Origin of the sequence: Advenella mandrilli, from assembly GCF_016595155.1 — a bacterium.
Taxonomy (GTDB): Bacteria; Pseudomonadota; Gammaproteobacteria; order Burkholderiales; family Burkholderiaceae_B; genus Advenella; species Advenella mandrilli.
Genome location: NZ_JAENGP010000007.1, coordinates 1 through 57,671, shown reverse-complemented (window position 1 = coordinate 57,671; position 57,671 = coordinate 1). Strand labels below are relative to the sequence as shown.

Below are 57,671 nucleotides of genomic sequence, written 5' to 3'. Positions count from 1 at the left end.
TACGTGGAACAGATTTGGGGGTAAAAACGCCCAATTGCTCACACAAGTGAGCGGCACCCGTCGCCATGAACGTAATTTTATCCCTGACTTTAAGTGTGCCATTCACAATTCGCACCAGCATGACCACACCGACGTAGTTGTCAAACCAGGAGTCAATAATAAGGGCCTGCAAGGGTTTTTCGGGATCGCCAACCGGTGGCGGTACTTTGGTAACAATCTGCTCCAGGATTTCATCAATACCCATGCCGGTTTTGGCACTGGCTTTAATCGCATCGCTGGCATCAATACCAATAACATCCTCAATTTCCTCACGGGCCTCTTCGGGCTCGGCCGAAGGAAGATCCATTTTATTGAGGACGGGCAGAACTTCTACACCCAGTTCAATCGCAGTATAGCAGTTGGCTACCGTTTGCGCCTCTACCCCCTGACTGGCATCCACCACCAGCAAAGCACCTTCACAGGCGGAAAGGGATCGGCTGACTTCGTAAGAAAAATCAACGTGCCCGGGGGTATCAATAAGGTTGAGGTTATAGGTCTTGCCGTCATTGGCCTTATACTGCAAAGATGCCGTTTGCGCTTTAATAGTAATGCCCCGTTCCCGTTCGATATCCATTGAATCAAGTACCTGTTTGGACATTTCCCGGTCTGCCAGGCCACCGCAGCGATGAATCAGGCGATCGGCCAGGGTGGATTTTCCGTGATCAATGTGGGCAATAATCGAAAAATTGCGTATATGTTGCATATAAGGCTGAATAAAAATTTTTGTATTGGACTCATAAAAAAAGGGCGCTATGCGCCCTTTTAGCGTATGTCGTATTGTAGCCTTATTTTGACGGCGTTACAGGCACCCACTGAGTTAAATTTTCACGACGGATTAACAAAGCGGCCGCTTTGTCTTTGGGTAGCTTGCCAACTATCTCTTCAAACTGCTTGACGTCATTGATATCCTGGTTGTTGACGGCCAGAATAATATCATCGGTACGCAAGCCGGCAGCCTGTCCGGGACCATCAACCTCGGTAATCTGGACACCCCCCTTGATGCGCAACCGGGTCATGGTTTCCTGGGATACATTACCCACAACCAGCCCCAGACGATCAGCCTTGACGGGTTTTTCTGTCTCTTCCTGGCTGGCGACTACTTCATCAGCCGGATTGGAAGGCACTTCACCCACGGTGATTTTCAAGGTTTGTTTCTTGCCACGGCGCCATACTTCGATATTTGATTCGGTATCGGGTTTTGTCTGGCCCACAATACGTGGAAGGTCTGACCACTTCTTGACCTCTGAACCATTGAAGCCAATAATAACGTCACCCGCCATAATACCCGCCTTATCAGCCGGCCCACCCTGCTCTACGTTACTAACCAGTGCACCTGAATCATCTTCAAGCCCCAATGCCTTAGCGACTTCATCGGCTACCGCACCAATTTGCACACCAATGCGGCCACGGGTAACCTTGCCAGTTTCCTTAAGCTGGTTTACAACCTGCATGGCTTCATCAATGGGAATAGACAGGGAGATGCCCATAAAACCGCCACTTTGGGAAACGATTTGCGAATTCACACCAACCACTTCACCATTCAAATTAATAAGCGGTCCGCCCGAGTTGCCCGGATTCACCGCCACGTCAGTCTGAATAAAAGGCAGGTACTCGCCGGTATCCCGGTTAATGGCACTGATAATACCTGACGTAACTGTAGAATCAAGTCCAAATGGAGAGCCGATAGCCAGTACCCACTGACCTTTTTTCAGGGTATTGGAATCGCCAATTTTAAGGGTTGGCAATTTTTCATCATTTTCAATCTTGATCAGGGCAATATCGGTACGTTGATCTGAACCAATGACCTTGGCGGTGTATTCTTTGCCACTGTTAAGGGTAACCAGAATTTTTGAGGCACCGGAAATAACATGGTTGTTGGTAATGATGTAACCATCATCTGAAATAACAAAACCCGATCCCACGCCACGTGGTACGGTTCTTTCAGGCTGATTATTACCACGCTGACGCGGTTGCGGTGTGGCACGTGGTGGCATAAAGTCGGGACCGAAGAAAAACCGGAACAACTCGGAAGGGTCTCCGTTGGGATCGAAACCGCCACGGGCACGGGTTGATAAGGTTTCCATGGTACGGATATTAACCACGGCGTTTTCTGTTTCAGCGACAATACCCGTGAAATCGGGCAATCCAGCCATACTTACTGAAATTGTTTCATTTTGTGCAGGCTGGGCCTGGGCAACATCACCACCGACATAAGAAAGCCCGGCATAAGCAGCACTTAATCCAATCACGGTATACAACACGCTGCGTTTTAATTTATTATGCAATATTTTTTTCATGTAAATCCCTTTCCTAATTCAATTTGGATGATACGGGTGGAATAAATTTAGCCGACACTGCCATTTCTTCAAGGGTATTCATGGGCACTGCGCCAATGACGGTTACCCAGTAGTTGTCTACCCGCTGGCGAAAAACATTAAGAGAGCCCACTTGCACTGCACCATGAGCCTGCAACGTTTTTTCCGCCTCTGTCACTTGTTGTACAAAAACAGAGATTGAAGAAAGGCCGTCTGAAAGAATTAGGTGCTTAACTTGTTGATTAGTTCCTTTAGGCCTGATAATACTTAGAATCGGCACGTACCCCTGAGGGGCACGCAATTTCCAGCCCTCCCTGGCGAAATCAACTGAAACAAGTTCTTCTTTTTCAACTACCCAGTCCTTGAGTTTATAACTGGGTGTCAGCAAGGCGGTATTCACATCCTTACCCATGACCAGGCCGGTAAATGCCACCTGTTCCACCACCTTGTTATCCAGTCCGACCGTTTGGGATTTCAATAACAGTTTTGATTTGACGTCAATGCATAGGCGATGGCCATAACGGTCTGGCGTGCGCGGCGAGAGTTCCAGCAGTCGGCATTCGTGGCCGGCAACCCTTTCTTTTTTGTCACTAAGGGTAGCCATGTAATATTGGTTTACGTGTTTGGCTTCGGTTTGCAGGAATGCCGGAAAACGGTCTTTACGGGCCGGAGTCAGGACAATTTTTTTCTGTTCAGGCATTAAGCACTGCACAACGTCATTGGTACGCAAATACTCTTGCGGATCGCCATCAAGCAGCTCAAGCCGCTCTTTAACGCCTTCACCATCAACAATGTGTGTCACCCGCGAAGACATAATCTGCTCACCTTGCTGATAGGTAAACACACCACTGTAATCATTAATGACCGATGCTTTCTGTACTTGTTCAAGAAAGGCCACCAGCTCATCTCCGGTAAGGGGAGTGACCGTCTGGGCCATGGCAGGGGTTGCAAAAACCGCTCCGGCAAGCACCAGAGACAGCCATTTTGTTTTTGTTTTCCTTAATACCGGGCTTGATAAATAATGAACCATTAGCGATTGACTCCGTACTCATAGGAAACATGATGTACAGGACGCGCACCCACCATTTGGCGATGCGCATGAATATAATCATTGTAATCCCGGTTCAATTCATTACTGGGTGCGGTTTGTGATGCCACTACCGGTGCCACCACTGGTGCCGCCTGCTCTTCAGCCATAAACGGCTGAACCACCCACACCACTGATGCCACGGCAGCGGCTACCGCCAGGCCAGACAAGCCCTGGCGCAAGCCCAGACGGCGCGCCGGAACGGCTGGTAATGGCTCGGCATCAATGGCTTTGCTGACCCTTGCATAAAACAGGTCTGAAGGTTTGATGGCCAGCTCCTCACTGCGCATGACATCGCCAATGAGATGATAGGTATCCCAAACTTGCCTGCCATAGGAATTATCAAGATTTTCCAGATCAAAACGGGTATCTTCACCATCGATAAGCGCCGATATGGACTCATCCCAGTCAAGTGACTGCGATTCATTTAATGTTGAATGTGTTGTGTTCATATATCAGCTCCTTACCAGCGACGACCGCTATCCTGGCCCAAAACAGGCTTGAGTCGGGCAGCGATCGCTTCCCTGGCTCTGAAAATCCTGGATCTGACGGTTCCAATGGGGCACTCCATGGTTTGTGCAATTTCCTCGTAGCTCAAACCTTCTATTTCGCGCAGTACAATTGCCGTACGCAAGTCTTCGGGCAAATCTTCAATCGCCTTATTGACAGTTTGGCCAATTTCCCTGGAAACCATCCGTGATTCAGGTGTATCAATGTCTATAAGATTGTCGGATTGGGAAAAAGTTTCGCCATCTTTTGTTTCAAAGGTATCTGACACCAGCATTTTGCGCTGATTGGATGAAAGCCAGTTACGGGCTGTGTTAATGGCAATGCGATAAAGCCAGGTATAAAAGGCACTGTCTCCCCTGAACTGGGGCAAGGCACGATAAGCCTTGATAAAGGTTTCCTGGGCAATGTCTTCAACTTCGGCATGGTTATTTAGCATGCGTGAAAGCAAACGCATTATTTTTCGCTGGTATTTAAGTACCAGCAAGTCAAATGCCCGTTTATCGCCTTTCTGCACACGGGCAACCAGTTCTGCATCGACGTCACGCTCACTCATGCCACCTCCTGTTGAAGAGCCCGGTTCCAGCGCATGGCATGACACAGAACCCTAAGTTTACGCCAACCGTTTTTATCAACGGTAAATGGCCAAATGGTGATCAGTTTTTCTGACATTTGATGATTAAATGGATTTTCAAGATACAGGGTAAGCCAGAAAGGCCCCTGCCAGAATTGTCGCAAGATAAGGTGCTGGTGCACACCATTGCCGGTAAGCGCCCATGGCTGGGCAGCATTAATCTGGAGAAGGGATGGGGTGGACTGGGAGGGTTGGGCATGAGCCAGAAAAATGGCAGCCAGCCCAAGCCCCAAAGAAATGCCGGCAAGGCATGTAACCGCTACCAACAATATGCATGCTTTGCAATAACATTCAAACCTGCCTGGCCGGATTTCAAGTAAAACCGACCAATGAAGATTCAAGTGGGAAGATGACAAATCAAACCCGTTTCACAACCATTGAACCGTTTGTACCACCAAAACCAAACGAGTTGGACAGTGCGTATTCTATTTTCATTTCACGAGCCTGGTTGGCGCAGTAATCAAGGTCACAGCCCGGATCCTGATTGAAAATATTAATGGTTGGCGGAGATATTTGATGATGCACTGCCAAGGTCGTGAAGACGGCTTCGATACCGCCTGCTGCCCCCAGCAAATGTCCGGTCATGGACTTGGTGGAGTTGACGACGGTTTTATAGGCGTGATCGCCCAAAGCCAGTTTAAGCGCATTGGTTTCGTTCTGGTCGCCCAGCGGTGTTGATGTACCATGTGCATTCACGTAATCAACCTGATCAGGGTTGATTTTTGCATTATTCAGGGCGTTGATAATACCACGACGCGGGCCATCGCTATCGGGAGCGGTAATGTGGTGCGCGTCGGAGCTCATGCCATAGCCGGTAAATTCGCCATAAATGCGGGCTCCGCGTTTTTTGGCATGTTCGTATTCTTCAAGAACCAGTACCCCTGCCCCTTCACCCAACACAAAACCATCACGCTCGGTGTCCCAGGGGCGTGAAGCGGTTTCAGGATCGTCGTTACGGGTAGAAAGCGCACGCATGGCGGCAAAACCGCCAATACCCAACGGCGAAACGGTTGCCTCGGCACCACCGGCAAGCATCACGTCGGCATCACCGTATTCAATCAGACGGGCAGCATCACCAATGGAATGCAGGCCAGTTGTGCAGGCCGACACGACTGCGTAGCTGGGGCCTTTCAGGCCAAGCATAATGGTAAGATGGCCGGAAATAAGGTTAATGAGTGAAGCAGGCACAAAGAACGGGGAAATGCGACGCGGCCCCTTTGCCAGGTATTCGGTTTGGGTGTCTTCGATACGATGTAAACCACCAATACCCGAACTGACAATCACACCAATGCGCTCGGCATTTTCTTTGTTAATATCCAGACCGGAGTCACGCCAGGCATCAATACTGGCGGCAATGCCGTAATGGATAAAGGTATCCATTTGCTTGCCCTCTTTGGCAGACATATATTGGGTCAAGTCAAAATCCCTGACCTCACCGGCAATCTGTGAATTGAAGCCTGAAGCATCAAACCGGGTAATGCGACCAATTCCGGAACGTCCGTTGATGATATTATCCCAGGCTGTATCAATTGAATTGCCTACCGGGGAAACAATACCCAAGCCAGTAATTACGACACGTCTTTTCACAGAAGACTCCTACCTTAATTTGTATTTAAATGAATCGAATGATTGCTTTGGCCTATTGCCATCAACAACAAAACGCTTGGGAAAACCATAATGCAATATAGCCTGACAAGCAACAGACTACCAGACACAACGCTTTCCCAAGCGCTTTTGCATCAACCGGCCATTGACCCTGAATGGATCAATGGCTGGAACGGCTACATTAAGCTTTATTTTTGTTGATGTAATCAACAGCTTGCTGAACGGTCGTGATTTTTTCTGCTTCTTCGTCAGGAATCTCTGTTTCGAACTCGTCTTCCAGAGCCATTACCAGCTCAACCATATCCAGTGAATCGGCACCTAGATCGTCAAGAAAAGAAGACTCGTTTTTGATTTCAGCTTCATTAACGCCAAGCTGTTCTGCGACAATCTTCTTGACGCGTTGTTCGATGCTATCCATTTAACTCTCCAAAGGGAATGAATCCCGCGAATTATAGCCAAATGCTTATAAAGTGCAAAAGGCTATTTTTGACAAAAAAAAATTATTTTAGCAAATAAGTATTAAAAAACTTATAAAACCAAAATACCATCTAAAAAGTTAAAATGCGCGTACTGCTTACTGTGCATTTTATTAAAAATAAATCTTTTTGCTTTAAAAAAAGACAAACAAGACAAATAAATTCTTTGTACTACCCTAAAACGTGCTAAAAAACAGCACTACTGCATATACATGCCGCCATTTACATGCAGGGTTGTACCCGTAATATAAGCAGCCGCAGGACTGGCCAGAAACGCCACCGCATTGGCTACGTCTTCGGGCTGACCAAGACGTCCCAAGGGAATCTGACCCAACAAAGCGGTGGTTTGCGATTCTCCCAGGGCACGGGTCATGTCGGTATCAATAAAGCCCGGTGCGACACAGTTAACGGTAATATTACGGCTACCCAGTTCACGAGCCAGCGCCCGGCTCATGCCCGCAACACCGGCTTTGGCAGCCGCATAATTGGCCTGACCAGGGTTACCACTCGAGCCAACCACCGACGTCACATTAATGATACGGCCTGAACGTGCTTTCATCATGGCTTTGAGAACGCCACGTGACATGCGGAAAACCGAACCCAGGTTGGTATCCATGACGGCAGACCAGTCTTCATCTTTCATGCGCATGGCCAGACCATCGCGCGTGATGCCGGCATTATTAACCAAAATATGGGGAGCCCCTTCTTTGGCCAGCTCTGCCAGCAACGCATCGCAGGAAGCGGCATTGGTGACATCAAGCACCACGCCCCGACCGCCAAAGCCGGACAATTCGGCGTTTATGCCTTGTGCGCCGGCTTCTGACGTTGCCGTACCAATAACGGTGGCACCACGTTTGGCCAGCTCAAGCGCAATGGCCTTGCCCAACCCCCGTGTTGCACCGGTAACCAGGGCAACCTGACCCGTTAATTCTTTTACTTCAGACATATTTTTATTCCTTATCCCTTCAAAATTTCCAGGGCAGCCTGCATGGACGCGGGATCATACATGGAGATCCCTGTCATTTCAGGCTCGATTCGTTTCACCAGACCACTTAATACCTTGCCCGGACCACATTCGACAACATGGGTTACGCCCTGTTGTTTCATGGCAAGAATGGTTTCCACCCAACGCACCGGATGCCAGGCCTGGCGCACCAGCGCATCACGAATAGCTTCGGGTGTTGCGGCCACTGCCACATCAACGTTATTAATAACATCGACAGAGGGCATCGCCATTGTAATACCAGACAGGGCATTTTCCAAAACAAGGGCAGCCGGCTTAAGCAGACTAGCATGAAAAGGCGCGGAAACAGGTAAAGGCAAGGCACGTTTGGCACCGGCCTGTTTAGCCAGATTACAGGCGCGCTCAACCGCTGCCTTATGGCCGGCAATAACGACTTGTGCAGGCGCATTGAAGTTAACCGCCTCTACCACTTCACCTTGGGCCGCATCGGCACACACCTTGCGCACGGTGTCGTCATCAAGGCCCAAAATAGCAGCCATACCACCCGTACCCACAGGTACAGCAGCCTGCATGGCATCGGCCCTTACCCTTACCAGACGCACCGCGTCTTCAAGCGAAAAGGAACCGGCAGCCGCCAAGGCGGAATATTCACCCAGGCTATGGCCGGCCATTAACGCGGCCTGCGGACCACCGGCCTGAATATAAGCCTGATACATGGCATAACTGGCCGCCAGCATGACAGGCTGGGTGTTGGTGGTTAAATTGAGCTGTTCAGCCGGACCTTCGGCAATCAGCGTGGCCAGATCCTGGTTCAGCGCTGCTGAGGCCCGTTCGATAACTTGCGTGACGGTCTGGTTTTCGGCCCAGCTATTAAGCATGCCTACGGTTTGTGAACCCTGACCCGGAAATACAAAAGCAATTTTCATCTTGGTTTGTCTCTTAAGATTTATTTACAGGCGTACCAATGCGGAACCCCAGGTGAAACCACCACCAACGCCCTGCATCAGCACGCAGTCACCTGCCTTGATACGTCCGTCCTTGCGGGCGGCGTCAAAGGCCAGGGGCACGCTGGCTGCCGATGTATTGGCATGTTCAGCAACGGTCGTCACGATTTTTTCAGTAGGCAGGCCCAGTTTGCGACCCAGATAATTGATAATGCGGATATTGGCCTGATGAGGAACCATCCAATCTATGTCATCTAGTGAGACACCCGCTTTTTCACAAACCTGATGGGCGGATTTCTCAAGGACGGTAACGGCCTGCTTGAAAACGGCCTGGCCATCCATGCGCAGGAACGGATCACCGGTTACCACCCCGTTCTCGATACGCCCGGGGGTATTCAGAATGGTATTAAGGGAACCGTCGGCATTAAGCTGGGTAGCCATAATACCGGGTTTTTCGGAAGCCTGGAGCAGCACTGCACCGGCACCATCGCCAAACAGCACGCAAGTACCACGATCATTCCAGTCTAAAATACGGGAAAAGGTTTCAGCACCGATAACCAGTGCACATTTTGCATTGTTGGCCTTAATGAAACTGTCTGCCGTTGCCAGTGCATAAACAAAGCCGCTACATACAGCCTGAAGATCGAAAGCGGCACCACCCTTGATACCCAGGCGGGACTGCACAATACATGCCGTACTGGGAAAGATGAAATCGGGTGTGGAGGTGGCCACGATAATCAGGTCGATGTCAGCGGCATCGATCCCGGCATCTTCAATGGCACGCTGGGCAGCAATAACGGCCAGATCACTGGTTTTTTCATTATCACTGGCCAGATGACGCTGGCTGATGCCGGTACGTGTCACGATCCATTCATTGGAGGTTTCCACCCCTTTTTCTGCCAGTTTGGCCGCCAACTGGTCGTTAGTAACACAGTTTTCCGGCAAATAACTGCCCGAACCTATAATTTTTGCAAAACTCATGACCAACTCCTTAGGCCATGCCTGGATTCAAGAAGCAGACACAGCGTTTTATATTTTTTATTTCTGTTCGGTGGTATTTTCAGCATTATTCCGGTCTATTTTTTGAGTGATCTGCGTTACCGCTGTGGCGGTTTTTTCAAGCAAACCCCTGGCTACTGCACCACGCGCCCGCTCAATGGCCTTGGTATAGGCAAAAATATCGGCCGAACCATGACTTTTGAACACAATACCACGCAAGCCCAGCAAGGCAGCGCCATTATAATTGCGATTATCCACGCGATGACGGAAACGGTTAAGCACCGGACGGGCAAACAAACCTGCTGCCATTGTAAGATAATTTCGGGTAAATTCCTGCTTTAACATGGTCGCAATCATTTTTGCCAGGCCTTCGACCGACTTAAGCACCACATTACCCACAAAACCGTCGCACACCACAATATTACTGGTGCCTTTGAAAATATCATCACCTTCGACGTTGCCATAAAAATTCAGGCCACTGCATTGCAGCAGGGCAGCAGCTTCTTTGACAACTTCATTGCCTTTGATAGACTCTTCACCAATATTAAGCAGGCCAACGGTTGGATTCTGGATATTGTCAATGGCTTCGCACAGCGCCACACCCATAATGGCAAATTCCAGCAGGTGCTGGGCTGAACAGTCGACATTGGCCCCCAGATCCAGCATGGTGGTTGCGCCACCTTTCTGGTTAGGTATGGCAGTGGCAATGGCTGGCCGGTCTATGCCTTCCATGGTTTTTAACACATAACGTGAAATAGCCATTAAAGCACCGGTATTACCTGCAGAAACAAGTGCATCGGCCCTTTTCTCTTTAACCAGGTTAACGCCAACCCGCATGGAAGAATCTTTTTTACGACGCAAAGCGACCTCAACCGAATCATCCATTGCCACCACTTCAGAAGCGGGAACAATTTCAAAACGACTGAGGTCGCCCGGATTTGCTTGCCTGAGAGCCTGTTCTATTTGTTCAGGAACGCCAGTTAACAGAAAATGCGTGTCAGCGTACCGCTGTGCAACTTGCACAGCAGCAGGAACAGTCACGGGCAGGCCGACATCACCGCCCATGCAATCTATAGCAATACGTACCACGATAGTAATAAACAGGCCACGCCCAACAACGGCGCGGCCATATTCTCAACTTAACCGATTATTCGTCGTTTTTTGTTTTCAGAACTTTACGGCCACGATAGATACCGTTAGGACTGATATGGTGACGCAAGTGCAATTCGCCTGTGGTTGATTCGATTGCAGTAGCTGGTGAAGTTAAAGAATCGTGTGAACGGCGCATACCGCGTCTTGAAGGTGACTTTTTGTTTTGTTGAACAGCCATGATGACTCCAAAAAATGTTGTATTAAATATAAGTAATACAAACTAAAAACTATAAACTATAAAAATTACCGCTTTTTAAACTGTTCCAGCACCGCGAATGGCGAAGAAGGCTTTTCAAGCTCATCGTCGGGCATCGTTGCCTGTGCGGGACAGCTGTCGTGCCGTGGCACATAGGGTAGGCTTAAAATCAAATCGTCTTCAACCAAATCGAGCACACTCATGTGCCGGGAAGCAAGAATTTTCTCGTCAAGAGATTCCTCTACTTCGCCCGATTCAGATAAATCACTGTGCAGATCGGCTTCGGAAGTAACCAATTCCAGCTCTGACTCATGATTTACGTCAAACTTGAACAATCCAAGACAACGCTGACAGACAAGCTGCGGACTGGCCTGCACACGCAAATGCAACAAACGTTTGCCACGTGCACTTCGCTCACCTTTCAGTGACCAGACAACCATACCGCTTTCATCTGTTAATTGCTCAGGCAAATCTTGGGTAAGCCGTAAAAAGGCACCTAAAGGTGTCTTGCCGTGTACTTCACCGGCCCGGCGCACAAAATCAAGGGAATCAATAAAAAGGCCCTTACCTGAACCTGCATGGCCTTCAGCCCGGCTTTTTTCCGCTGAGCTTTCAGCTTGGCTTTTTTCAGCCGAGCCATCAGTTTGGCCTTTTTCGCTAATCATGTCCCTGCCTGTTCCTTATTTCCTGCATTGCTTGATTCAAGGTTTGCACAAATATCGGGAAACGTAGGATAATAACCCGTTATTTATCATTTGGTCAATTAAAACAATGGCAAACCATGCTTCCCGTCTTATTCTTGCGTCATCTTCCCGCTACAGAAAAGAAATGCTGGAAAGATTCTGCATCTCGTTTGAAACGATTTCTCCGGACATTGATGAAACCCCGCAACCAGGCGAAACGCCAGCCCAGCTAGCCTTGCGCCTTTCGGTTGAAAAAGCGCTGGCCATTGCGAAAAACAACCCGAATAGCGTCATTATTGGCTCAGACCAGGTTGCCACACTTGATGGCACCCCCATTGGCAAACCCGGCAACTTTGAGGCAGCAAAAAAACAACTGCAGGCATTGTCGGGCCATTGCGTAGAATTTCATAGCGCACTGGCCGTTACCGACGGCCGCAAAACTGAAACCGCCGATATTATTACGCGCTGTTACTTCAGGGAACTAAGCGATGCTGAAATTGTACACTATCTTGAAATTGAAAAACCCTTTGACACCGCTGGCAGCGCGAAAGCCGAAGGACTGGGCATCACATTAATGGACAAAATGGAAAGCGAGGACCCCACCGCTATTATTGGCCTGCCTTTAATTACCCTGGCCCGGATGCTTCGTTCATTTGGCATCAACCCTACCTTGTCAGCCCAGGAAAACCAGCACCATGACTAAGACCTTACACCTGATTCCCGTTGGCTTGGGCGAAGCCCCCACTTCCTCATGGCTACCTGCCGACACCCAGGCACTGGCCTCCCGACTTACCTGTTATATCGCCGAAAATGCCAAAACCGCCCGCGCTTTCCTGAAGTTGGTAGGCACCCAAAGCCCCTTGCAGGAAATTACCATTCATACCCTTGGTGCAAAAACAACAGCCGGGGAAATCAGGCAATGGCTAACTGATGCCGGCCCTGACGCCGAAGTTGGCCTGGTTTCCGAAGCCGGCTGCCCCGCGGTTGCCGACCCTGGTGCCAAGGTTGTCATGGCTGCCCACAAAATGGACATTCGCGTCATCCCATGGGTAGGGCCTTCTTCTATTTTACTGGGACTAATGGCCAGTGGCCTGGACGGACAACGCTTTACCTTTCATGGTTACGCGCCAGTCAACCCCGCCGAACGCGCCAAACAACTAAAAGCCTGGGAGGCCGAATCGGTCAAACTGCAACAAACCCAGCTATTTATAGAAACCCCCTACCGTAATGCCGCCATGTTTGAGTCTTTACTGAACTCGCTGCGCCCCGACACCCGCTTATGTATTGCACGTTCGGTGACCACGCAAGAAGAATGGATCAAAACCAAAACCATTACCCAATGGAAAGCCGGCTCCGCCCCCGAACTGGATAAAAAACCCACCCTTTTCCTGTTTTTGGCCAGTTAAGGGTTTATGCCGGCTAGCTGTCTTCCTGCGCGGCCAAATCCATCAGGATCGCCGCCGTTTGAATATCGGGCTGGCCATCGTAACGCTGCGGGCGGTAATGCATCTGGAACGCCCGCAACACCCGGCTGGTTGCTGCTTGTGCATCGGACCCGAATTCCACCTCATAGCCAATGCGCCGCAGTTTTTCCTGAAACCACAACAAGTTTGGCAAGCCTTCTGCCGCAAAGCGGGCCTCGTATTGCCGGACACGGCTTTCTTCATACCAGCGTCCTATACCCTGTCTGGCCAATGCTTCCCAGGGAAACAGGGGGCCGGGATCAATTTTACGCTGCGGCGCAATATCGCTATGGCCCACAATATGCCTTGCCTTGACCTGATGACGCTGCGCCAAGTCGCGCAGCAAGGCCGCCAGCAATTCTATTTGCTCGGGCGAATAAACATCCCACTGTGTTTTTTGCGCATCCAATGGCCCCAGATTAACCACCTCGATACCAATAGACATGGCATTAAGATTTTTATAGCCATACCATTGGCTGATGCCAGCGTGCCAGGCCCTGCGATCTTCATCGACCAGACGATACAAAACAGGCGTCTTTCCGGCCGTTAGCAGATAGTGGGCACTGACCCTGTTTTGGGTAAGAATCCGTAATGAATCGGCATTATTTTCAGAGGTATAGTGCAAAACAATAAACCGCACCCGACTATCTTGCCCTGTTGCGGTAAAAGATTCATCGACCGCGTATTCCGGCCGGGAGCAGGCCAGCAGCATTAACAGGCCAAATGCACCCAACAAACCCCGCAGCCATCTGGCAGCCAAACGAAATAAATCTGCCTGCAACATGACCCACTCCCTTCCATACCAGTACGCTTTTTTATCAGGAATGCCGGCCGGGGCCAGACGTATTACCGACTGAATCAACAATTGCCTGCACCTTACGGCGCACCATTAGCGCATTCACCACCCGCCAAAACAGCAAAAAGGCCATGACTAGCGTAAATACAACAGGCGCCACCAGGCTTTGCCCTTCCGGGAGCATTTTCCAGAAATGAATAATAAGCAGTATGCCCACCACATACACGGCACGATGCAAACGCTGCCAATTACGCCCCAGTTTGCGAATGGATTTTTGACGCGAAGTGGCCGCCAGCACACACAGGATGGCAAAAGACAACATGCCCAGCAAAATATACGGACGCTCGGCCAGATCTTTGAGCATGAATGGAAAGCTGAGCTTGCGATCAAGCCAGAGCCAGGCAATCATGTGCAAAAAAGCATAAAAGAACGCATACAGGCCAAGCGTTCTGCGCCAGCGCAACAAGGCCGGCTGCCCCAGCATTTGCCGAATGGGTGTAACAGCCAGTGTCAGGCACAACATGGCCAGGGCCCACTGCCCGCTGGACCGGGCAAAAAATGCAGCGGGCTCTGCCGTCATGCCGCCAATACTATCCAGATAAAACCAGCGAACTAGCGGGAATAACCCCAAAATAAAAATAAGGGGCTGAATCCGGTCTATGCTTTCGGCTTTCCAGGTTTTCATCTTGTTTCCTTGCCGGACTCAGGAAAGTGCCCGGCTTCCATTATTTTTACAATGCATTTGCAACAGGCCCGCAAGACCGGTCACGTCATCGACAATGCGGGTAGGCCTGCTTTCATTAAGCTCACGCAGGCTATGCGCACCGTAAGTAACCGCAATGCTTTCAACACCGGCATTATGCGCCATCAGGATATCATGCGAGGTATCACCAATCATGACGGTTTCTTCGGCAGGAACCACCAGGGTTTCCATAAGCTCATTAAGCATTTGCGGGTGCGGCTTGCTAAAGGTTTCATCAGCCGTACGGGTGGCGGCAAAATAATGCCCCAGTTTCTTCTGCTCTAGTACCCTGTCAAGCCCCACCCTGCTTTTGCCGGTCGCCACGGCCAACGTAACCCCATTGTCGCGCAGCTCGTCGAAAAGCGTGGTAATACCCTCAAAAAGACATAAATCGGGGTCACGGGTAAAATAATGGAATTTGTAGCGACGAATAAATTCGGGCAAAAGCTCGGCCGTTAAGGTTGGCACCACTTTATACAGGGCGCTTTCCAGCGACAGGCCAATTACCCATCTGGCCTGCGCCGCAGGGGGAACCTCGAGCCCCAGATCCCTGCAGGCCGACTGTATGGCCTGCACAATAGACTGGGTGGAATCAATCACCGTCCCATCCCAGTCAAATACAACCAATGAATACCGCATAATATATTTCCAACCTATAAATATTAAATTTGTTGTTCCAGTTTTTTCAGGATTTGCAGACAGGCCGCCGGCAACGGGGCTTCAAACTCTATGGTCTCCCCACTAATGGGGTGCGGTACCTGAAGCCGATGCGCATGTAAAAACATACGTTTGAAACCCTGCCGGGAAAAATAATCCCGGACATCGTCCTTGCCGTATTTTTCATCACCAACAATTGGAAAACCGCTGGCCGCCAGATGCACCCGGATTTGATGGGTCCGACCGGTTCGCAATTCAGCGCCCACCAGCGTATATTTCCCGAACCGTTGCACACCAGTCACGATAGTATGGGCAAAACGCCCTTCCTTATCAACCCGGACCCGACGCTCTCCGCCCGGGGTGAGGTATTTGGTTAGCGGCAATTTGACATGCTGCCGGTCATTAACCCAGTCTCCGCATACCAGGGCCAGATATTGCTTGCGCCCCCGCGCTTCGCGCATGGTTTCATGCAGGGCCACCAGGGCCGAGCGTTTTTTGGCAATCATGAGCAAACCCGAGGTTTCCTTGTCCAGGCGGTGCGCCAGCTCCAGGAAGCGGGCGTCGGGCCGGGCCGCACGCAATTGTTCGATCACCCCGAATGATACTCCACTCCCCCCATGCACGGCCACACCGGCAGGCTTGTCAATAACCAGCAGGGCGTCATCTTCATAAACCACCGGAAACTCGGCACCCGGCACTTTGCGAGGAACCTCGGGTTCGGCCGTACGCAACGGCGGAATACGCACCTGATCTCCCGTTTGCAAACGATACTCGGCCTGGATACGTCCTTTATTAACCCGTACCTGCCCACTGCGGATTGCCTTATAAAGATGACTTTTGGGCACTCCTTTGCACACCCGGATCAGGAAATTATCGATACGCTGATCAGCCGCTTCGACGTCAATCGTGACCACTCTTACAGAAAAAGATGAATTATTATCAGAAGTTTGTTTCCACATACACAAAAGAGCTCTATAATTCCATCACCATATGAAGAATGGTGTGGGAAGATTGGGCGTAGAGAAGCTAAAAAAAGCTGTTTCCGCCAAATCGTTAAAAATTACATTGTACTGCTACTATCAAACAGCCGTGCCTGTATTTCTCACCCGCTTCAGGGTTACTGGTCACCAAACGGGCAACGCTTACTGTTTTGTTATTAATGCGGCAGGAAAATCATCTGCCCACAAAAATGCCTCTTAGTCCGTTTGCTGTACGAATGAATGAATAAAAAACGCCTAATTTTTATTCCAGACTGGCATTGTCTATCCGCCGTCTGGCATATACACAGAAGTTTATAAAAATTGAATTTACCAATAAATATCAATTATCTGCAGACTGGGTCCTATCCTGTTTCCAATCAAGGGACCACCCCCGTCAAACAAGCGTATACATGCGCGGAGTACCCGCGCGCGTTCATTTTGCCCTTTCATTCGCACTCAAGTAACTCTGTGGTTAATGCATACGATGTCCGTTGCATTAGTTAAACGGAGAATACCTTAAAATGAAACGCATGTTATTTAATGCGACGCACCAAGAAGAACTACGCGTCGCGATTGTAGATGGGCAAAAACTCATCGACATCGACATCGAAACAGCCGGCCGGGAACAACGCAAAGGCAGTATTTACAAAGCCGTCATCACCCGGATCGAACCCGGGCTTGAAGCCTGCTTTGTCAACTATGGCCATGACCGTCACGGCTTCCTGCCTTTCAAGGAAGTGGCCCGCAGCTACTTCAAGGAAGGGGTCGATGTCCGGGGTGCCCGCATTCAGGATGCCTTAAGCGAAGGCCAGGAACTCATCATCCAGGTTGAAAAAGAAGAACGTGGCAACAAAGGCGCAGCCCTGACCACCTTTATTTCACTGGCTGGCCGTTATCTGGTTTTAATGCCCAACAACCCGCGTGGCGGCGGTGTTTCACGCCGCATCGAAGGTGAGGAGCGCCAGGAACTGCGTGAAGCCATGGACCAGCTTAACTTGCCCGCCGGCATGAGCATGATCGCCCGCACGGCAGGCATCGGCCGCTCGGTTCCCGAGCTGGAATGGGACCTGAAATACCTGCTGCAACTCTGGAATGCCATTGATTCGGCTGCCAAAGAATATCCCGCACCGGTACTTATCTATCAGGAATCCAGCCTGGTGATTCGCGCTATTCGTGACTATTTCTCTCCCGATATCAGCGAAATCCTCATAGACACCGATACCATTACCGAACAGGCTGTCGCCTTCATGAAAGACGTCATGCCCGATAACGTCAGTCGCGTCAAGCGCTACCATGACGATATCCCCCTGTTCTCCCGCTTCCAGATCGAACACCAGATTGAAACCGCCTATTCCCGTACGGTTCAACTCCCTTCAGGCGGTGCGATTGTTATTGATCACACCGAAGCCCTGGTTGCCATCGACGTCAACTCCGCCCGCTCCACCCGTGGCACCGACATTGAAGAAACCGCCCTGCGCACCAACCTTGAAGCGGCCGAAGAAGCGGCCCGCCAACTGCGCCTGCGTGACTTGGGGGGCTTGATTGTTATCGACTTCATCGATATGGAAGACAGCAAGAACCAGCGCGCGATTGAACAGAAACTGCGTGACGCCCTGCACTTTGACCGTGCTCGTGTCCAAATGGGCAAAATCTCGCGTTTTGGCCTCATGGAACTGTCACGCCAGCGCCTGCGCCCGTCTCTTAATGAAGGCTCTCATATTACCTGCCCGCGCTGTAACGGCACGGGTGTTATCCGTGATGTGGAATCCAGCGCCCTGAACATTCTGCGCCTGTTGCAGGAAGAGGCCATGAAAGACAACACAGCGGCCCTGCATGTACAGTTGCCCGTAGAAGTGGCCACTTACCTAATGAATGAAAAGCGGTCCGACATTGTCAAAATGGAGTCCCGCCTTAAAATCAATGTGGTGCTTATTCCAAACAAACACTTGGAAACTCCTCATCATCATATCGAACGCATTCGTTACGATGACAACCGTCTTGATGAGCCCAAAACCAGCATAGACCTGATCGAACAGCCCAGCACCACGGTAACCTGGGAGTCCAGCACCGAAAAAGCCGTTCATAACGAACGCCCTGAAGCCCTGGTCAAAGGCATTTCCCGTGACCAGCCCGCACCCGTGATTCCTGCCCCCAAAACAGAGCCCTTAAACACCGCCCAGCCGGGTTTGTTCAAGCGCCTGCTTAGCTGGTTTGCCGGTGATAAAGCCGCCACCCCTGAAGCCGAGCCGCAAAAAGAAGAGAAGCCCCGCCAGGCCAATCGTGGCAGAACCGGCCAGCGCAATGAGCGCAATACCAACCGCAACCGCCGTACCCCTGAAAAACGCGCCGAAGGCACTGAAACGGAAGAGGAAAAACGCCGCACGCCACGTACGGCCAAACCCCGCGCCCAGGACAGTCGCAACAAAGAACGTGACGCTAAGGCCACACCGGCAGAAACCGTTACCAACACCGATGCCGGCCAGTCTACCGAAGAAACCAGCTCACGTTCACGCAGCCGACGCAGTCGTTCACGCAGTAACAGCCGTCGTGACAGCAATACTGAAGCCGTTGATCAAACCCTGCCCCAGGATAGCGACAATTCAGAAAGCACAGCTGCCGAAACGCCTGCCAAGCAGCGTCCTGCCCGGGTAAAACCCGACGCGGATGCTATCCAGGAAACCGTCAGCACAAGCGTCAAAACTGCGGCAACCACTGTGGTCGCTACAATGGCAGCCCACCCCGCCACTGAAGACGCCGAAGACGCTGACAATGAAGATCAGGCAGAAGGCACAGCAGTATTCGACGAGGAAACCGGTGAAGCCATTGATCCAAACAAACGCCGTCGCCCACGCCGTCGCAGCCGTCGTACCCGTCGTCCAACCGACGAACAGGGAACCACAGAAAACACATCAGCACCCGCTGCTTTTGTGCCCAATGAGGTTTTACTGGCAAGCGAAGCGAATAACACGGCAGAAACCCCTGTGCCCGTTATTGTCACCGCTGACACAGGCCCTGAAACGGTTGCCGCTGCCAAACCGGCTGAAACCGTTGTCCAGGCCAGCACCCCGGTTGCAACACCAGCAGAACCGGCGATTATTGCCGAACAAGCCACACCCGCTATTAGTGTTAGTGCAGCATCAGCTTCCACTGAAGTCGTAGCACCCGCTGAAACTCCGGCAGAAGTGGTCACAGCCAATGTCGAAACCGCTGTCATACCAGAAACGGCAGAAACAGCGATTGCAACACCCGCTGCGGCTGAGCTGGCCCAAACACCAGAACAGGACATTACACCAGTCCAAACTGGCGCAGGAAATGTATCCAGCCCTGTAACTGAAGCGCCTGCACAACAGGAAACCGTAACAGCGGCTGCCGATACCAGCACGACGGCAACCCAGGCCCAAACCCCTGTTAACAGCAGCCAGCCTCAGGAAAGCACCGCAAGCGCGGCTGCCTCACTTGAGCAAATCGTTTCAAATGTCGGTTTACAATGGGTTGAAACCAAATCTGATCTGCCACCAAGCAGCCAGCCCCCCGTTCCAGCCAAACCACTTGGGCGCGCCCGTAAAGCAGCACCTAAAATTGCTGAAACACCGCTGGAAATAATAGAAACCAAAAAATAGTTTCTTGCTTCCAGATAGAAAAACGGCAGGTATTTTAAATACCTGCCGTTTTTTTTGTGCGTGCCGGTCAAAACATAACTTACCCTCTCAAGCATTTTTACCAATGCGGGGTAACTCATAATTTTCCTTTTTTAAGAAGTACAGCCAGGGTTTTCAGGTTTTTGGATTTATAGGCGGCAGCAATGGCGACAATCAATTCAATATCCAAAGAGTTAAGCAAATCCAAACGCAAATCATCATTCAGAAATTCAAGCATTTGGGCTTGGTTTAAAGTGCCAATACCTTTGGTATATTTTATTTTGTCACATAAGGCTTTTTCTGCAGTAGCGATAAATCTACCACCTTCTATTTTGTCGTAACGCCAATCAACACCTAAAGCATAAGCCTGCAAAGGTATTTTTTTATAGCTGAACCGACCAACCGGGGTTACAAACAGCTTGTTGTTTTTAATGGTGGCAGAGGTGATTTCGCTGACTCTTTCAGGAATCATGCCATACAGGCTTAAGGCATATTCAAAAGATACATAGGAAGGAGCATAAAGCCCATTGGCGATAGCAATAAGATCTAAAGATTGGTTTCGGTATTCTTTTGAAAAAACATAAAAACCTTTTTTAAGCCGAACCAAATCACCGTTGTTAACCAAATTGGCAATTTTGTCATTCACATTGCGCACAGACTTCCCCAGCAGGTACGCAAGCTGATCGTGTGCAATTAATGAGGCTGGCAAGGCATTTTTAAGATTTATAACTTTCATGATATGAAATACACTATATTTTTATAGATAATCCAATATAACTGGATTATCTATAAAAATATAGTGTAAAAATCAATTAAAATACTGTCAGCATCAGGTGGCTTGGCGACTTAATATCATAAGCCCGGGATTTCTATCGCATAAAACAACTATTTTCCAAATAAAAAACGGCAGGTATCCAAAAATACCTGCCGCTTTTTAGCAGCTGAACAAACCAGCTATCCAATTAATCCAGTGTAATATTACCCGCTTCAATCACTTTGGCCCAATCAGCGCGTTCCTTGTCGGAATACGCCTTGAACTCTTCAGCGTTCATGGGCATGACTTCAATGCCCATGCCATGAATTTTCTGTTTGAGTTCTTCATTGGCAAGCACTTTTTGCAAGTCATTTGATACTTTACTGACCACTTCTTCTGGCAGGTTTTCAGGGCCTACCAAACCTTGCCATGCATAGGCCACAAAATCATCCACGCCAGCTTCGTTCATTGTTGGCGCATCAGGCAATACCGCGCTTAAGCGCTCGGGTACCGCCACCGCCAGCACACGCACTTTACCTGCCTGAATATTGCTTAAGCCTGAACCCAGATCGGCGAACATCAGGTCAACGCGCTTGCCAATCAAATCCTGCAAGGCAGGGGCAGCGCCACGGTATGGCACGTGAAGAATATCAGTACCTGTTGTTTGTTTGAAGCGTTCCAGTGCCAGATGGTGCGGAGAGCCAGCCCCTGCTGAACTGGCAGACAACTTGCCTGGTTCTTTTTTAGCCGCTTCAATCAACTCTGCCAAAGTTTGGTAAGGAGAATCGGCAGGTACGGCCAGCACCAGCGGGAACCTTGCCAAACCGCCAATATAAGTGAACTTGGCAGGATCATAGGTTAATTTTTTATATAAGGACGGGTTATAGGCCAAAGTACCCGAGTCAGCCGTACCCAGCACATAACCATTGGGATCGGAATTGGCTACTGTTGTGGCACCAATGCTGGTACCACCCCCCGGTTTGTTTTCAATGACCAGTGTTTGCCCCAGTTCTTTTTCAAGTTCAATCGCCACCGTACGGGCGATTACATCGGTACCGCCACCGGCAGGATAAGGCACCACCCAGCGGACCGGCTGCTCGGGCCAGGCAGCGTGAGCCACGCCCGCCACACCCAGCATACCCACCACGAATACTTTATTGATAGTTTTAAACATTTTATCTCCTTCCTTGGAATAAATAAGAAGTTTCCATTAACAGCACCTGAGTCAGCGCCCAAGTGGTAGCAAACTAAACCTGTCCAGCATAAACAGCGACAACGCTTCCAGTAACTGGCGTTTGCAGATGTCTCCATTTTTCAATGCGATCAGTTTTATGATTTTTTAATAATGTCATGCATTTATTTGCTTGCACTTACAACCATTTTAGTTGTGAAAACAACTATATTCAAGTTTTTTTTGATGTAAGTTAATTATTTAACATATTGTGCTGGATTTTACTCACAAGCTACAACAATTTTGGGTTATTTTTATAGTTATATTTATAAAAAATTGTTTTATTGGCATAAACCATCCTGGCTGGTTCAATCACTTCCTCGAGTAAACCGGCGGGCCCAACCAGATCTTGCCTGCCTGGATATTACTTAAGCTTAAGCCCAGATCAGCAAACATGAAGTCAACCCAATCAAAACAACACCGCCTGTCCAACCTTGGAACCGGTTGGACAGGCGGCACGCCAAACTATTTATTTATGCTTCAAAAACCAGCGCCTCATGAATAAGGCTGCAAATTTTTTCACCATCTTTAATTTCATTACTTAACAATAAAACCAGTTTGGTCAGAAACAGGCTGCGTTTTTCTTCGGGTAACTTGTCAATGGCAAATGACAGGTTATCGTAAACTTTTTCAAGGCTTTGGACATCAATACTCATTTCTTCTTCCTCCTCAGGCAGATTTTTTAATGAATTTCTGGAACGCATTTTCCAGGGAACCCGATACGTATTGCTTCCAGCGACCGCAAATATGATGATCGGGACGCACCAGATAAACCTGGCCCTGGCTTGCCCCATAGCGGGTTTGCAACAATTGCGCATCGACCTTGAAGGTTTTGTCGGCACCGGCGGTAACCGTGTTTTCAGAAGACAGGACAATCACCTTGACAGGCACACTCTGGGCCCTGAGTTCATTGACTTCATTTTGCAATGAATCGGGCAGGCTTGCTTCGTTGCCAAAGTAAATAATATTGAAGTCCAGGCCCAGTTCATCGTACAGATACGGTTCACCAGACAACTTCAGGTTAGGTATAGGCGCGCCATTATCCAATTCCGGGATCATGTCCTGGTTATCATCGCCAATACTGTTAACCGGAGAAGAACGGTACACATGAGCACGGGAAGTTCTCCAGTGGAACAGTGGCCTAACGAATTCGTGCTTCAGGGACAGGGACAGCGTGGCATCACGCAGCAAACGGAAGCCGTCGGTGGGCGGTGCCATGAAACGGGTGCTTTTACCCGCTTCATCAATAATTTCCATCGCGGCACCAACACGGTCACTGGTATAAGAATTAAGCAAATAAGAAGAGCCCCAACCTTTAATGGTGGCCACCAGTTTCCAGCATAAATCCATCACATCCTGAAAACCGGTATTGGCCCCACGCACACCAAAGATGGGTAGCATATGAGCAGAATCACCAGCAAACAAAATACGGTTGTGCACATAATCGGGCAAAGTAAGGGCACGGGCGGAATAGACCGAATACCAGTCCAGTTCCCATTGCTTGTCTTCGTATCCCATCATTTTCAGCTGGGCATTAACCGAGTTGGTAATGTTTTGCAGATCCAGCGCCTCTTCGTTAGAGACATGGGCGGGCAATTGATAGTCAAAACGCCAGATATTATCGGGCTCTTTGTGCAGCAAAATGGTATTACCAGGGTTCCAGTCGGGTGAAAAATAAGCCAGGCGCTCGGTAGGCAAAGGCAGATCAATGCGGATATCCACAATCACAAAACGCCCTTCATAGCTATTGCCTTCCATACCCAGTTCCATACTTTGGCGTACGCCTGAGCGGGCCCCGTCGGCGGCAATCAGCCATGGGGTTTTGTAAGTGTATTCGCCTTCGGGCGTATCCACCACCAGGGTCACCTCATTGTCATCTTGCGAGCATGAGGTCAAATGGTTGCCCCAGCGCAATTCAATCAGGGGCTGTTTGGCGGCTTCTTCAACCAGATAGGTTTCCAGGTAGTTTTGCTGCAGATTGTTCAGGGGCGGATAGCTGTCCTGGGGATCAACCGGCGTCTCCATACGGAAAACGCGCTCGCCATGATAAAAAGAATTGCCACTGGTCCAGGACAGGGCCTTTTCCATAATGCGATCGGCAACACCGGCTACCTTGAGAATCTCCATGGAACGGCGGGTATAGACCAGACCGCGACTTCCTTCGGATACCTGCTGCTCGGATAAAAGCACTATATTTTTAATGCCATGTTTGGCCAGGATAAGCGAGGCAACCAGACCAATCGGCCCCCCGCCTACAATGGTAACAATACCATTGGACTGGGCAGGATCAGACGGAAAGGTGTGTGGGTAAACGGTGTATTCGTGATACAGGGATTTACGCGGAACAGTAACAGGCGTATGCATAATGTCTCCATGAATGGAAAATATTTAATTTATGTTTGTAAAAACTATGCAATACGTAGAAGTAATTGCACTTGCAAGCAATTTTAGTTGCAAACACAACCATTTTCAAGTTTTTTTTGATTTGCGTTAATTATTTTCCAGATTGTGCTGGATTTTATTCATTAAATTAATTAAATTTTGTTGTTCTTCTGCCGATAATGTCTTCATCGCAATTTCATTGCGGTGCGTAATCAAGCTTACCACTTCCTCATACACCAGCCTTCCTTTTTCTGTCAGGGATAAATCAAAGGCCCGGGCATCCTGTTTTTGCTGGCGCTTTTCTATCAGGCCCTTGCCCACCAAAGAGACCACCGCCCGGCTGCCCTGGCTTTTATCAAGGTTGGCTTTTTTGGCTACCTGCACCACTGACAGCATTTTATTAAAACCAATCACGGCCAGCACCCTGCCCTCGGCAAAAGAAATACAGGCGTGCTCAATGTCCGCATAGTCTGCATGCCTGTCAATTAACTTGGCTAGGGAATGCAGTTTATAGGTAAGTGAATTTTCAAGATTAAAAGAATCGGCCGACATTTTATTTTTGACATGAATGATTAAATTGCCATTATTCTATCAGCCATTGCGACAATATCATCTTTTTTAAGCGAACAAGCCCGGCCATGCAGGCACAGCCGGGCTTGTTCGCTTAATAAGGCAATTTGTTGTTAACCAACCACAATAAGGCTCGTCAAGCGGGTTTATGCAGACAGGGCTTCGTTGGACTGACGGGTTAACAAAGCCATTAAGCGGGCCAGTTCTTCACGTAAGTCATGGCGTTTAACCACCATATCCACCGCCCCTTTTTCTAGCAGGAATTCAGCACGCTGGAAGCCTTCGGGCAACTGTTCGCGCACGGTTTGCTCAATCACCCGTGGGCCTGCAAAACCAATAAGGGCCTTGGGCTCGGCAATAACCACATCACCCATAAAGGCAAAACTGGCCGATACCCCACCCATGGTGGGATCAGTGAGTACACTGATAAAAGGCAAGCCTTCGGCAGAAAGCCGGGTAAGCATGGCATTGGTTTTAGCCATTTGCATGAGTGAAAACAGACTTTCCTGCATCCGTGCCCCACCCGAAGCAGACACGCAAATAAACGGGGTACGGTTCTCGATGGCGGCTTGCACACCGCGCACAAAACGCTCTCCGACCACTGAACCCATTGAACCGCCCATGAAGTTGAATTCAAAACAGGCAAGCGTAACCGGCAGGGACATAATCGCCCCGCTAACCACCACCAGGGCATCGGTCTCGTCGGTTAGTTTCACGGCTTCGGCCAGACGCTCGGGGTACTTGCGGCTGTCCTTGAATTTCAGGGGGTCGGTTGAACGGATGTTATTACCAATTTCAACCCGCCCTTCTTCATCAAGCAGGGAATTTATACGCGCACGCGAAGCCAGACGCATATGATGGTCGCACTTGGGGCAAACGTTCAGGGCCCGTACCAGATCTTCCTTATACAGGGCCGTTTCGCAAGAGGGGCATTTAACCCATACACCCTCAGGAACACGCCGTGAACCCGAATCGGCTTTCTTGTTGATACGGGGAGGGAGAATTTTATCAAGCCAACTCATTATTTATCCTTGTTTTGAACCTTGTCCAGCGCTTCACGTACGCCTTTAAGCCACGTGCTTGCTGAAGCAACGGCCACGTCGGTGACCTGATCTTCGGGCTTGCCGACGATGGCCTGTTCCATGGTTTCGATGATTTTACTGCCAATCACAACCGCATCGGCCACTTGGGCAATTTTGGCGGCACTTTCGGCATCACGAATGCCAAAACCGACACCCACCGGTATTTTTACGTGTTTCTTGATGGCCAGCACGCGTTGCTGCACATCTTCAATATCTAAGGCACCAGAACCGGTTACGCCACGCAAAGACACATAATACACATAGCCTTCGGCGATGTTGCCCACTGTTTTAATACGCTCTTCGGTAGACGTGGGCGCCAATAAAAATATCGGGGAAATGCCCTGCGCTTTTAAAAGCCCGGTAAATTCATCAAATTCCTCGGGCGGATAGTCTACCACCAATACACCATCCACACCCGCAGCACCGGCTTTTTCCGCAAAAATAGCACGCCCCATGGCTTCAATAGGGTTGGCATACCCCATTAACACAACCGGTGTTTCGTTATTAAGCTTGCGGAACTCGGCCACCAGCTCCAGAACCCGTGGCAGGCCAACACCCTTGGCAATGGCCCGTTCAGCGGCACGCTGGATAACCGGGCCATCGGCCATGGGATCGGAAAACGGCACACCCAGTTCGATAATGTCAGCCCCCGCCTCTGCCAGACTGTGCATTAATGCCAGTGTGGCTTGCGGACTGGGGTCTCCGGTGGTGATGTAGGGAATGAGGGCTGCGCGTTGCCCAGCCTTTGCAAATGCATTGTCTATTCTTTTTAAAGCCATTATTGTTTTCCTTTACAGCTCGATTCCGCTAAATTCAGCTACAGTATGAATGTCTTTATCGCCACGGCCTGACAGGTTGACCAGAATAATCTTGTCGGCAGGCAAGGTGGGCGCCAGCCGGGCCGCATAAGCCAGGGCGTGGGAGGATTCAAGCGCGGGAATAATGCCTTCAAAGCGACAGCAATCATGAAATGCCTGCAGCGCCTGTGCATCGTTGGCGCTTTCATAGGAAACACGGCCAATTTCACTTAACCAGGCATGCTCGGGGCCCACGCCGGGGTAATCGAGGCCGGCGGAAATGGAATGGGTTTCCTGCACCTGGCCATCTTCATTTTGCATCACAAAGGTACGGTTGCCATGCAACACACCGACCTGGCCTGCATTAATAGAGGCGGCGTTACGTGGAGTATCCAGACCCTCGCCAGCGGCTTCAACACCAATCAGTTTGACGTCTTCGTGGGGAATATAGGGATAGAAAATACCCATGGCATTGGAGCCACCACCCACGCAGGCAACCACGCAGTCTGGCTGACGGCCGGTGTGCTGAGGCATTTGCTGCAGACACTCTTCGCCAATAATTTTTTGGAAGTCACGAACCATGGCCGGATAAGGATGCGGGCCGGCAACCGTACCAATAATGTAGAAAGTGTCATCAATATTGGTAACCCAGTCGCGCATGGCTTCGTTCAGGGCATCTTTAAGTGTTTTTGAACCCGATTCAACTGGCACCACGGTAGCACCCAGCAGCTTCATGCGATAAACATTAAGTGCCTGGCGGCGGACGTCTTCGGCCCCCATATAAACCACGCATTCAAGGCCGTAACGGGCCGCAACGGTTGCCGTGGCCACACCATGCTGGCCGGCGCCGGTTTCGGCAATGATGCGGGTTTTACCCATTTTACGGGCCAGAAGTATTTGGCCAATACAGTTATTGATTTTATGTGCACCAGTATGATTCAGGTCTTCGCGCTTGAGCCAGATCTGGGCACCACCCAGGAGCTCTGACCAGCGTTTGGCGTGATAAACCGGACTGGGACGACCCACAAAATGAGCCAACTCATAATTATATTCGGCAACGAAATCGGGATCATTCCGGTATTTTTCGTAAGCGTCGTTCAGTTCTTTAATGGCATGCATTAATGTTTCGGCAACAAAAATACCACCAAACCGGCCAAAATGGCCTTTTTCATCTGGGTAATTATAGGGTTTCAAAACGCCTCCTGCAGCGCATTCAGTTATTTTATTTAACAACCATTTTACCCAATTTAGCAGCGGGACGCAGACATTACCCCCGGGACTTCCAATAAGGCTTGCAACGCCCGGGACAGTTGTTCGCCATTCTGGATCTCGATGGTAAAGTGCATATGCGCCAGCGAACGCTTGCTTTGCGTATTCACCCCCACCACCTTGAGCTTGAGTTTGGAAAAGGTTTCTGAGATATCCCGCAGCAGGCCATTGCGGTCCTGGGCATGCACGGCAATATTAACCGGATAAACCGCGGCTTCGGTATTGCCCCAGGCAACATCAATCACCCTTTCGGGATTTTTATGCTTTAGCACAGCAAATGACGTGCAATCCTGCCGGTGAATGGACACCCCCCGGCCACGGGTTACAAAACCCTCGATAGCATCAGGCGGTGCCGGGTGGCAACAGCGGGCCAGCTGGGTCATAAGGGAATCTACCCCTACCACCAACACACCGCTTTTGCCAGTATGGCCAGTATTGGTTTGACGCGCCACCGTGATTTTATCTTCTGAACCGGCCTCTGCCACAGGCTCGGCAAAGGCCGATGCAATAGCGCGCAAGCTGAACTCATCTTTGGCCACGGCCACATACAGGTCATCGGCACGGGCAAAACCCAGTTTTTCGGCCAGTTGTTCTTGATTAACGGCCGTTTTACCCAAGCGCTGCAATTCTTTCTCAACCTGCTCTTGCCCGTTGGTAATGCGTTTTTGCAATTCAATGGCATTAAACCATAGCCGTACCTTGGCCCGGGCCCTGGGGCTGGCCAAATAACCCAATTGCGAATTCAGCCAGTCACGGGAAGGCCCGCCCGATTTGGCGGCAATCACCTCAACCGTCTGGCCGGTTTTCAGTTTGGTGTTAAGCGCCACCATCTGACCATCTACCTTGGCACCCCGGCAACGGTGTCCCAGGTCTGTATGCAGGTGATAGGCAAAATCAACCGGGGTACTGCCTTCGGCCAGCTCAATAACCCTGGCCTGTGGCGTCAGCACATAAATGCGCTCATGCCTTTCTTCCTCTTTCATTTGCTCAAGCTGTTCACCGGTTTTTTTCAATTCGGCTTTTTTACGCTCTAGCCCGGCCTGATCGGCACCATTTTCTTCTATGGATTTTTTTTCTTCTTTTTCGGCAATGCCTACTTCTTTGCGCCATGACAGCAATTGGCGCATCCAGGAAACCTGGCGATCATACAGGCTGGAAGCGGCCACCTGCCCGCCTTTTACCCCAGCCTCTTTGTAACGCCAGTGCGCCGCCATGCCATATTCGGCAAACTGGTGCATTGGTTGGGTACGGATTTGCACTTCAAAAGCGCGGCCATCATCGCCCATTACCACGGTATGAAGGGAACGGTAACCGTTGGGTTTGGGATGGGCAATGTAATCATCGTATTCATCCATAACCGGCGTCCACTTGGCATGCACCAAGGACAAGGCGGTATAGCAATCACGTTCAGTATCCACAATAATACGCAAGGCCTGCAAATCGTACAACTGGTCGAACTCAAGCTTTTTATTGCGCATTTTGTTGTAAATGCTGTAAATATGCTTGGCACGACCGGCTACATCGGCCTTAATGCCCATTTCCTGCAGCGAATCCCGAATATCCTTAACGGTTGCGGCCACATGACTTTCACGTTCCACACGGCGACTTTCCAGTTTTCTGGCAATATCCTTGTATACCTCGGGCTCTAGAAACCGGAAAGAAAGGTCTTCCATTTCCCACTTGATTTGCCAGATACCCAGACGATTGGCCAGTGGCGCATACACATCACGGGTTTCAATAGAAATAGCGGCCGGGCACGGTTTCTTGGTTTCGGCAAACCAGCGCAAGGTTTGCAAACGTGAAGCCAGGCGCACCAGGACAATTCGTAAATCAGTCGCCATGGCCAGCAACATTTTCCGCAGCATTTCCTGCTGGTTGGCACTACTGGCGTTTTCCTGGTTGCCTGCAGCCCCTGCATTACGGGCCACCTCACCAATTTTAACCAGCTCGCGTGAACCCTGGACCAGATTAAATACTTCAAGCCCAAACTGATTGATAATGTCGTTTTTATAGTTTTTTTCTGACGCAGCTTCCTGTTTTGAAGGCCTTGCCGCAATAAGACCCGACACCATGGTGGTGGCATCTACCTGCAACAGGGATAAAATCCTGACCACCCCCGCAGCATGCCCAAGCGCGGGTTCACCGGTTGCAAGAACCTGACCGGCCATGTTTTGCATGACCCAGTCTACCGCCTTTTCAAGCTGTTGCCGATCTTCAGCCCCCAGGTCATCACACACCGAGTCCAGCCATGCTTCGTCAAGGGCGTTTTTATTATCACTATCGGGTATCATGTGAATCATGGTTAAAAATATAATAAGAAATCAAATGGGACACCCCGTATTGTACAGGCCGAAACTATGGACGCAAATACAAAAACGCTATTAATCATCTGGCATTCTCGCACCCATGCCGCCAGGCTGGCGGCACAGGCCGCCCATGACAGCGCCTGCAAAATCCGCCAGGAGCTGGACCAGCAAGATGAAATCATTATGGTGCACGCCAATGAGGTAACGCTGGACCAGCTTTTGCAGGCAAACGCCTACCTGTTTTGTGCCCCCGAAAACCTGGCCAGCCTAAGTGGTGCGATGAAAGAATTTTTTGACCGTTTTTATTATGACTTGCTGGACAAGGTAGAAGGACGACCATACAGCGCCATTATTACCGCCGGCTCAGACGGCCAGGGCGCACTGCGGCAGCTGCAACGCATTTGCACCGGCTGGCGTCTTAACGAAAAGGTGCCCCCCATCATATTGAATACCGCGAGCCAGACCAAAGAAGAAATCCTGGCCCCCAAAACCCTGTCTGCCAAACAACTGGCGCAGGCCGCCGAAGTGGGCGGCACGCTTTATGCGTGGTTGTGAAATAGGCATCCCCACTTGAGACATGGGAGCAAGTAAAACGAGTACAGCGCGGCTATTTACAGCGCGGCGGTAACAATAATCTCAACCTTGTAATCAGGGTTACCCAAGCGGGCTTCCACCGTTGCGCGTGGTGGAGCATTTTCTTTGGAAACCCACTGATCCCATACCTTATTCATAGCCGGAAATTCGGCAATATTGGCCACATAAATTTGCGCCATTAAAATTCTTTCCTTGCTAGTGCCTGCCTGTGCCAGCAAATCATCGATGATTGCCAACACCTGGGCGGTTTGGCCTTCCATATCCTGTGAAACGTCATTGGGAACTTGCCCAGCCAGGTAGGCAACCCCATTATAGACAGCCATATCAGACAATCGGGCACCCACATTGGTACGTTTAATATCGCTCATTCAAGATTTCCTGTAAAAGGTTTTAAGAAAAAATCAGGCGGCAGGTAAATCAAACACATGCCGCAAATAAGATAGATAAGCCGGGTCGTCACACATGGTTTTTTCGGGCTCGTCTGAAACCTTGGCAACCGGCTGGCCATTGCAACGCACCATTTTCATGACCACCTGCAAAGCTGGCACACCCATATCGTTGGTTAAATTGGTGCCAATGCCAAAAGACACCTTGCAACGCCCCTGAAACCGGCGCGCAATTTCTATGGCCATTGGAAAATTAAGATTATTGGAAAATACCAGTGTTTTGCTGCTTGGATCTACCCGGTTGGCCTGGTAATGGGCCAACAGACGCTCTCCCCATTCAAATGGGTCGCCGGAATCGTGCCGCGCGCCATCAAACAGCTTGCAAAAATACATGTCGAAATCACGCAGGAAAGCATTCAACCCGTAAACATCAGAAAGCGCAATACCCAGATCACCACGGTATTCTTTGGCCCACATTTCAAGGGCAAACACTTGGGAATCGCGCAAGCGCGGTCCCAATGCCTGGCAGGCCTGCAGATATTCGTGCCCCATGGTGCCCAAAGGCGTTATATTATATTCCTTGGCCATTAACACATTACTGGTCCCTACGAAATAATTACCCATTTTTTCTATCAGGGTTTTAACCACTTCGTGATGCCAGGCTTTGGAGAAACGCCGGCGGGTACCGTATTCGGAAATTTTGAAACTTTTCAGGTCGGTACTGGCATTAACCAGTTCAATCTTTTCATTCAGACGACGCCTGCCTTCCGTCCAATCAAGGATTTTATGTTCATTGCGAAAATACACTTCATTTACAATAGCCAGCACCGGAATTTCAAATAAAATCGTATGCAGCCAGGGGCCTTTGGCTTCGATCGTGATTTCCCCGTCTTCGGGGCCCTCGGCAACTTCAATACACTTTTCAGGCAAATGAAACAGACTTAGAAAATCAACAAAATCGCTTTTAATGAAACGCATATTGCGCAAATAATTCAGTTCATCTTCAGTGAAGCGCAACTGGCACAGGGAATGGATTTCCTTGCGTATTTCATTAATATAAGGGCGCAAATTGACACCCTTGGAACGGCACTTGAAACGGTACTCTACCTGAGCGCCCGGGAATTGATGCAACACAACCTGCATCATGCTGAATTTATATAAATCAGTATCTAAAAGCGATGTAATAATCATGTCTATCACAGAGAATTTTTCATAACCATATCACAGCTATCAGGGTTTTGAGCACCAACTATTTCAAGATTGGGTAAAATCACATTTTTAATGTCGTTTATTGGAGTTTTAAATGACTCACGTTGTTACCGAAAACTGTATTAAATGTAAATATACAGACTGTGTCGATGTATGCCCTGTCGACTGTTTCAAAGAGGGCCCCAACTTCCTGATCATTGATCCGGACGAATGCATTGACTGTGCCGTCTGTATTCCGGAATGTCCTGCCAATGCCATTTTTGCAGAAGAGGACGTTCCGCAGGACCAGATCCATTTCATTAAAATCAATGCCGACCTTAGCCCTGATTTCCCAACCATCAGCCGTTCTAAAAAACCGCTTGACGATGCTGATGATTGGAATAACGTACCTGACAAACTCCAGTATCTGGAAAAATAGCTGACTGAAAAAACAGGAAAATATGACTGACCAGAAATATACCCGTGAAATGGTAACCGGTATAACCGAATGGGTTCCCGGCAAACTCTTCTCGATCACCACTACACGCGATAGTGCCTTCCAGTTTGAACCGGGCCAGTTTGCCCGACTTGGCCTGCCCGCCAACGACGATCCTGCTGCAGAACCCTCTATCTGGCGCGCCTATTCTATGGTCAGCACCCCCGAGGATGATTTCCTGTCTTTTTACTCTATTGTGGTCCCTGAAGGTGAATTCAGCCCGCGACTGGCCGGTCTTAAAACCGGCGATCCGGTTTATATCGACAAAACCGCCTTCGGCTTCCTGACCATAGACCGCTTCCCCCAAGGCGGCGACTTATGGTTACTGGCGACTGGCACCGGGCTCTCGGCCTATATATCCATGCTTAACACCCCCGCCACCTGGACACGTTTTGACAAAATCATCCTGGCCCATGGCGTTCGCACCTGTGAAGAACTAACTTACCAGGATGAAATGGCCAAATGGCAACAGCAGTTTGGCGACCGTTTTGTTTACCTGCCCCTGCCTACCCGCGAAACCTACAAAAACCATCCGCAAGAACGCTTAACCAACCTGATCAGCAATGGCAAGCTTGAGCAGTTAAGTGGCCTGAAACTGGATCCAGAAACTTCAAGAATCATGCTGTGTGGCAACCCCGACATGCTATCCGAAGCCCGGAAAATCCTGGCTGAAAAAGGCTTTGCGGCCGGCAGACGCGGTATTCCGGGCAATCTTGCTGTTGAAAACTACTGGTAACAATTCATTTTTTTCACTAAAAACCAATTTATGACTAGTCATAAAATAGTAATTTCCCTAACTTTTGTCTGTTTTAAGTGAATATTGTCATTTCTTTTCGTTATATCTATATCACTAATGCTAGACTTTTTATCAAGCGCCTGTAATTTTCTGTGCTAAATATAATTTTATGCGCAAAACAACAATAAGGAAGTGAGAGTATGTTGTACCAATTTCATGAATTGACCCGCTCCATACTGGCGCCTATGTCTGCTTTCACCAACATAGGTTCCCAGATTTTTTCAAATCCTTACAGCCCTTATGCCTATATTCCCAATTCAAAACAAATATCGGCAAGCCTTGAACTGATTCATCGCCTTGGCAAAGATTATGAAAAACCCGGCTGGGATATCAATTCTGTTGTAGTAGAAGACCGTGAAGTAAACGTTCGAACCGAAATTGCCTTAAGTCAGCCTTTTTGCAACTTGGTTCACTTTGCACGTGATCTGGAACCCAATGCCAAACCCAGTCCGACAGTACTGATTATTGCCCCCCTTTCAGGGCACCACGCCACTTTGTTGCGCGATACGGTACACACCATGTTAACGTCATTCGATGTATACGTGACTGACTGGATTGATGCCCGCATGATTCCCCTGTCAAAAGGTGTTTTCCACCTGGACGACTACGTAGAGTATATCCAGACGTTCATCCGCACCCTAGGGCCAGACCTGCACGTTATGTCGGTTTGCCAACCCACCGTACCGGTACTGGCAGCCATCTCATTAATGGCAGGCGCCAAAGAAACCACCATGCCAAAAAGCATGATCATGATGGGTGGACCGCTGGATACCCGTTACTCGCCTACCGGAGTGAACAGCCTGGCTAAAACCAAACCCTTTTCATGGTTTGAAAACCAATTGATTCATATGGTGCCTTCCCGTTACCCGGGCGTGGGCCGCAAAGTCTATCCGGGCTTCCTGCAACACGCCGGCTTTGTATCCATGAATCCCGACAAGCATATGCAGTCGCATTACGACTACTACCTGAATCTCATGAGAGGTAACGACATGGAAGCCGGTAGTCACCGCAAATTCTATGACGAATACAATGCGGTACTGGATATGCCTGCCGAATATTATCTGGATACCATTCAGGTGGTTTTCCAGGAAAACCTGTTGCCGCGCGGCCTTTGGGACGTTCGTGGCGTACGGGTAGATCCGGATCATATCCGCAACGTCAAACTCATGACCGTTGAAGGTGAACTGGATGACATTACCGGCCACGGACAAACCCGCGTAGCCCATGAACTGTGTGGCAACCTGCCCAAGGCTGATAAATACCACCTGCAAGCCAGCGGCTGTGGGCACTACGGTATTTTTTCAGGTAACAAATGGCGAACCAGAGTCTTTCCCGAAGTGAAAGAATTCATCAATAACGTCGACCGGGACTGATTTCCGGTTAAAATAAGAAGGCCTGTTAAGCAACAGGCCTTTTTTATTTTTATCTATGACCAACAAATCCCTACTTCATAAAATTGATGCCATCCTGCCGCAAACCCAATGCACCAAATGCGGTTACGATGGCTGCAAACCTTACGCGCAGGCATTAGCCAGACAAGAGACCAGCATCAACCGCTGCCCTCCGGGAGGAACCCTAGGCATACAGCAGCTGGCCAATTTGCTGCAAGTACCGGTATTACCCCTGGACCCCGACTGTGGCACAGAAATCCCCCTGCAAGTGGCGGTCATTGATGAAGCCCACTGTATTGGCTGCACCCTGTGCATCCGGGCCTGTCCGGTAGACGCTATTATTGGCGCCAACAAATTCATGCATACGGTAGACCCGCAATGGTGCACCGGTTGCGATTTATGCGTGGCTCCCTGCCCGGTAGACTGTATTATCATGGTTGATGCCAAGCGCACCTGGCGCCCTGAAGACGCCAATGCCGCCCGCGATCGCCATGAGCAACGTGCCGCACGCCTGCAAAGACTGCACTTGCAGGAAGAAACCCGGCTTAACCAGAAATCTGTTCAAACCGCCACCCACTCCGAAGAGTTGGCCAGCCTGCCCAAGCCGGCACAAGCGCTGGCCAGTGTAAAAACCGCTGAACAACTTAAAAAAGAAGCGATTGCCCTGGCCTTGCAGCGCGCCCGTGAACGACGCCAGCAAAGCATGAAAAAAGACCCTGCCACGACGAAACCATGAACACCGAAAAAAGAAAAGAGATTTTTGCCCGTTTTAAAGCTGCCAACCCCAAGCCCACTACCGAGCTGGAATACGAAAACAACTTTCAATTGCTGATTGCGGTCCTGCTATCGGCACAGGCCACTGATAAGGCCGTTAATATTGCCACCAGAAAATTTTTTAATACCTGCAAAACCCCCCAGGACATCCTGAATATGGGGCTGGAAAAATTTACCGAAGCCATTCGCACTATTGGTCTGTATAAAACCAAGGCAAAAAACGCCTTGACCACCTGTGAAATCCTGCAAAACCAATATAATGGCCAGGTACCCGATAAGCGTGAAGCCCTGGAATCTCTGCCAGGCGTAGGCCGAAAAACCGCCAACGTAGTGCTTAACACCGCATTTGGCCAACCTGCCATGGCGGTAGACACCCATATTTTCCGGGTCTCCAACCGCACCGGCATTGCGCCGGGCAAGAATGTACTGGAAGTGGAAAAAAAGCTGTTACGAATGGTGCCCAAAGAGTATTTGCTTGATGCGCATCACTGGCTGATCTTGCATGGCCGCTATATATGCGTGGCCCGAAAACCCAAATGCCCGCAATGCGGAATTGCAGACCTTTGCGATTTTAAGGATAAAACCAAGCCGGCCTGAAACAACCGGGACATTAAACAAATTCACCGCAAAATACCGCTCTGGAAAACGCGGTCATAAAAACACAGTACAAATCGCTGTCCCGCCAGCGGGACAGCCGTTCATTATTGCTCCTGCTTGCCAAAGCCCAGATAGCTTTCAATCACCCGGGGGTCATGAAGCAGCTCGGAAGCCTTACCTTCAAGACGAACCTCACCCATTTCAAGCACATAACCATAATCGGCCACCTGCAAGGCGGCACGGGCGTTCTGCTCGACCAGCAAAATGGATACCCCGCTTTCGCGAAGACGCATAATGGTATGGAACACCTCACGCACCACCAGTGGTGCCAGCCCCAGGCTGGGCTCATCAAGCATCAGCACTTTGGGCTTGCCCATTAAGGCTCGCCCTACTGCCAGCATCTGACGCTCTCCGCCAGACAAAGTGCCAGCATGTTGCATGCGACGCTCTTTCAGACGCGGAAACAGCTCGTAGACTTCATCAAGCGTGCTTTTCCAGTTTTTTTCACGGGCACGGTAACGGCGAAAACCGCCCAGCAGCAGGTTATCCTCAACCGGCATACTGGAAAACAGCTCACGATTCTCAGGCACCAGACACAGACCATTGGCCACCCGGTCTTCAACAATCAGGCGGCTAATATTTTTCCCCTGATAAACCACCTCACCACTGGCAGAACCAGGAACCGGCAATGAGCCCATCATGGAATTGAGCAAAGTGGATTTGCCCGCGCCATTGGCACCAATCACCGTGACCACCTGGCCACTTTTTACTTTAAGATTGATATTTTGCACCGCCAGCACTTTGCCATACTGTGCGCTCAGGTTTTTTGTTTCCAGTAAGATACTCATGCATTTGCCCCCTTTGCATCAATGGAAATACCCAGATCATCATCGACACCACCCAAATAGGCTTCAAGCACCACAGGATCAACCTGAATCTGCTCGGGTGTGCCTTCGGCAATACGGGTACCAAAGTCCATGACGACCAAATGATTGGTCAGGCGCATGACAAAATCCATATCGTGTTCCACCAGCAAAATACTCATGCCCTCATCGCGCAAACCGGACAGCACGCTGGCCAGCTCCTGTTTTTCTTTGTAGCGTAAACCTGCTGCAGGCTCATCAAGCAGCAGCAAGGTCGGGTCAAGCGCCAGTGCACGGGCAATTTCCACAATACGTTGCTGGCCCAAAGACAGGTTGCCGGCCTGCTCATGCAAATAATTACCCAGACCAACCCGTTCAAGCTGTTTTTTAGCCTCTTGCAACATTTGTGCCTCGGAATCGCGCTCGATATGCAACAGGCTTTGCATAATCCCGGTATTGACGCGCAAATGCGCCCCCAGCGCCACGTTTTCAAGCACGCTCATGGTGGGCAGCAACTGTACGTGCTGAAAGGTACGACCTACCCCAAGCGCGGCAATTTTACGCGATGACAGCGCAGCAATTTCCTGACCCATAAAACGTACCGAACCGCTGGTTAGCGGGTGTACCCCAGTAATCAGGTTAAAGGTAGTGCTTTTGCCAGCGCCATTGGGCCCGATAAGGCCCATGATTTGACCGGCCTGAATATTGAAGCTGATATCATTGACCGCGACCAGACCGCCAAATTCCTTGCGGATGTTGTCAACCTCTAGAATGAGCTGACCATGTTGCGGCCTGCCACGCTGCGGCAAGGGTGAAGATGCTTCGGGCAAGGGTTTGGGCTGTACCAGGCGGCTGCCGGTAAACTTGGCAACAAAATTAACCAGGATGGGCCACAGGCCTTCGCGCGCATGATGCAAAATCAGTACCATTACAATACCAAACACCACCATTTCGAAGTTGGCCGAAGTATTTAACAATTGCGGCACAATATCCTGGATATGGTCTTTCATGGTAAGAATAAGCGTAGAACCGAAGACCGCCCCCCAGATACTGGCTGAACCGCCAATTACCGCCATAAACAGATATTCAATGCCGTAATTGATACCAAACGTGCTGGGGCTGACCGCCCGCTGTTCGTGAGCATACAGCCAGCCGGCCAGCCCGGCCAGTACACCGGCGTATACAAAAGCCACCACTTTATAGTATTTGGTATGCACGCCAAAGGACTCGGCCATACCCGCACCACTTTTAAGGGAACGGATGGCCCGCCCGGGACGGGAATCAAGCAGGTTTTTGCTGAACCAGACGGCCAGCAGCACAAACGCCCAAATAAGGAAATAAATATGTTTGGCCTTCAGCAGCGAAAAGCCAAAGATTTCAATGGGTGGAATACCCGGAATGCCATCGTGTCGCCCCAGAAAACCCAAGTTACCGTACAGATAGTAAAAAACCAGGCAAACCGCAATTGTGCTTAGCGGCAGGTAATGCCCCGACAGGCTTAAGGTAATTTGTCCCAGGATATAGGACACGATGAACGTTAAGACCAAGGCCACCAGCAGACCTACCCAGGGAGAGTAGCCCGCTGTGGTTGACAAATAAGCGGTGGCATAGGCGCCTATCCCGACAAATGCGGCCTGGCCAAAAGACGTCAGACCACCTACGCCGGTAAGCACCACCAGACCCAATACCACCAGGCTGGCAATCCCAATAGAATTCATCTGGTTAATCCAGAACTCGGGCGTGCCCGGGAAAACAGGCAGGACCACCAGAAAAATGATAAAAAGTGCAAGAAATAAACGTTTCATTTTATTATTCTTCATCCTCTTCGTGCTTGACTAAAATAGACCGTAAAAGCAGAACAGGAATAACAATACCAAAGACAATAACTTCTTTATAATCACTGGCCCAGAACGTAGTGAAGGCTTCTATGATGCCAATTGCTATGGCACCAAAAGCTGCCAGCGGATAACTGACCAGACCACCAATAATGGCACCCACAAACCCTTTAAGGCCAATCATGAAACCGGTTTCGTAGGTAATGGTAATGAATGACACAATCATGATGCCAGACAAGGCGCCAACCAACGCGGTTAAAAAGAAAGTAAGGTGCCCCGACATGGAAGTACCAATACCCACCAGACGGGCACCCCGACGGTTAACCGCGGTTGCACGCAAGGCACGGCCATACAGGGTTTTGCCAAAAAACAGCCACAGGGAACCAATAATGGCCACTGTCATGCCAATCACAAACAGGCTTTGATAAGTCCAGGTCAAAGAGGCGATTTCAACCGTACCGTCAAAAAAGGGCTCGGAAACCAGCCAGCCTTCGGCACCAAAAAATACCAGCCCCAGCCCCACCAGCGCATAATGCACGGCAATGGACACAATTAACAGGGTAAGCACCGAATGCTCGGCAACCGGCTCGTAGGCAAGACGGTAAAGCATGGGCCCCAACGGGACAACCAGAAGCAGTGTCAGGAAGGCCTTGACCCATAATGAAGGGTCGGTGGCCAGAACGACCGGCACCGCCCACAGCAAAAACAATGGGTAAATGATAAAAATCCCCAAAGATTTAAGCAGGCTTTTCCTGTCTTTACCCTTATAAACAAAATACAGTTCTTTCAGGAACAAAGCCGCGCCAAACATGGGTAGCAGCCAAATAGTGCCGGGCTTGCCGCCATCGGCCATAATCGCAAAGGTAAGCGCACCAAACGTAACGAACTCACCTTGGGCAATAAAAATAATGCGGGTAACAACAAATACAAGCACCAACGAAACAGCCATCAGGGCGTAAATAACCCCGGTAACCAAACCGTCCTGCATGAGTATTTTGGCAATAGACCAATCCATCTTCTGCTTTTTCTCTTTTGATAGGTAGAACAACAATAGTGCCTGCACATTTGCCACAATGGCCCGTCCTGTGAACAGGACGGGCCACCCGGGCATTGATGACACAGGGCAGGCTTTCTTATTTGGTGCCCAGCTCAGGGGCATAAACCCACTTGCCATCAACCACCTTGACCAGTACGCGAGAGCGTTCGTCTAGACCTGTGTGATTGTTTGGGCTCATGTTAAAAATACCATGGGCGCCTTTCACATCGCTGGTGTTTTCAAGCGCATCACGCATGGCAACGCGAAAGGCTTCGGTACCGGGTTGGGCACCACTGGCAATCGCTTTGGGAATAGCGGCATTGATTAAGGCACCGGCATCCCACATATGGCCACCAAACACACTGACCGAACCTTTGCCGAATTTGTTTTCATAGCTTTCTATGTAAGACAGGCCTTCGGCCTTGACCGGGTTACTGTCACTGAGCTGATCGGCCACCAACAAGGGACCAACGGGCAACACCAGGCCCTCGCAGGCTTTGGCGCATACGCGCAGGAAATCGCTGTTGGCAGAACCATGGGTATGATAGATTTGACCTTTATAACCACGCTGTTTAAGTTCACGCTGTGGCAAGGCACCTGGCGTGCCGGCAGTTGCCACCAGCACCGCATCGGGTTTGGTCGCCAACAGTTTAAGCACCTGGCCGGTCACGCTGGTATCGGGACGGTTATAGCTTTCTTCGGCAACAATCTTGATATCGGTGTCTTTCAAAACACTTTTCACTTCATTGAGCCAGCTTTGGCCATAGGCATCGGCAAAGCCAATCACGCCTAGGGTTTTGACGTTGGCTTTTTGCATGGCGTCAGCCAGGGCCTGTGCCATCAGGGAGTCATTTTGGGGTGTTTTAAACGCCCACTTCTTGGCGCCTTCCTGGGGTTCGACTACCACGGCATTACCTGCCAGACTAATAACCGGCACTTTATTTTCAGCAGCCACATCGACCATGGCTAAAGAACCAGGGGTTACCGTGCTGCCAACCATGACATCAATTTTGTTTTCACTAATCAGCTTGCGCATGTTTTTAACGGCTTGCGTCGTGTCAGTCGCATCATCATAAACAACGTAATTCACCTTGACGCCATCCACTTCTGTGGGAACCACTTCCACCGTGTTTTTTTCGGGAATGCCCAAAGAGGCAGCCGGGCCGGTAGCGGAAATGGACACACCAACGTTAACAACCGTTTGTGCCATTGCAGTACCTAAAAACGCAGTGGCAAGTACCATACTTAAAGAGGTTAATTTAGCAAGCTTCATTTTTAATTTGTCTCCATGGACACAATAATCGGGCAGTAAAACTGCAGGTAACAAAAGGAAAATGAGAATATTAACATCTGTCAGCCAACAAAATACCGCCAAGCCCCGATTTACGCTAACATAGTGCCCTAAAATGGGTTTTTAGCGCACGTTTTCCCTGCGCTTAAATGATAGTAACAAATAAAACAGTTTCAGCCAGAAAAACAAAACACATAATACCCATTTCATTTAAAATAGTCCGTTTATTCTCCAGACAGGTGAACCGTGAAAATAATCAAATCCGATGCACAATGGCAACAGGAACTTACCCCTGAAGAATATTATGTAGCGCGACAAAAAGGCACCGAGCGTGCTTTTACCGGGCGCTACTGGGATACCTTCTCTGCCGGTATCTACCGTTGTATTGGTTGCGGTACGCCCCTGTTTTCTTCAGACACAAAATTTGATGCCGGCTGTGGTTGGCCCAGTTATTTTGAACCAATCAATCCCGACAATGTCAGAGAAGAACGCGACACCAGCCATGGCATGGTCCGCACCGAAATCCTGTGCAACATCTGCGATTCCCATCTGGGCCATATTTTTCCCGATGGACCGCCACCCACAGGCCTGCGTTATTGCATCAACTCTCTTTCTTTACGTTTTGAACCTACCGAATGAAAAAATTCCTGTTTGATTTTTTTCCACTTGTCCTGTTTTTTGTCGCCTTCAAGGTTGCCGACATCTACGTTGCCACCTGGGCGGCCATTGCAGCCAGTGTGGCGCAAATTATCTGGCTCAAGCTACGTAAAAAGCCTATCGAAGCCACCAACTGGATGAACGTGATTATTATTGTCGTGTTTGGTGGTGCCACCATTTATTTCCAGAACGAAGCCTTCGTCAAATGGAAGCCCACCGTTCTTTACTGGATGTTTGCGGCCATTTTGCTGGGTGGCAAACTGTTTTTCAAAAAAAATCTTATTCAAAAAATGCTTGGCGCCCAAATGAGCATGGACAATCATGTCTGGGACAAGCTTAATTACAGCTGGTCGGGCTTTTTTATTGTTGCCGGTGCCATCAACCTGTTTGTTGCCTTTTCAGGGTATTTCACCCTGGACCAATGGGCAACCTTCAAAGTGTTTGGCATGACCATTCTGCTTATTGTTTTTGCCATCGGCCAGTCCCTCTGGATAAGCCGTCATATAGACCTCTCCGAGAACTAAGCCCGCTTATGTCAGATCGTATTAAATTAATTGAAGAAAGGCTCTCAGCCCTTTCACCGCTCAAGCTGGAAATCATTGACGACTCCCATTTGCATGCCGGGCATGCGGGCAGTAAAAATGGTGCCGGCCATTATACCGTCATTATCCAGTCTGCCCTGTTCAACGGTCTAAACCGTGTGGCCCAGCAAAGACTGGTTTATGATGTCCTTAATGACCTGATTCCATTTCCAATCCACGCACTTGCCATTCAAACGCAAACCACTATTTGATTCACAAAAGGAAAGTTATGAAACGTTTTATGTTAATTGCCGCATCTTGCGCGGTTGCCTTGCCCGCTTTTGCCCAGAACATCGCAACCGTTAACGGCAAAGCCATTACCGAAGCCGAACTTAACAACACTGTCAAGGCCCTGATTGCCCGTGGCGCCCAGGATACCCCCGAGTTTCGCAAGCAGTTAACTGAAGAACTCATCAATCGTGCCGTACTGGTACAGGCAGCAGAAAAAGCAGGCATTGCCAAGAAAGATGAAGTTGCCCTTGCCCTGAACAATGCCAAGCAGGAAATTCTGATTGCTTCCTTGTTGCAGGACTGGAGCCAGAAAAACCAGATTTCCGATGCTGAAATCCAAAAAACCTACGATGAAATCGTTAAAGAAAATGCCAACAAAAAAGAATATAAAGTTAAACATATTCTGGTTAAAGACGAAACAGCTGCCAACAAACTGCTAAAAAGCATTAAAGACAAGAAAGCCAAGTTTGCTGACGTAGCCAAAAAAGAGTCCATTGACTCGGGTAGTGGCAAAGACGGTGGCGATCTGGGTTGGGCTCCTGCCGAAAATTACGTTCCGGAATTTGCCAATGCTGTCAAAGCAGCCAAAAAAGGAGAACTGGTTGCCAAACCCGTAAAATCGCAATTTGGCTGGCATATTATCCAGGTTGAAGACGAACGTGCTGCCCAGGCGCCAAAACTGGAAGAAGTCAAACCACAAATTCAGCAAATGCTAAGCCAGCAAGCCCTGCAAAAACACATGCAATCACTGCGTGACGGTGCCAAGGTTGAAGTTACCGAGAAAAAATAAGCCCGGTATAGGCGTTCCCGCGCCATGAACTGCCCCCTAAAGTTCGAACCTGTTATTTCAGGCATAAAAAACCCCAGCGAGCAGACTTAAAACAAGCGCTTGCTGGGGTTTTTTTATTAATAAGCATTGGCCCTCTGCCTGGTAATGCAGAAGGATACTGGTGCTCCCACGCTAGAACGAGGAACAGCAATCAGGACAGGCCCAGTATTTTCCTTAGCTCGTCTTCATCAATCACGTTTACGCCCAATTGACGGGCTTTTTCCAACTTGCTACCGGCATCGTCACCGGCCACCACGTAGCTGGTTTTTTTGGACACTGACCCACTTACCTTACCTCCGGCATCTATAATCAGTTTGCCAGCCTCATCGCGCGACCAGGTGGGCAAGGTACCGGTTAACACAAACGTTTTGCCGGCCAGCGTATCATTGCTGCTTTTTTCAACCTGTTTAGGCTGCAAGCCAACCTGCAATAAATCAGCCACCACTTCCTGGTTATGCGGCTCGGCAAAAAAGCGGCGAATAGAACCAGACACTGCCGGCCCTACTTCGGGCACCTTAAGCAAGTCTTCTTCAGTAGCTTGCCCAAGCGCCGCCAGGCTGCCAAAATAACGGGCCAGATCCCGTGCCGTGGTTTCGCCTACATGGCGTATCCCCAAGGCATAAATAAGGCGGGAAAGCTCAACCTGTTTGCTTTTCTCTAGCGCATTCACCAGGTTTTCGGCCGACTTCCGACCCATCCGTTCAAGACCCATGACTTTCTCTACCGACAGGCGATACAAGTCAGCCAAAGAATGAACCCAGCCCTGTTCAACCAGCTGATCGATAATTTTTTCACCCAGCCCCTCAATATCCAGGGCCTTGCGACTGGCCGCATGCAATAAGCTTTGCTTGCGCTGGGCGCCACAAAACAGCCCTCCGCTGCAGCGTGAAATAGCCTCATCAGGCAGGCGTTCAATGGCGGAGCCACAAACCGGACATTCGGTTACCATGACAAATTCACTGGCATCAGCCGGGCGCAATTCCGGCAACGGACGAACCACTTCGGGAATCACGTCGCCGGCACGTCGCACAATAACCGTATCGCCAATTCGCACATCCTTGCGCCTGATTTCATCTTCATTATGCAAAGTAGCATTGGTAACGGTTACGCCGCCCACAAATACCGGCTGCAAACGCGCGACCGGTGTGATGGCGCCGGTGCGACCCACCTGCACTTCTATACCCAACAATTGGGTACTGACTTCTTCAGCGGGAAATTTGTGCGCAACGGCAAATCGTGGTGCCCTGGAAACAAAGCCCAACGCCCGCTGGGATGCCAGCTGGTTAACCTTGTAAACCACACCATCAATTTCATAAGGAAGGCTGGCGCGCACATGACTGACATGACGGTAAAATTCCAGCAAGCCCTGCGCACCCTTTACCACCCGGCGTTCTTGCGCCAGCGGAAAGCCCAACTGGGAAAACCAGGCCAACATATCGGCATGGGTAAGTGGCAACGGGCTTGTAAAGTCGGAGATATCTCCCCAGCCATAGGCAAAAAACCGTAATGGCCGTTTGGCAGTAATGCGCGGGTCAAGCTGGCGTAAACTGCCGGCAGCGGCATTGCGCGGGTTCACAAACACTTTTTCGCCACGGGCATCCTGCTGCCGGTTAAGCGTTAAAAAATCCTGGCGATTCATAAGCACTTCGCCACGAACTTCCAGGACGGCAGGCAGATTTTCACCCTGCAAGCGCAGGGGCACCGAAGCAATGGTACGGATATTGCTGGTCACGTCTTCACCGGTTTGCCCGTCTCCACGGGTAGCGGCATGCGTCAATACGCCATTTTCATAGCGAATGCCAATGGCCAGGCCATCCAGCTTTAACTCACAGTTGTATTCAACCTCATCGGCCAGCCCCAACAGGCCGTCATTGCGCAGCCCTTCGGACACCCGTTTATCAAAAGCCAGGATATCCGTTTCTTCAAATGCATTGCCCAGGGACAACATGGGCACGGCATGCCGGATACTGGCAAAAGAAGGCAATGGCGCCCCGCCTACCCTTTGGGTGGGAGAATCGGGCGTTATTAATTCTGGATGGTCGACCTCGAGTTTTTGCAACGCTTGCATAAGCGCATCATATTCCGCATCGGAAATAAGCGGTGCATCGTATACATAGTAAGCTTGGTCGTGTTTTCTGATTTCATTGCGAAGCGCCTGCAATGCCTGCGCCTGCGGATCCTGTTTCATACTCATTTCTTGTACTTCAGTGATCAGGAAAATACCAGTAAGGCACGGCTTGAACCAGCCGGAATACCCTGTTTATCAAGCTCATCATAAAGTTCAACAAGCTTGCTATCGATAGCCACTTCGGCACCATCCGTGACGAGACGCCCGGCGTCGTCTACCAGCTGGGCTCTTAAGGCAGTTGCCAACTCTTTGGCCACCGCCAGCATGCGGCCAAATGCATGTTCGTCGGCAGGACTGCGCGGGACATCAAGCAGCAAACCAACCTGGTCAACACCGGCAGAACGCACGCCCTGGCCCGGCTCATTACCCAGCAACAGCAAAAACCGGGGCACGCCATCTTCGTTACACCAGGCAAAATCATTGCCATACTCGACAAAACTCATACGACGGGCAATATCAATAATGGCCGCCACCGGTTGTGTGCCTGCCAGTTTCAGGGTAAGGCCCACCTGCGTATCCAGATTGGCGCACAACTCATCAAGTGCCTGGGCACGTTTAAGCAGGGCATCGGCATCGGGGCTTTCGGTGCTTGCATCAAAAACATGAGCAAGTTTATCGGCCATCACCAAGGCCTGGGACCATTCGATTTCATTCAGGGCCCCCTGGCGATTGGCCAATACGACCGCCATTTGCAGGGAGATATAGGACTCGTTGGGATGCAGGCGCGCCCGATGAAAACCATCGGCCGTTTCGGCAAAAAAGCGAATGGCTTTAGTGCCTGCCTGACGATAAGACTGGATTTGCGCCAGCAAACTGGCGCCGGGAACCGCCGCAGCAAAATGCAAGTCAATCACCCCTTCGCATACTTCGTCAACCGTTTGCTCATCGTGTTCTTGCCTGATCGAAGCAAGCGTCACGTCGGACTTGAAAGTGGGGTCTTCATTGGACGGGTCTTGATTGGACAAGTCAAAAGCAGGTTCTTCACGCAAAGCCCCCGGATGTGTCTGGATGGGCTCTGCGCTTAATAAAGGGTCTTGCTCAGGCTCTGGGAACTTGCTACGCATTTTGTTCTGGATACGCTGCTCCTGCCACCAATTGAACAGCAACACCAATAAAATAAGTACAACACCAAGTGCGATCAGACTTAGCTGCAAATTACTCATATCTTTTTAACCCTATGATTATCATGTTTCATTGGCCAGTTGGACAGCCGAATCAATATCTACGGCAACGATTCTTGAAACACCCTGTTCTTGCATCGTAACACCAATTAATTGACGGGCCATCTGCATGGCTATTTTATTATGAGAAATAAATAAAAACTGTGTCTGGTCACTCATACTTTTGACCAGGTTTGCATAGCGTTCGGTATTGGCGTCATCAAGCGGGGCATCCACCTCATCGAGCAGACAAAATGGTGCCGGATTAAGCTTAAACAGGGCAAATACCAACGCAGTGGCGGTTAAGGCCTTTTCTCCGCCAGACAACAGGTGAATGGTGCTGTTGCGCTTGCCCGGTGGTTGCGCCATTACCTGCACGCCAGCATCAAGGATTTCTTCACCCGTCATGGTCAGGCGTGCTTCACCGCCCCCGAACAATTTGGGAAACAGCTCTCCGAAATGACCGTTGACCTGATTGAAAGTATCCTGCAACAATTCCCTGGTTTCACGATCAATTTTTCGAATAGCGTCTTCAAGTGTGTCGATGGCCGATATTAAATCATCATGCTGGGCGTCAAGAAACCCTTTGCGCTTACTGGATTCTGCCAGTTCATCAAGGGCAGCCAGGTTCACCGGTCCCAGACTGTCTATCTGCCTTGAAACTTTCTGGACCTCTGACTGAAGCCAAGTAATTTTTTGCCAATCGGGCGGCAAATCCGCCAGCATGGCGCGCAATTGATCGCGATCAACCTCGTGCTGATTCAATTGCTCGGCAAACTGCTCAACCGCCAGACGGGCCGCCTGCTCATCAAGCTGTAACTGCATGATACGGCCTCGCAAAGGCTCAAGTGACTGCTCAAGCGCCTGTCGGCCATCATCGGCATTGCGCAGCGTGGCGGCGATATTTTCCAGTTCGATCCGGGCCTGCGTCAGGGCCTCTTCTTTTTCAGCCCGGGCCTCAAGTGCTTCCTGCAAGCCGCTGCGAATGGCCTCTTCATCAAAATCAAAAAGCTCCCGTTCAAGGTTATCCAGCTCAAAGCGAGCCTGTCCGCTTTGATGGCGGGCCAACTCCTTATTCTTTTCCAGCTCGGTAATGCGGGCAGCCAGTGATCGCTGGCTGAACTCGGCCTCTTGGGCCGAACGCTCAAGGTCCCGCAGGGCCTGCCTGGCCTGCTCGGCTTCTTGTGCCAGATCTTCACCCTGCATTTGCGCATCGGCATGGCGGCTTTGTATCTCACCCAGCTCCATGTCAAGGGTTTCAAAACGGATCTCGCTGGTTTCCAGGATGGCCAGCAGCTCTTCGCGCTGCAGGTCCAGGTCGGCCAGGTCTTCATTCAGGCGGCGCGAGCGTTCGTCAGACTGCTGGATTAGCTGTTGAAAACGGGTGTATTCCAGTTGCAGGTCGTGGCTGCGGCGGGTTAACTCAGCCAGTCGCTGACGGGCCGGCACCATTGCCTGTGAGACCTGGTTCCAGGCACTTTCACTGCGGGCAACCGCACTAATGGCCTGATCGGCAATTAACTGGCCGGCCTTGATTTCACGCCGCAGGTTTTCTATTTCATTCTGCCGCGCCAGCATACCCGCCTGATCGGAATCAGCCGCATAAAAACAAACCCCGCTGGCATCAACCACATGACCGCTTTTAAGCACAATCTGCCCCCCTTCGGGCAACTGCTGGCGGCTGGCCAGGGCCTCGGGCAAGTCGTTAGCCACATAAATGCCGTGCAACCACTGCACAAGCAGCGCTTTAAGGTCGGCATCATTACTACGCACCAGGGACGACAGCGGCTTCATGCCCTGCGCAGAAACCGGCACCACTAACGAAGCAGCCGGTTTCTGGTAAAACGCCAGCCGTGATGGGGGTGCATCATGGGCAAAAGCACGAGTAAGCTCAAGATTACGCACTTCGATGGCCGCCATTCGTTCACGCAGCACCGATTCAAACGCGCTTTCCCAACCCGGTTCAACCTGGAGTTTTTGCCACAGGCGACCAAGACTGGATAATTCATGTTTTTGCAACCAGGGTGCCAATGCCCCCTGTTTTTGCACATCTTCCTGCAGTTTCACCAAGGCAGCCAGCCGGGCTTCAAGGCGGGCCAGATTGGCATTTTCTGCCTGGGCGTTTTCATGGGCCTGGCGACGGGCATCTTCAAGCCCCGGCAGGCGTTCTTCAAGGCTGATTAATTGTGCCTGCGCTTCTTCCAGCTGCAATGCGGCAGCGGCACTGTCTCCGGCCAACTGTTCGCTGCGACCGGTATCGGGCAAGGCAATTTCACTTTTTTCCTTAAGCAGCCTTTCGCGTCGTTGCTCCAGCAATTGTAGCTGGCGGTTGGTTTCTGTTTGTTGCTGCCCCACCAGGGCCAGATTTTGTTCAATGCCGACCAAGGTACTGCGCAGGCTCTCACGCTCGGCAGAGGTTTGCCGGAGCCGGGTTTCCAGCCCGGGCAATTGCGACTGCATTTCTTCCACCCGGGCGCGAGACTCTTCGGCCAGCTCAGCTGAAACCGCACTATCTTCTTCGAGCAGGGTAATTTGTTCTTCGCAATGCCGGTATTGCGCTTCCCATTCCTGGATTTGCGTTGTTAATTGCAACTTGCGGCTGTGCAGGCGATTGCGTGAGTCAGCCACATGCCTGATTTCAGTTTCAAGGCGACTAACCTGCGTATTGGCTTCGTACATGGCGGTTTGTGCCGCATGAACCGCATCACTGGCCTGATAATGCGCCTGACGACGCGCCTCCACTGCCGTTTCAGTCGAGCGCAGCTGCGCCAGCGCCGCTTCCAGATCAGTTTGCGCCTTTTCGCTTTCCTCGGCCTTACGCTGTCTTTCCTGTTTGGCATTTTCTTCGCGAATCATCCACAAGACATGTTGCTTCTTTTCGCCCTCTTGCTGCAGGCTGCGATACTGCGTGGCCACCTCGGCCTGTGACGCAAGCTTTTCAAGCTGCGTTTCAAGTTCGCGCAGGATATCTTCAACACGCGTCAGGTTTTCACGGGTGTCAGACAGACGATTTTCGGTTTCGCGGCGCCGTTCTTTATAGCGGGATACCCCAGCGGCCTCTTCAAGATACACCCGCAACTCTTCGGGTTTAGCCTCGATAAGACGGTTAATCATGCCCTGGCCAATAATGGCATAACCCCGGGCGCCCAAACCGGTACCCAGGAACAGGTCGTGAATATCGCGACGGCGTACCTGCTGGTTATTAATAAAATAACTACTGGTCCCGTCTTTGGTTAGCACACGCCTGACAGAAATCTCGGCGTAGACGCTCCATTGCCCTATTGCACGCCCATCACTGTTGTTAAACACCAGTTCAACCGAAGCCCGCCCTGCCGCCTTGCGATTGCCCGAACCATTGAAAATGACGTCTTGCATAGATTCACCACGCAATTCGGAAGCCCGGGTTTCGCCCAGCACCCAACGAACGGCATCAATAATGTTGGATTTGCCACAACCATTGGGACCCACCACCCCGACCAGCTGGCTGGGAACAGGAATGGTGGTTGGATCGACAAATGATTTGAAACCGGATAATTTTAGTTGGGTTAAACGCACGTTAATGAACTGGAATACTTTATTAAATTGGTTTCGTGCAATTGTGACTGACAAGTTGCATGAAGCCTTAAACCTTATATAATAACCTAGCTGCATACAAAATATAGTTAATAAAAGTCACCGCCTTACTAAATTTTACCGCTTGGTTTTTTGAATTTACGGTAACTGAAAAAAACGGATGGCAATACTTTATTTCTTCATGCAAGCGGTCTGGTCACTTCGCAGTAAAAAACAAAAATTGGAATTCGGTTGAAAAAAGGTTTTTATCTCGTCATGATCGCGCAGGCGTTATCTTCGCTTGCCGACAATGCTTTATTTATTGCCGCCATAGCGCTCATTGCCGAGTTAAACGGGCCAGACTGGATGACGCCAGCCATGAAATGGTTTTTTGCGTTTTCCTATGTCGTTCTGGCCGCTTTCGTGGGTGCCATTTCAGATTCTTTCCCCAAGGGCAGAGTCATGTTTGTGACCAACGCCATTAAAATCTCAGGTTGCCTGCTCATGTTCGGCTTTGAGTTCGTCTCGGGCGACAACCACTCGTTACACGCTTATATTGTCTGTTTTTCCTATGCCCTGGTGGGTATAGGTGCCGCCGCTTATTCGCCCGCCAAATATGGTATTGTGACTGAACTGCTTCCTCCCAACGACCTGGTCAAGGGCAACAGCTGGATAGAAGGCCTGACCGTACTTTCTATTATCCTGGGTGTTGTACTGGGCGGTAAACTCACTGAACCGGCCATGTCGGGCTGGTTGCTGGCCAACCCGTTTATTAGCACCATTGCCAAAACACCTGCTGAAGCGGCCATCGTGGTTATTGCCACCATTTATATCCTGGCAGCCTTGTGCAACCTGTTAATTCCCAACACTCACTTTGTTTACCCCAAGCAGGAAACCAATCCCGCCAGGCTATACCGGGTTTTCTTCAGTTACGTTAAAATTCTGTGGCAAGACAAAGTAGGACAAATCTCCCTGGCCGTTACCACCTTGTTCTGGGGTGCCGGGGCAACCCTGCAACTGGTGGTTTTGCAGTGGGGACAAGACCATTTAAACCTTAGCATTGCCCAATCAGCCAATTTAATGGGGGTAGCCGCCATTGGCACCGTGCTTGGCTCGGTACTGGCCGGCAAGGTCCCGTTACGTAAAGCACTTGTCGTATTGCCCGTTGGTATTATCATGGGCCTGGCCGTCATGCTCATGACCATCACCAAAAGTGACTGGAGCGTTTATATGGTGCTAATTCTAATAGGTGGCCTGGCCGGTTTCTTTGTAGTGCCCATGAATGCGCTGCTGCAACACCGCGGGCATGTCCTGCTTTCAGCCGGTCATTCCATTGCGGTGCAAAACTTCAATGAGCAGCTTAACATCCTATTCATGGTCGCCGCCTATGGCGCCATGGTGGCCTTTGAGATGCATATTAATACCATCATTATTATTTTTGGCTCTATTGTGGCCGTATTAATGTCTTTCATTATTGTGTGGTGTATGGTCAATAAAAAACGCTACGCCGACACCTTCAATGAAATTGGCGAAATCGGCCACGGACGGGCGCAGCAAAGTTCGTAGTTTAATTAACAGGAACGCACAATCCGCAAGGCTTTTTGCAAGTCTTGCCAAACCCGGGCCTTATCGGCGTGCGCGACCATTAAATGGTTGGGGTGATACGTCACCACAACCGGAATCTGCTTTCCATGCGCATCATTAATAAAACAATCTTTTGCACGCAAGACGTCAATGGTTTCATTGCTGCCCAAAAGCAGGTTGGCGGCACGCCCGAAAACCACAATACACTTGGGCTGGACCCGTTCAATCTGCGCCTGTAAAAAACCCAGGCAACTGGCCACCTCTTCTTTTGAAGGGGTAATATTGGCAACCGGCCGGCATTTTACCAACGGGGTTATAAATACGGTTTCACGCTGCAACTGAACAGCCTTGAGCATATTGTCAAACAGCGTTCCCGCCTTGCCCATAAAGGGCTGCCCATGCCAGTCATCCTGTTCGCCCGGCGCTTCTTCAACAAACATCCAATCGGAAGGCAGCGCCCCTTCCCCAAAAACCGCCTGCCTGCGGTGCTCACCCAAAGAGCAACTTGTGCAGTTGGCCACACTTTCACGCAAACCAGGCCAGTCAAGATGACCGATATCGGGCCGCAACACCACCGTGGGCGCGGCCTCTTCTTGCGGGGGCCGCGCCGGTACCACCCTTGCAAAATGGCGCGAAGGCCGCTGTGCGGTGACGGGTTCATGCGGGGTGGCTGGCAACGGTTGCCCGGGCGGCCCGCCAGACACTTTTGCCGTAGCTATATAAGCCGATGGACGAGCGGGCGCCTCAGCCTGATGTTTGACGACAGCCGCCCCACCTGTAACCGGCAATAAGGGCTTGCCCCACAGGCGGTCTATGCCCAACTCTTGCAGCCACAACACCTGCAAGCCATTTATATTGGGCCGGACCAAGACCGGAGGAGTTAAATTATTAGGGACCATAAACTTATTAAGCCAGCTGCTTTTGCAGGACTAGCGCATCTTCACTTTCACCATTATTACCAGCATAATAACCTTTGCGCACGCCAATTTGCACATAATTATGCCGTTTGTAAAAAGCGCTTGCCTGGCGGTTTGAAGGGCGCACTTCAAGCACCTGCATCGTTAACCCTGCCTCTTTAAGCCTGTTCTCGGTAAAAGCCAGCAAACGGGCACCCAACCCCTGCCCCTGGAAGCCCGGTGTAACGCCAATAAGCAGCAAATGGGAAACATCAGGGGCCAGCATTTGCATGGCAAAACCCAGAACCCTATTTTCCCTGTCTATAATAACGCAGCCAGGGTAATTGGCGTTAAGCGCATCCAGGAAATTGCCTTTGGTCCAGGGTTTTTCCTGCACGGCCCGCTCAATGGCCACCACGGCATCAATATGTTCTTCCTTCATGACCTGAACCATATAATCATCTTCTAGCGGCTGAACGGCTTTTTCGGACAAAGGCAGGCTACTGTTTACAGGCAGGCTCGCCTTGGGATTACCGCCTGCCCCCTGCTCCCGTTCGCGGGTGGTAAAAGCCACCTTATCACGTACATACAGCGGGCTGGCATGATCGGCCAGGATAAACTGGTGATTATGCCAGGCAGACAGGGCAAGCCGCACAACCGTATCGGCACCGGCCCATTCTGCTGGCCCGTAAGCGATACCGTTGTGCCCCTGCAATATATCGGGGTAAGCAGCCAGTGCATTGCCGGCAAGCAAAAAGCGGATATCTTGACCCTGGTTCCGGCTCCATTCATCGCGCTGGCTTTCCAACCAGGCGAAAACCTGGCTGGCGGCAATAAGGCAAGGGCCCTGAACAGTTTCAAGCTGATTGTCATCTTCGCGGTAAACGGCCATAAAGACCTCGCTCATGCGGGCATCAAGCACACTGACAATATAATGGCCATCGGCCTGCAAACGCGCCAGCTCGGCCGTGGCCCGCAGTGAAGTGACCGGATAGACCGGCACCCCCAACCCAAAGCCCAATCCCTGGGCAGCGCCACAGGCAATGCGCAAGCCGGTAAACCCGCCCGGCCCCTGCCCGAAAGCAATTCCATGGATATCGCTTTTTTGTAAACCGGCCTCTGCGAGCAGCTCATCCAGCATGGGCAACAGGCGTTCGGCGTGTTGCTGACCCAGTTCATTGTGCCGGACCGTTACCCTGGCATTGCCTTGCTCATTGGTGCACAATAAGGCCACGCTAGAGCCGGTGCCCGAGGTTTCGATCCCAATCAAATTAATGTTTGTCATAAAAAATTCAAAAACTATCGTATATACCGATAGGCAATAAGCCTTATTTGTTACAAAATACCAAAAAAGGTATAACAATACAAAAACACACTAAGCTTGGTATACCGCAAAAGTTTTTAGAAAACCCCTTTAAAATTTGCTTTATTACATTGATAATAGTGTATTACCATTAATAAAATAACATTTTAATAGCTTAAAGCGCCTCATCCGCCAAATTTTGCTTAATCATCCATAAACAAATCCATCCTGATTATTACAGGCATAAATATCAGTTACACAAGAATCACAATTGCCCGGTCTTTTTTTGTGTAACATGTTGTGAAACCCCCTAGTTAACCTTTTTGAAGGCTGTTACATTTCCGGTATGAACACTCAAAATCAAACTTCACCTCGAAAAATACTGGTTGTAGACGACGATCAACGCCTGCGTGATCTACTACGCCGCTATCTGTCTGAACAAGGGTTCAATGTTTTTGTCGCCGAAGATGGCAAAGAAATGTCCAAGCTCTGGCAACGCGAACACTTCGACCTGCTGGTCCTTGACCTCATGCTGCCAGGCGAAGATGGTCTGTCTATCTGCCGTCGCCTGCGTGGCGCCAGTGACAACACCCCCATTATCATGCTTACAGCCAAAGCCGAAGAAATTGACCGCATTCTTGGCCTTGAAATGGGGGCCGATGACTACCTGTCAAAACCCTTCAACCCGCGCGAACTGCTGGCCAGGGTCAATGCCATCCTGCGCCGCCGCGGCTCCGACGAACACCCCGGCGCGCCCAGCCAGGAAAATGAATCCATTATTTTTGGACCTTACACCCTGAACCTGTCAACCCGTACCCTTAGCAAAAACGATGAGGTCATTCCCATCACCACCGGCGAATTTTCGGTTCTTAAAGTGTTTGCGCGTCATCCCAAAGTACCCCTGTCCCGTGACAAACTCATGGAGCTGGCACGCGGACGCGAATACGAAGCCTTCGACCGAAGCCTTGACGTTCAAATTTCCCGTCTTAGAAAATTAATCGAACCCAACCCTGCCAAACCGGTTTTCATTCAAACCGTCTGGGGGCTGGGTTATGTTTTCGTACCCGATGGCGGAAACTAATACCACATATGCTACATGCAGGAAGATAAAAACCATTTAAAAGGTTTATTTCACAAAACATTATTCAAGGCCCGGCTGAGTTTATTCAGCCGGTCTTTTTTACTGTTGGCCGCATTGCTTATTGTCAGTCTGGGCACCTGGCTTGCCGTCTTTTTCAGCATGCAAGAAGAACCCCGTGCCATTCAACTGGCCCAACGGGTCATCACCGCCCTTAAAATCACCCAAAAATCACTGCTTTATGTCCCTTCATCAGAGCGTAACGCGCTGGTGATCGACCTGGCCACAGACAGCGATATCCAGTTTTTCCCGCGCCAGCTTGATGACACCACGCTTGCCCTGCCCAACACCCTATTCTGGGAAACCTTCATCCAGCATATCAGACTGGAAACCAAAAACCCCGACACCCTGGTGGTTGCCAACATGAATGGCGAAACGGGTATCTGGATTAGCTTTACCGTCAACGACGAGTTGTACTGGCTACTATTAAAAAATAACCATTCCGAAGTATCCCTGATCAACGAATGGCTGGGTTGGGGAATTATTGCCCTGATACTGGCGGTAACCGGTGCTGCCATTAGTGTACGGTTTGTCAATATTCCCCTGTCGCGCCTGTCCAAAGCCGTGCAGCAGGTGGCTCGCGGTGAAAACCCGGCTCCCCTTCCCGTCAACGAAGGCCCGCTGGAAATCCGCGACCTTAACCATGCCTTCAATCGCATGGCCCGTGACCTGCGCCAGATCGAGGCCGACAAAGAGCTGATGCTGGCAGGCATTTCCCATGACCTGCGCACCCCACTGGCACGCATGCGGCTTGAAATTGAACTGAGCAATGTCAGTGATGAAGCCCGCGCCGCCATTGACGGAGACCTGGCCCAGATTGACCATAGTATTGGCCAGCTCATGGAATATGCCCGTCCGGCCGGCGCCATTCCCAATACCGCCATTGATGTTTCCGAAGTACTGACCATGCTTTGCCAACGCGAAAAAAACTATACCGAATCCCTGTCGGGCACCCTGAAATTTGACATCGCTCCCGGACTCTACGCCAAAATCGGAGAATTGAACCTTAAGCGTATTGTCAGTAACCTGATTGAAAACGCCCGGCGGTATGGTAAGTCCGAAGACGGCACGGCCCATATCACCGTTACTGCCCGGGAAGCAGGCTCACTGATTCATATTAATGTTAGTGACCGGGGTCCTGGCATCCAGACCAAAGACATAGAACGCCTGCTACGGCCGTTTTCCCGTGGCGAAGTCGCCCGCACAGGGGTAAGTGGTGCGGGCCTTGGCCTTTCAATTGTCGAGCGACTTCTCAAGCACGTTGGCGGCTCACTCAAGCTGTTGCCCAACAAACCTGCAGGGCTTACCGGCCATATTGAAATTCCCAAAGCCAGGCCGGCGCACAATCAGGCAGACATCTGAAAGTGTTAGCGTTATACTGAATTGAATCTAGAAACCTTGAAGAATAAGGAAAAGGAAAAACATGAAAACCATTGGTGATAAACTGGAAACGTTTAAAGTGATTGGTGTCAAACCGGGCTTTAATAACCATGAAGAAAACGGTGTCTCTGCGTTCGAAGACATTACCGAAAGTTCTTTTCCGGGCAAATGGAAAATCATCTATTTTTACCCCAAAGACTTCACCTTCGTCTGTCCCACGGAAATTGTCGGATTCAATAAGCTGGCACAGGACTTTGCCAGCCGTGACGCGATTCTCATGGGCGGTTCGGTTGATAACGAATTTTGTAAACTGGCCTGGCGCCGCGAAAATGCCGAACTGGACAAACTGGGACATTACTCATTTGCCGACTCTACCGGCTCTTTAATAGACCAGCTTGGCATCCGTGAAAAATCAGCCGGTGTCGCCCTACGCGCCACCTTCATTGTCGACCCTGATAATGTTATCCAACACGTGTCAGTGAACAACCTGAACGTTGGACGTAACCCCGAAGAAGTCCTGCGCATTCTAGACGGCCTGCAAACCGACGAACTCTGCCCCTGCAGCCGCGAAACCGGCGGCGAAACACTGTAAAAAACAGTCGGGCTTGAATACAAAAAATAAACCCGGATGTATCCCAGCGGTGCGGTGTTTCCTGATCTGCGATTAGTGCCACATGGGGGGTGGGGGCGGGGCCGGAACCACCCCACCCAGCAGCG

The 57,671-nt window shown here is 50.3% G+C and carries 55 protein-coding genes (1 of these 55 running past the window's edge); 18 read left to right on the top strand and 37 right to left on the bottom strand.

All coding sequences use genetic code 11. From position 1 onward, the window contains the following. From lepA to rpoE, 5 genes are all read right to left on the bottom strand, one after another. Positions 1-742, bottom strand: the 5' portion of a protein-coding gene (gene lepA / locus JHL22_RS07200; RefSeq protein WP_200235450.1) for a translation elongation factor 4. Its footprint begins 1,052 nt before the window's first position; the window shows 742 of its 1,794 coding nt (coding positions 1-742); its start codon is at positions 740-742; its stop codon lies off the left edge, out of view. 82 nt (positions 743-824) lie between these two features. Next, the gene (locus JHL22_RS07195) at positions 825-2,336 is read right to left on the bottom strand and encodes a DegQ family serine endoprotease (protein ID WP_200235448.1); all 1,512 of its coding nucleotides are present in this window, start codon (positions 2,334-2,336) and stop codon (positions 825-827) included. Between the two features lie 13 nt (positions 2,337-2,349). Further along, on the bottom strand, positions 2,350-3,384 hold the full coding sequence (locus JHL22_RS07190; RefSeq protein ID WP_200235446.1) for a MucB/RseB C-terminal domain-containing protein: 1,035 nt from the start codon (positions 3,382-3,384) through the stop codon (positions 2,350-2,352). Then, a complete protein-coding gene (locus tag JHL22_RS07185; protein WP_200235444.1) occupies positions 3,384-3,893 on the bottom strand; it encodes a sigma-E factor negative regulatory protein in 510 nt (169 codons plus the stop codon). The genes JHL22_RS07190 and JHL22_RS07185 overlap by 1 nt, the downstream gene beginning before the upstream one ends. 11 nt (positions 3,894-3,904) lie before the next feature. Further along, positions 3,905-4,504: an RNA polymerase sigma factor RpoE gene (rpoE, locus tag JHL22_RS07180; RefSeq protein WP_200235442.1), complete on the bottom strand. Its 600-nt coding sequence runs from the start codon at positions 4,502-4,504 to the stop codon at positions 3,905-3,907. 119 nt (positions 4,505-4,623) lie between these two features. Between rpoE and JHL22_RS07175 the strand changes: the two genes are divergently transcribed. Continuing rightward, on the top strand, positions 4,624-4,902 hold the full coding sequence (locus tag JHL22_RS07175) for a hypothetical protein (protein WP_200235440.1): 279 nt from the start codon (positions 4,624-4,626) through the stop codon (positions 4,900-4,902). Positions 4,903-4,939: 37 nt separating this feature from the next. Here the strand turns inward: JHL22_RS07175 and fabF are convergent, their stop codons facing one another. The 8 genes from fabF to JHL22_RS07135 form a co-directional block, all read right to left on the bottom strand. Next, positions 4,940-6,169 carry a beta-ketoacyl-ACP synthase II gene (gene fabF / locus JHL22_RS07170; protein WP_200235438.1) on the bottom strand — a complete coding sequence of 410 codons (1,230 nt, stop codon included), beginning with the start codon at positions 6,167-6,169 and terminating at the stop codon, positions 4,940-4,942. Positions 6,170-6,368: 199 nt separating this feature from the next. Next, positions 6,369-6,605 carry an acyl carrier protein gene (gene acpP / locus JHL22_RS07165; protein WP_200235436.1) on the bottom strand — a complete coding sequence of 79 codons (237 nt, stop codon included), beginning with the start codon at positions 6,603-6,605 and terminating at the stop codon, positions 6,369-6,371. Positions 6,606-6,862: 257 nt separating this feature from the next. Next, positions 6,863-7,609 (bottom strand): 3-oxoacyl-ACP reductase FabG, encoded by a 747-nt coding sequence (gene fabG / locus JHL22_RS07160; protein WP_200235434.1) that lies wholly within the window; start codon positions 7,607-7,609, stop codon positions 6,863-6,865. An 11-nt stretch (positions 7,610-7,620) separates the two neighbouring features. Next, a complete protein-coding gene (gene fabD / locus JHL22_RS07155; protein ID WP_200235432.1) occupies positions 7,621-8,553 on the bottom strand; it encodes an ACP S-malonyltransferase in 933 nt (310 codons plus the stop codon). 24 nt (positions 8,554-8,577) lie between these two features. Continuing rightward, positions 8,578-9,552: a beta-ketoacyl-ACP synthase III gene (locus JHL22_RS07150; protein ID WP_200235430.1), complete on the bottom strand. Its 975-nt coding sequence runs from the start codon at positions 9,550-9,552 to the stop codon at positions 8,578-8,580. A gap of 57 nt (positions 9,553-9,609) precedes the next feature. Continuing rightward, entirely contained in the window at positions 9,610-10,659 is a 1,050-nt protein-coding gene (gene plsX / locus JHL22_RS07145) for a phosphate acyltransferase PlsX (RefSeq protein ID WP_200235428.1), read from the bottom strand. 58 nt (positions 10,660-10,717) lie between these two features. Next, positions 10,718-10,900, bottom strand: a complete 183-nt coding sequence (rpmF, locus tag JHL22_RS07140; protein ID WP_200235426.1) for a 50S ribosomal protein L32 — start codon at positions 10,898-10,900, stop codon at positions 10,718-10,720. 65 nt (positions 10,901-10,965) lie between these two features. Then, positions 10,966-11,583 carry a YceD family protein gene (locus JHL22_RS07135; RefSeq protein WP_200235424.1) on the bottom strand — a complete coding sequence of 206 codons (618 nt, stop codon included), beginning with the start codon at positions 11,581-11,583 and terminating at the stop codon, positions 10,966-10,968. 106 nt (positions 11,584-11,689) lie between these two features. On the opposite strand from JHL22_RS07135, the gene JHL22_RS07130 reads away from it, so the two are divergent. Together JHL22_RS07130 and JHL22_RS07125 are read left to right on the top strand one after the other, a co-directional pair. Next, positions 11,690-12,304: a Maf family nucleotide pyrophosphatase gene (locus JHL22_RS07130; RefSeq protein WP_200235422.1), complete on the top strand. Its 615-nt coding sequence runs from the start codon at positions 11,690-11,692 to the stop codon at positions 12,302-12,304. Next, a complete protein-coding gene (locus tag JHL22_RS07125; protein ID WP_200235420.1) occupies positions 12,297-13,007 on the top strand; it encodes an SAM-dependent methyltransferase in 711 nt (236 codons plus the stop codon). Before JHL22_RS07130 ends, JHL22_RS07125 begins: the two co-directional genes overlap by 8 nt. 13 nt (positions 13,008-13,020) lie before the next feature. Here JHL22_RS07125 and JHL22_RS07120 read toward each other — a convergent pair whose 3' ends face one another. From JHL22_RS07120 to JHL22_RS07105, 4 genes are all read right to left on the bottom strand, one after another. Continuing rightward, positions 13,021-13,776 (bottom strand): N-acetylmuramoyl-L-alanine amidase, encoded by a 756-nt coding sequence (locus tag JHL22_RS07120; protein ID WP_407926766.1) that lies wholly within the window; start codon positions 13,774-13,776, stop codon positions 13,021-13,023. A gap of 106 nt (positions 13,777-13,882) precedes the next feature. Continuing rightward, positions 13,883-14,545: a protein-methionine-sulfoxide reductase heme-binding subunit MsrQ gene (msrQ, locus tag JHL22_RS07115; RefSeq protein ID WP_200235418.1), complete on the bottom strand. Its 663-nt coding sequence runs from the start codon at positions 14,543-14,545 to the stop codon at positions 13,883-13,885. Between the two features lie 18 nt (positions 14,546-14,563). Then, positions 14,564-15,241 carry an HAD-IIIA family hydrolase gene (locus JHL22_RS07110; protein WP_200235416.1) on the bottom strand — a complete coding sequence of 226 codons (678 nt, stop codon included), beginning with the start codon at positions 15,239-15,241 and terminating at the stop codon, positions 14,564-14,566. A gap of 23 nt (positions 15,242-15,264) precedes the next feature. Then, entirely contained in the window at positions 15,265-16,218 is a 954-nt protein-coding gene (locus JHL22_RS07105) for an RluA family pseudouridine synthase (RefSeq protein ID WP_200235414.1), read from the bottom strand. Positions 16,219-16,760: 542 nt separating this feature from the next. On the opposite strand from JHL22_RS07105, the gene JHL22_RS07100 reads away from it, so the two are divergent. After that, positions 16,761-19,859 (top strand): Rne/Rng family ribonuclease, encoded by a 3,099-nt coding sequence (locus tag JHL22_RS07100; RefSeq protein ID WP_200235412.1) that lies wholly within the window; start codon positions 16,761-16,763, stop codon positions 19,857-19,859. 115 nt (positions 19,860-19,974) lie between these two features. Here JHL22_RS07100 and JHL22_RS07095 read toward each other — a convergent pair whose 3' ends face one another. The 9 genes from JHL22_RS07095 to JHL22_RS07055 all read right to left on the bottom strand — a co-directional run bounded on the left by JHL22_RS07095 (position 19,975) and on the right by JHL22_RS07055 (position 30,262). Then, positions 19,975-20,613 (bottom strand): type IV toxin-antitoxin system AbiEi family antitoxin domain-containing protein, encoded by a 639-nt coding sequence (locus tag JHL22_RS07095; RefSeq protein ID WP_200235410.1) that lies wholly within the window; start codon positions 20,611-20,613, stop codon positions 19,975-19,977. A 226-nt stretch (positions 20,614-20,839) separates the two neighbouring features. After that, positions 20,840-21,805: a Bug family tripartite tricarboxylate transporter substrate binding protein gene (locus JHL22_RS07090; protein ID WP_200235408.1), complete on the bottom strand. Its 966-nt coding sequence runs from the start codon at positions 21,803-21,805 to the stop codon at positions 20,840-20,842. A gap of 530 nt (positions 21,806-22,335) precedes the next feature. Then, complete coding sequence (locus tag JHL22_RS07085) at positions 22,336-22,518, bottom strand: DUF2783 domain-containing protein (protein WP_200235406.1); 183 nt, start codon at positions 22,516-22,518, stop codon at positions 22,336-22,338. Positions 22,519-22,531: 13 nt separating this feature from the next. Then, positions 22,532-24,226 (bottom strand): FAD-dependent monooxygenase, encoded by a 1,695-nt coding sequence (locus JHL22_RS07080; RefSeq protein WP_200235404.1) that lies wholly within the window; start codon positions 24,224-24,226, stop codon positions 22,532-22,534. 126 nt (positions 24,227-24,352) lie between these two features. After that, positions 24,353-24,796: a MarR family winged helix-turn-helix transcriptional regulator gene (locus JHL22_RS07075; RefSeq protein ID WP_200235402.1), complete on the bottom strand. Its 444-nt coding sequence runs from the start codon at positions 24,794-24,796 to the stop codon at positions 24,353-24,355. A 164-nt stretch (positions 24,797-24,960) separates the two neighbouring features. Then, entirely contained in the window at positions 24,961-25,836 is an 876-nt protein-coding gene (gene accD, locus JHL22_RS07070; RefSeq protein WP_200235399.1) for an acetyl-CoA carboxylase, carboxyltransferase subunit beta, read from the bottom strand. Continuing rightward, the gene (gene trpA, locus JHL22_RS07065) at positions 25,836-26,678 is read right to left on the bottom strand and encodes a tryptophan synthase subunit alpha (protein WP_407926765.1); all 843 of its coding nucleotides are present in this window, start codon (positions 26,676-26,678) and stop codon (positions 25,836-25,838) included. The genes accD and trpA overlap by 1 nt, the downstream gene beginning before the upstream one ends. Positions 26,679-26,687: 9 nt before the next feature. After that, positions 26,688-27,887, bottom strand: coding sequence for a tryptophan synthase subunit beta (gene trpB, locus JHL22_RS07060; protein ID WP_200235395.1), 1,200 nt, complete (start codon positions 27,885-27,887; stop codon positions 26,688-26,690). Positions 27,888-27,940: 53 nt separating this feature from the next. Then, a complete protein-coding gene (locus tag JHL22_RS07055; protein WP_200235393.1) occupies positions 27,941-30,262 on the bottom strand; it encodes a RelA/SpoT family protein in 2,322 nt (773 codons plus the stop codon). A 57-nt stretch (positions 30,263-30,319) separates the two neighbouring features. Here JHL22_RS07055 and JHL22_RS07050 point away from each other — a divergent pair, with 57 nt between their 5' ends. After that, positions 30,320-30,823 (top strand): flavodoxin family protein, encoded by a 504-nt coding sequence (locus JHL22_RS07050; protein WP_200235391.1) that lies wholly within the window; start codon positions 30,320-30,322, stop codon positions 30,821-30,823. A gap of 56 nt (positions 30,824-30,879) precedes the next feature. On the opposite strand, the gene JHL22_RS07045 is transcribed toward JHL22_RS07050, so the two are convergent. Both JHL22_RS07045 and pncB read right to left on the bottom strand, forming a co-directional pair. Further along, on the bottom strand, positions 30,880-31,230 hold the full coding sequence (locus JHL22_RS07045) for a RidA family protein (protein WP_200235389.1): 351 nt from the start codon (positions 31,228-31,230) through the stop codon (positions 30,880-30,882). A 33-nt stretch (positions 31,231-31,263) separates the two neighbouring features. After that, entirely contained in the window at positions 31,264-32,439 is a 1,176-nt protein-coding gene (gene pncB, locus JHL22_RS07040) for a nicotinate phosphoribosyltransferase (protein ID WP_200235387.1), read from the bottom strand. Positions 32,440-32,551: 112 nt separating this feature from the next. On the opposite strand from pncB, the gene fdxA reads away from it, so the two are divergent. The 5 genes from fdxA to nth all read left to right on the top strand — a co-directional run bounded on the left by fdxA (position 32,552) and on the right by nth (position 36,490). Further along, positions 32,552-32,875 (top strand): ferredoxin FdxA, encoded by a 324-nt coding sequence (gene fdxA / locus JHL22_RS07035; protein WP_200235385.1) that lies wholly within the window; start codon positions 32,552-32,554, stop codon positions 32,873-32,875. 22 nt (positions 32,876-32,897) lie between these two features. Beyond that, positions 32,898-33,668: a ferredoxin--NADP reductase gene (locus JHL22_RS07030; protein WP_200235384.1), complete on the top strand. Its 771-nt coding sequence runs from the start codon at positions 32,898-32,900 to the stop codon at positions 33,666-33,668. A gap of 200 nt (positions 33,669-33,868) precedes the next feature. Next, on the top strand, positions 33,869-35,101 hold the full coding sequence (locus JHL22_RS07025) for a polyhydroxyalkanoate depolymerase (protein ID WP_200235382.1): 1,233 nt from the start codon (positions 33,869-33,871) through the stop codon (positions 35,099-35,101). A 55-nt stretch (positions 35,102-35,156) separates the two neighbouring features. Further along, positions 35,157-35,855: an electron transport complex subunit RsxB gene (gene rsxB / locus JHL22_RS07020; protein ID WP_200235380.1), complete on the top strand. Its 699-nt coding sequence runs from the start codon at positions 35,157-35,159 to the stop codon at positions 35,853-35,855. Next, entirely contained in the window at positions 35,852-36,490 is a 639-nt protein-coding gene (nth, locus tag JHL22_RS07015; protein WP_200235378.1) for an endonuclease III, read from the top strand. The genes rsxB and nth overlap by 4 nt, the downstream gene beginning before the upstream one ends. Before the next feature lie 104 nt (positions 36,491-36,594). Here the strand turns inward: nth and JHL22_RS07010 are convergent, their stop codons facing one another. The 4 genes from JHL22_RS07010 to JHL22_RS06995 all read right to left on the bottom strand — a co-directional run bounded on the left by JHL22_RS07010 (position 36,595) and on the right by JHL22_RS06995 (position 41,497). After that, complete coding sequence (locus tag JHL22_RS07010; RefSeq protein ID WP_200235376.1) at positions 36,595-37,338, bottom strand: ABC transporter ATP-binding protein; 744 nt, start codon at positions 37,336-37,338, stop codon at positions 36,595-36,597. Further along, positions 37,335-39,158, bottom strand: a complete 1,824-nt coding sequence (locus tag JHL22_RS07005) for a branched-chain amino acid ABC transporter ATP-binding protein/permease (protein ID WP_200235374.1) — start codon at positions 39,156-39,158, stop codon at positions 37,335-37,337. Before JHL22_RS07005 ends, JHL22_RS07010 begins: the two co-directional genes overlap by 4 nt. A 4-nt stretch (positions 39,159-39,162) precedes the next feature. Beyond that, on the bottom strand, positions 39,163-40,203 hold the full coding sequence (locus tag JHL22_RS07000; RefSeq protein WP_200235599.1) for a branched-chain amino acid ABC transporter permease: 1,041 nt from the start codon (positions 40,201-40,203) through the stop codon (positions 39,163-39,165). A gap of 118 nt (positions 40,204-40,321) precedes the next feature. Then, on the bottom strand, positions 40,322-41,497 hold the full coding sequence (locus tag JHL22_RS06995; RefSeq protein ID WP_200235372.1) for an ABC transporter substrate-binding protein: 1,176 nt from the start codon (positions 41,495-41,497) through the stop codon (positions 40,322-40,324). A 264-nt stretch (positions 41,498-41,761) separates the two neighbouring features. Here JHL22_RS06995 and msrB point away from each other — a divergent pair, with 264 nt between their 5' ends. The 4 genes from msrB to JHL22_RS06975 are packed head-to-tail and all read left to right on the top strand — an operon-like array spanning position 41,762 to position 43,774. After that, the gene (gene msrB, locus JHL22_RS06990) at positions 41,762-42,154 is read left to right on the top strand and encodes a peptide-methionine (R)-S-oxide reductase MsrB (RefSeq protein WP_200235370.1); all 393 of its coding nucleotides are present in this window, start codon (positions 41,762-41,764) and stop codon (positions 42,152-42,154) included. Further along, positions 42,151-42,696 carry a septation protein A gene (locus JHL22_RS06985; RefSeq protein ID WP_200235368.1) on the top strand — a complete coding sequence of 182 codons (546 nt, stop codon included), beginning with the start codon at positions 42,151-42,153 and terminating at the stop codon, positions 42,694-42,696. The genes msrB and JHL22_RS06985 overlap by 4 nt, the downstream gene beginning before the upstream one ends. An 8-nt stretch (positions 42,697-42,704) precedes the next feature. Further along, positions 42,705-42,965 (top strand): BolA family protein, encoded by a 261-nt coding sequence (locus JHL22_RS06980; protein ID WP_200235366.1) that lies wholly within the window; start codon positions 42,705-42,707, stop codon positions 42,963-42,965. A 17-nt stretch (positions 42,966-42,982) separates the two neighbouring features. Continuing rightward, entirely contained in the window at positions 42,983-43,774 is a 792-nt protein-coding gene (locus JHL22_RS06975; protein WP_200235364.1) for a peptidylprolyl isomerase, read from the top strand. Between the two features lie 190 nt (positions 43,775-43,964). Here JHL22_RS06975 and ligA read toward each other — a convergent pair whose 3' ends face one another. From ligA to smc, 3 genes are read right to left on the bottom strand one after another with little or no spacing between them, the layout of a single operon-like run. Then, positions 43,965-46,007 (bottom strand): NAD-dependent DNA ligase LigA, encoded by a 2,043-nt coding sequence (gene ligA / locus JHL22_RS06970; protein ID WP_200235362.1) that lies wholly within the window; start codon positions 46,005-46,007, stop codon positions 43,965-43,967. A gap of 17 nt (positions 46,008-46,024) precedes the next feature. Beyond that, positions 46,025-47,104, bottom strand: coding sequence for a cell division protein ZipA C-terminal FtsZ-binding domain-containing protein (locus tag JHL22_RS06965; RefSeq protein WP_200235360.1), 1,080 nt, complete (start codon positions 47,102-47,104; stop codon positions 46,025-46,027). A 21-nt stretch (positions 47,105-47,125) separates the two neighbouring features. Continuing rightward, positions 47,126-50,656, bottom strand: a complete 3,531-nt coding sequence (gene smc, locus JHL22_RS06960) for a chromosome segregation protein SMC (protein WP_200235597.1) — start codon at positions 50,654-50,656, stop codon at positions 47,126-47,128. Between the two features lie 249 nt (positions 50,657-50,905). Between smc and lplT the strand changes: the two genes are divergently transcribed. Then, on the top strand, positions 50,906-52,219 hold the full coding sequence (gene lplT, locus JHL22_RS06955; protein ID WP_200235358.1) for a lysophospholipid transporter LplT: 1,314 nt from the start codon (positions 50,906-50,908) through the stop codon (positions 52,217-52,219). 5 nt (positions 52,220-52,224) lie between these two features. On the opposite strand, the gene JHL22_RS06950 is transcribed toward lplT, so the two are convergent. After that, positions 52,225-53,136 carry a uracil-DNA glycosylase gene (locus tag JHL22_RS06950; protein WP_200235356.1) on the bottom strand — a complete coding sequence of 304 codons (912 nt, stop codon included), beginning with the start codon at positions 53,134-53,136 and terminating at the stop codon, positions 52,225-52,227. 7 nt (positions 53,137-53,143) lie between these two features. After that, positions 53,144-54,418, bottom strand: a complete 1,275-nt coding sequence (gene tsaB / locus JHL22_RS06945; protein ID WP_200235354.1) for a tRNA (adenosine(37)-N6)-threonylcarbamoyltransferase complex dimerization subunit type 1 TsaB — start codon at positions 54,416-54,418, stop codon at positions 53,144-53,146. A gap of 364 nt (positions 54,419-54,782) precedes the next feature. On the opposite strand from tsaB, the gene ompR reads away from it, so the two are divergent. From ompR to JHL22_RS06930, 3 genes are all read left to right on the top strand, one after another. After that, on the top strand, positions 54,783-55,517 hold the full coding sequence (gene ompR, locus JHL22_RS06940; protein WP_200235352.1) for an osmolarity response regulator transcription factor OmpR: 735 nt from the start codon (positions 54,783-54,785) through the stop codon (positions 55,515-55,517). A 105-nt stretch (positions 55,518-55,622) separates the two neighbouring features. Beyond that, positions 55,623-56,936: an ATP-binding protein gene (locus JHL22_RS06935; protein ID WP_442859638.1), complete on the top strand. Its 1,314-nt coding sequence runs from the start codon at positions 55,623-55,625 to the stop codon at positions 56,934-56,936. A gap of 61 nt (positions 56,937-56,997) precedes the next feature. Continuing rightward, the gene (locus JHL22_RS06930) at positions 56,998-57,546 is read left to right on the top strand and encodes a peroxiredoxin (RefSeq protein WP_200235348.1); all 549 of its coding nucleotides are present in this window, start codon (positions 56,998-57,000) and stop codon (positions 57,544-57,546) included. The last annotated feature ends 125 nt before the right edge of the window (positions 57,547-57,671 follow it).

Excerpts from the sequence above, each read along its gene's own strand:
- JHL22_RS07185 (WP_200235444.1), bottom strand. The coding sequence starts at position 3,893 with ATGAACACAACACATTCAACATTAAATGAATCGCAGTCACTTGACTGG.
- JHL22_RS07125 (WP_200235420.1), top strand. The coding sequence starts at position 12,297 with ATGACTAAGACCTTACACCTGATTCCCGTTGGCTTGGGCGAAGCCCCC.
- JHL22_RS06995 (WP_200235372.1), bottom strand. The coding sequence starts at position 41,497 with ATGAAGCTTGCTAAATTAACCTCTTTAAGTATGGTACTTGCCACTGCG.
- JHL22_RS07030 (WP_200235384.1), top strand. The coding sequence starts at position 32,898 with ATGACTGACCAGAAATATACCCGTGAAATGGTAACCGGTATAACCGAA.
- JHL22_RS07135 (WP_200235424.1), bottom strand. The coding sequence starts at position 11,583 with ATGATTAGCGAAAAAGGCCAAACTGATGGCTCGGCTGAAAAAAGCCAA.
- JHL22_RS07150 (WP_200235430.1), bottom strand. The coding sequence starts at position 9,552 with ATGAGTTTTGCAAAAATTATAGGTTCGGGCAGTTATTTGCCGGAAAAC.
- JHL22_RS07085 (WP_200235406.1), bottom strand. The coding sequence starts at position 22,518 with ATGAGTATTGATGTCCAAAGCCTTGAAAAAGTTTACGATAACCTGTCA.
- rpmF (WP_200235426.1), bottom strand. The coding sequence starts at position 10,900 with ATGGCTGTTCAACAAAACAAAAAGTCACCTTCAAGACGCGGTATGCGC.
- JHL22_RS07175 (WP_200235440.1), top strand. The coding sequence starts at position 4,624 with ATGATTAAATGGATTTTCAAGATACAGGGTAAGCCAGAAAGGCCCCTG.
- JHL22_RS07120 (WP_407926766.1), bottom strand. The coding sequence starts at position 13,776 with ATGCTGCTGGCCTGCTCCCGGCCGGAATACGCGGTCGATGAATCTTTT.
- JHL22_RS07190 (WP_200235446.1), bottom strand. The coding sequence starts at position 3,384 with ATGGTTCATTATTTATCAAGCCCGGTATTAAGGAAAACAAAAACAAAA.
- ligA (WP_200235362.1), bottom strand. The coding sequence starts at position 46,007 with ATGAGTATGAAACAGGATCCGCAGGCGCAGGCATTGCAGGCGCTTCGC.
- ompR (WP_200235352.1), top strand. The coding sequence starts at position 54,783 with ATGAACACTCAAAATCAAACTTCACCTCGAAAAATACTGGTTGTAGAC.
- JHL22_RS07095 (WP_200235410.1), bottom strand. The coding sequence starts at position 20,613 with ATGAAAGTTATAAATCTTAAAAATGCCTTGCCAGCCTCATTAATTGCA.
- JHL22_RS07050 (WP_200235391.1), top strand. The coding sequence starts at position 30,320 with ATGGACGCAAATACAAAAACGCTATTAATCATCTGGCATTCTCGCACC.
- JHL22_RS07090 (WP_200235408.1), bottom strand. The coding sequence starts at position 21,805 with ATGTTTAAAACTATCAATAAAGTATTCGTGGTGGGTATGCTGGGTGTG.
- fdxA (WP_200235385.1), top strand. The coding sequence starts at position 32,552 with ATGACTCACGTTGTTACCGAAAACTGTATTAAATGTAAATATACAGAC.
- JHL22_RS06965 (WP_200235360.1), bottom strand. The coding sequence starts at position 47,104 with ATGAGTAATTTGCAGCTAAGTCTGATCGCACTTGGTGTTGTACTTATT.
- JHL22_RS07195 (WP_200235448.1), bottom strand. The coding sequence starts at position 2,336 with ATGAAAAAAATATTGCATAATAAATTAAAACGCAGCGTGTTGTATACC.
- JHL22_RS07005 (WP_200235374.1), bottom strand. The coding sequence starts at position 39,158 with ATGAAACGTTTATTTCTTGCACTTTTTATCATTTTTCTGGTGGTCCTG.
- rsxB (WP_200235380.1), top strand. The coding sequence starts at position 35,157 with ATGACCAACAAATCCCTACTTCATAAAATTGATGCCATCCTGCCGCAA.
- JHL22_RS06975 (WP_200235364.1), top strand. The coding sequence starts at position 42,983 with ATGAAACGTTTTATGTTAATTGCCGCATCTTGCGCGGTTGCCTTGCCC.
- JHL22_RS07045 (WP_200235389.1), bottom strand. The coding sequence starts at position 31,230 with ATGAGCGATATTAAACGTACCAATGTGGGTGCCCGATTGTCTGATATG.
- JHL22_RS06980 (WP_200235366.1), top strand. The coding sequence starts at position 42,705 with ATGTCAGATCGTATTAAATTAATTGAAGAAAGGCTCTCAGCCCTTTCA.
- accD (WP_200235399.1), bottom strand. The coding sequence starts at position 25,836 with ATGAGTTGGCTTGATAAAATTCTCCCTCCCCGTATCAACAAGAAAGCC.
- JHL22_RS07110 (WP_200235416.1), bottom strand. The coding sequence starts at position 15,241 with ATGCGGTATTCATTGGTTGTATTTGACTGGGATGGGACGGTGATTGAT.
- nth (WP_200235378.1), top strand. The coding sequence starts at position 35,852 with ATGAACACCGAAAAAAGAAAAGAGATTTTTGCCCGTTTTAAAGCTGCC.
- JHL22_RS07025 (WP_200235382.1), top strand. The coding sequence starts at position 33,869 with ATGTTGTACCAATTTCATGAATTGACCCGCTCCATACTGGCGCCTATG.
- rpoE (WP_200235442.1), bottom strand. The coding sequence starts at position 4,504 with ATGAGTGAGCGTGACGTCGATGCAGAACTGGTTGCCCGTGTGCAGAAA.
- fabD (WP_200235432.1), bottom strand. The coding sequence starts at position 8,553 with ATGAAAATTGCTTTTGTATTTCCGGGTCAGGGTTCACAAACCGTAGGC.
- JHL22_RS07080 (WP_200235404.1), bottom strand. The coding sequence starts at position 24,226 with ATGCATACGCCTGTTACTGTTCCGCGTAAATCCCTGTATCACGAATAC.
- JHL22_RS07055 (WP_200235393.1), bottom strand. The coding sequence starts at position 30,262 with ATGATTCACATGATACCCGATAGTGATAATAAAAACGCCCTTGACGAA.
- JHL22_RS06985 (WP_200235368.1), top strand. The coding sequence starts at position 42,151 with ATGAAAAAATTCCTGTTTGATTTTTTTCCACTTGTCCTGTTTTTTGTC.
- fabG (WP_200235434.1), bottom strand. The coding sequence starts at position 7,609 with ATGTCTGAAGTAAAAGAATTAACGGGTCAGGTTGCCCTGGTTACCGGT.
- JHL22_RS07075 (WP_200235402.1), bottom strand. The coding sequence starts at position 24,796 with ATGTCGGCCGATTCTTTTAATCTTGAAAATTCACTTACCTATAAACTG.
- tsaB (WP_200235354.1), bottom strand. The coding sequence starts at position 54,418 with ATGACAAACATTAATTTGATTGGGATCGAAACCTCGGGCACCGGCTCT.
- JHL22_RS07000 (WP_200235599.1), bottom strand. The coding sequence starts at position 40,203 with ATGGATTGGTCTATTGCCAAAATACTCATGCAGGACGGTTTGGTTACC.
- JHL22_RS07100 (WP_200235412.1), top strand. The coding sequence starts at position 16,761 with ATGAAACGCATGTTATTTAATGCGACGCACCAAGAAGAACTACGCGTC.
- msrQ (WP_200235418.1), bottom strand. The coding sequence starts at position 14,545 with ATGAAAACCTGGAAAGCCGAAAGCATAGACCGGATTCAGCCCCTTATT.
- JHL22_RS06950 (WP_200235356.1), bottom strand. The coding sequence starts at position 53,136 with ATGGTCCCTAATAATTTAACTCCTCCGGTCTTGGTCCGGCCCAATATA.
- JHL22_RS07105 (WP_200235414.1), bottom strand. The coding sequence starts at position 16,218 with ATGTGGAAACAAACTTCTGATAATAATTCATCTTTTTCTGTAAGAGTG.
- acpP (WP_200235436.1), bottom strand. The coding sequence starts at position 6,605 with ATGGATAGCATCGAACAACGCGTCAAGAAGATTGTCGCAGAACAGCTT.
- JHL22_RS07010 (WP_200235376.1), bottom strand. The coding sequence starts at position 37,338 with ATGAGTATCTTACTGGAAACAAAAAACCTGAGCGCACAGTATGGCAAA.
- JHL22_RS06930 (WP_200235348.1), top strand. The coding sequence starts at position 56,998 with ATGAAAACCATTGGTGATAAACTGGAAACGTTTAAAGTGATTGGTGTC.
- JHL22_RS07130 (WP_200235422.1), top strand. The coding sequence starts at position 11,690 with ATGGCAAACCATGCTTCCCGTCTTATTCTTGCGTCATCTTCCCGCTAC.
- pncB (WP_200235387.1), bottom strand. The coding sequence starts at position 32,439 with ATGATTATTACATCGCTTTTAGATACTGATTTATATAAATTCAGCATG.